This is a genomic window from Pseudomonas sp. VI4.1 (assembly GCF_002029345.1).
GTDB lineage: Bacteria > Pseudomonadota > Gammaproteobacteria > Pseudomonadales > Pseudomonadaceae > Aquipseudomonas.
The window spans coordinates 55,603-111,308 of sequence record NZ_MULM01000179.1; the positions used below are offsets into that span (position 1 = coordinate 55,603).

Below are 55,706 nucleotides of genomic sequence, written 5' to 3' on the forward strand. Positions count from 1 at the left end.
CGTGCCCGGTCCAGCGACCTGGCTTCGATCAGTTCGGCCACGGTGAACAGGAACATCACCATCGCCGCTTCCGGCCACTGACCGATCAGGATTGCGCCTGTCACCGCGATGCTCATCAGCGCGTTGATGTTCAGGTTGAGGTTTTTCAGGGCAATCCAGCCCTTCTTATAGGTACCGAGGCCGCCACTGAGGATCGAGACCAGCGCGATGATCGCCACGACCCAATCGGGCGCGGCACTGGTGAAGTGGATAACCTCGGCAGCCACCGCGCTGACGCCGGACAGCGCCAGCGGCCACCAGGGCTTTTTCCCGGCAGCCGGCGCCGGCGCTTCAACGCCCGGCTCCAGCGGCTCGGCCTGCATGCCAAGGGACTTGATCGCGTCGATGATCGGCGCGGTGCTCGGCAGGTTGTGGGTCACCCCCAACACGCGGTTGATCAGGTTGAATTCAAGCTGTTGCACACCCGCCAGCTTGCCCAGTTTGTTCTGGATCAGCGTCTGTTCGGTCGGACAGTCCATTGCATCGATACGGAAACTGTTCACCCGCGCATCGGCACTTGGCGCTTCGCTCAACTGGACCAGCGCAGGCGCCGCTGCTGTAGACGAACAGCAGGTATCACCATGAGCGCCATGCACATGTTGAGGAACGGGCTTGAGTTTGCTGCTGCAGCAATCGTCTGCGGCATCGGGTTTGTGGGTATGCAGGGAATCGCTCATTGGTCACGTCCATGAAGGTGCCTGTTGCCAAGTAAAGACCCTGTAGCCACTATAGGGTCAAGCATCCTTTTGGAGATTGTCGCGATGAAGATTGGAGAACTGGCCAGACTCACCGACTGCGCCGTGGAGACCATCCGCTACTACGAGCGGGAAAACCTGCTGCCGGAACCGGCCCGCAGCGACGGCAACTACCGCGTCTACACCCAGGCCCATGCCGAGCGCCTGACTTTCATCCGCAACTGCCGCACCCTCGACATGACGCTGGAAGAAATTCGCAGCCTGCTGGCCTTGCGCGACAGCCCGCAGGATCAATGCGAAAGCGTGAATGCGCTGATCGATGAACACATCCATCACGTCAAGGCGCGGATCGATGGGTTGCTGGCGTTGCAAACGCAGTTGATCGACCTGCGCCAACGCTGCGGCGAGGGGCCGGATATTGATCAGTGCGGGATATTGCAGCGGTTGGAGGTGAGTGGCGGGGTCGTGGCGACGGAGACGGAGCATTCCCATGTCGGCCGCAGTCACGGCCACTAAACACGCCACAGATAAAATGTGGGGCTTGCTCGCGAAGAGGGAGTGTCAGACAAAATTTCCGTCGACTGACACTCCCTCTTCGCTGGCAAGCCAGCTCCTACATGGTTCGGTGACCTGTAGGAGCTGGCTTGCCAGCGAACACCGCGAAGCGGTGCCTGCTTAGACCGCCATCGGCGCCGTCATCGGCGCGTGGTGTTCGTAGCCTTCCAGCGAGAAATCGCCCGGCTCGATCAATTCCAGCCATTGCGGCTGATACACACCGGTCTTGGCAAATTCCGGCACACGATCACTGATCACCAGTTTCGGCATCGGGAACGGCTCGCGCTTGAGCTGCTCATTCAGCATGTCCAGGTGGTTTTCGTAGACGTGGGCGTCGCCGATGAAATAGGTGAACCAGCGCGGCGTGTAACCGGTCAGGCGACCGATCAGGCTCAGCAGCGCGGCACCTTCGGTGAGGTTGAACGGTGTGCCCAGTGGCTTCATGCGACACCTATGATGCACACTACGATTGTAACCTTGAGCGATATTCAGATCATCTCGTTGTGCATGATTATAATTGCACATTACGTCAGAAATAACAAGCACTTACCTTCATTCATTGCGCGTTCTTTTACGGGCCTTACCCACGTTGACGCCCAGGAAAATGTGTCGCTATGCCAACGCTTGCTGATGGCCTCCGAAACCTCCAGTTCCACTGATCTTCACGTAGGCCAAACCGTCTCTCCCTGGGCAAGTCACTCCGAACGCGTCCGTAACGTATACACTTGGCACAGGCGATCTGCCATTACGACAACCAGTTTTGCAACGGACACCTCATGGATTACAGACGCATCAGAGGCATGGATTCAGGACAGCGCCTCGCCTTTGAAGAACTCGTTTGCCAGCTAGCTCGACGTGAATCACCAGCCGCTGACGCGGAATTTAGGCGAATAGAGGGGGCTGGGGGTGACGGGGGTATCGAAGCGTATTGGCTGCTTAGTGACGGAAGCGAGATCGGTTACCAAGCCAAATACTATCTAAAAGCAGGCGACATTGATTGGGCCAATATTGACGACTCCGTTAAACGCGCCCTGCAATCACATCCATCATTAACCAAATATGTTGTGGCCTTAGCCTGCGACCTGACTGATAGGAGCGGCAAACAAGGTGGCGGTAAAAGAGGCTGGGAACATTGGGAGGCTCATAAGGCAACATGGACATCTTATGTTCCATTAGGCCATACGGTCGAATTCATTCCTTGGACAGCTTCTGACCTGACTAACCGACTGTCCCTATCAAACGCCGAAGGTTTAAAAAGATATTGGTTTGGGGACGTTGAGTTCTCACCGACCTGGTTGTCAGAAAAAGTCGAATGGGCTGTTAAATCGCTCGATGAAAGATATCATCCTGAAGATCATGTTGAAGTCGGAATTGAAAAGTTATTCAAAGTAATCTTACACGATCAGAGCATCATCTCCGAGCTCCAAAGCAGGATCGACAAACTCTGCACTTTAGCCAAAATAAACAATACCAAAAAGCTCTTAGGTAGTGCCAGCACCGCCCTGATGGAAAGCGTTGCATCCCAGGTAAAAAAGCTTGGTGAATCTGGTAGGAAAATTACATCTGACGCTTGGCTCACTTGGCCACTGACGGAGTGTATTGGATACATTGAAGACATCTCCGATAATGTCCATACCCTCCAAAGTATTGCTTGGAAAGCGAAGGAGGAGAAACGCAAGGAAAAGAACTCCAGCGATCATTCTCTAGACTATCTTCAACAACAGCTAAGCGAACTCAGCGACGCATCCTACAGATTCAGATCATCACTCCAAGATAGATATTTCTCTGCTGAATCTAGCCGCAGCTTTTTTCTCTACGGAAAAGCTGGCACTGGAAAATCTCATTTACTTGGTAGCGTTGCTCAGCAAGCTATATCGGAGGGTAGAGTCGCCATCCTGATACTGGGCCAACACCTAAATAACGATAGTATCTGGAGTCAAGTAACTAACCGACTGGGCCTTGGCGATATTGATCCTGACGTTTTTCTTCAGACATTGAGTGCTGCTGCAGAGGCTACAGGCAAACGCGGCTTGATTCTGATTGATGCATTAAATGAGGGCTCGGGGTTAACTCTGTGGCGCAAAGAGCTTGCAGAGTTTATCGGAAGAATCGAAAAGCATCAAAATCTGCTCGTCGTCTTCAGCTGCCGGACTGAGTATAAGCCATACGTCATACCCGCCACTGTCGACGAGCTAGTTCCATCGTTTCAAGTTCGCGGATTCGAGACTCACGAAGAGCAAACCCGCGCTGCACGTGTATACCTTGGCAAACGAGGAATTTCACAACCTAACACTCCCTGGCTGGCTGCTGAATTCGTCAACCCGTTATTTTTGAGAAGTGCCTGCATTGCGCTGGAAAAGGAGAATCAAAAGTGGTTCCCCAGAGGTCTGACAGGTACAAAACAGGTTTTTTCCTTTTACCTGAAAAGCATTGCTCGAAACTTAGGGGCTGGAAGAGATGGTAGTGATGACCTTGTAAAACCAACCAACCATGCACTTTCTTTAATCGCTACAGAGATGGCCGCGCAGAGGCGGGACTATATTCAGCACTCCGACGCCATACGAATCGTTGCTGAAAAATTCCACGCCTATCCAGCTCCACCAGGGACAACTTGGTTTGAGGTACTCCAGCGCAATGGGCTGTTCAGGATGGATCCAGACCCAAAGAGTAGAGATGCTGACCCATTTGACTCGGCAGAAGACATTGTTCGCTTTAGCTTCCAAAGGCTGCAAGATTACTTGATGGCTTCAGGGCTCTTGGACGAAGTTAAAGACCCTGCAGAAGCGTTGAAAAGTGGTTCTCTTCAATTCATTCACAATTGTAAACGGCTTCATGGCAAATGGGCTGGACTGACGGAAGCACTATCCGTACAAATTCCTGAGCGCTTCCAAAAAGAACTACTGGACGTCATGCCTGGTGACGTAAATCACTGGGCAAATGACTACTCTGTAGGCAATGCTTTCATCGAGAGCTTACGGTGGCGAGCTAACGAATCCTTCAGCAACCGTACACTTGAGCTCTTCAATTCTTTTCTATCGGAAAGCGAAGAACATTTCGACATCATCCTTCAAGTTAGCGCCAGCGCTGGCCACCCATGGAATGCGAAATCCCTGCACAAACGGCTAGTCGCTCAGAGTATGCCTAAACGGGACGCATCATGGACTATTCAGCTGAATAGCCTGCCCATGGATGAGGAAAATACCAGCCACCGATTAATTGAGTGGAGCGCCTTTGAGCAGAGTGAGCAAACTGATCCAGAGATTCAGCATCTCTGCGCGATAACCCTAACCTGGTTCTTCGCAAGTTCTAATCGGGAGCTGCGAGATAAAGCCACCAAGGCGCTAACGTCGCTCATGATTTGGAATCCTTGCTTGTATGGGATGCTCTGCAAAGACTTCGCCGGCGTGGACGATCTCTACGTACTTGAACGCCTGCACACAGCTGCCTTTGGAGCATGTTGCATCGATCCAGAGCAGCACCGACTACGCACCTATTCTGAGATCACGAATAGAGAGGTCTTTGACAGAGAGGATGTTCCGCTGTCGATCATACTCAGGGACAGTGCTCTGGGCATTATCGAGCTGGCGGTGCTTAATGATCACTTGCCGGATCACGTCGATATTTTGAAGGCAATGCCCCCGTATAAGTCCAATGCCATCAGACTTTCCGTGTCCGAAGAAGCCCTCGAAAAAATTGCAAAGCGGGCTGGAGACTCTCAGATCCTAGATTCCTGCGCTGGGTGGGGGGGCGATTTCGCAAGCTATGAAATCCAACCCAGAGTCAGCTTATTCTTGAACGTACCACTGGGATCGCCTCAGCCCCTGAACGTTACTGAGATACATGAGCGGTTCGAGGATGAGGTCATTAACCACTGCGACCTAAGGACTGACGTCCTGAAATTGATGCTTGATTTTAGCCCTAATCCCTTCAGAGATCTTAGGCTCAATCGTTCCGAGCAAGAAATTGAAGAGAGCTCAATAAACTTCACGAGGGCTGAAAATCTGTTACTGAAAGTTTTAAGCCATGATGAGCGGGTTAGATATAAAAAAGAGTATAAAAAGCGCTTCGGCTCCTCGAGAAATAACCGTGAGCAGCGCCCTCTCATTGATATTAATGCGGCAAAGCGCTGGGTCGCCAAGCGGGCCTATGGCTTTGGCTGGACAAGAAAGTTGTTTCCAGATGACCGAAGCCTCCGGCATGACTACAGTCGTGATCGGCCATTAGTAGAGCGCATCGGCAAAAAATACCAGTGGCTGGCTCTCGATGAGCTTCTTTGCAGCCTTGCCGACAACAGGTGGCTATCGGAAAGAACTGAACAGGGTTCGCTTCGGTATGCCAGCCCTCTAGACATAGGTACTCATCGGGAAATCGACCCGACCATCCTGCTTGCTGACGAGCGTAGTAGATCCCGAAAACAACAGCCCTCGATTGAGCAGTTTGAGATTTCGATACCAGAAACTGCCGAAGACGATGTGGGTAAATGGCCATTCGCAGATGACCCTTCAACTGCAATAACGAGCCTGCTGCGTCGTCGCGACTCGACCGGTGCAAAGTGGGTAGCCCTGCACGAACATCGCTCTGTAACTGAGCTTTATGAGGAGAAGGAAGGCCGGGAACATGGCTTCAGACAAAGACAGTGGCGCTGCCTTTTACCAGTAATTGTGAAAAGAGAGGACGAACAGCAGCTTCTCGACTACATACGGACGAGCCAGAAGTTGGACGTGGATTCATGGACTGCCCGCGATTTCACTAACGATGGTTATCTCAGAGAAGCGCCATGGCGCTCGACATGGGCTCAAGAGCAGTGGTCAACCTACTATTTTCACGACTTGGGTGAGGTCGAAGTTGCCTACCCCTGCTTCCGTCACTACTGGGAATCACATCTGGACGTATCAATGCCGGAAGGCGCTCAAGCTTTAATTCCAGCACCTTGGCTCGCCCAGCGGCTCAACCTAAAGCCCGATCCTGAAGATGCGAATATCTATGTGGATCACACCGGAGAAACTCGCTTCATTTGCGGCAGAAGTTCAGGCGGTGGCTCCCATGCCTTCATAGATCACCAGCTATTTCAGACATACCTTGAGAAGGATGGGCTCGCATGTGTATGGGTCTTCGTAGCTGAGCGTAGCGCCTGGCCTGGCGGCGAAAATGAAAACGCGTCCCGACGCCGCTCAGAAGGCGTTTTATGGTACGAGCGCAACAAACCACAAATGGCTCACTGGAATGACGATTGGGGCAGGGGCAAATCAAAACGCTATACCCTAGCAAAGTCGTAGATGCCAGGGCCACCTGACTGACTTGAGACCGGGCGGATCTGAATCACCTCCCGGCTTCAATCCGAAAGAGCCTCATAGGCTGAACTAGGTTGGCCGTCTTGGCCAGACCATCCAGCGTTACTCTTTTTTAGGGTGCACCTTGGGTGCCGCCTCTTCTGCCACTCGCGCCGCGTCAGCACGCTTGAATGACTCACGAATAGCATCACTGAAGAAACTGATCGAAACGATATTTCCTTGCCGGAACCCGACAGGTCTGATGGGCGTATCGTTCGGATAATCCGTGGTGTACACCACCCTCAACGTGTCCTTGTCGCGGTAGCCACTGACTGATGGGATGAGTGAGATTTCCTGATCTACACCGGTCACCTCGGTGGGGGCGCCAATGTCGGTGATGTGGCCGACATAGACCTTCCGATCATCCATAGTGATCATCACCTGCCGTTTGAAAGCAAATGCTTTCACGAGCGCCGAGCAGATGGGGCTGTGCCGCACCGACTGAGCAAGCAAGTACATCTCAATCTCGTCCCTATCGTTAGCCTTTAGCTCCTTCTTGAGCGACCTCACGGTTAGTCTCGACCACACGGTTGGCATAAGCAGGGTCAATATGCCAGCTATCACCAGGAAGGCTGCTGTCTGGCTAAACTGCGCCCCGGCAATACCCACATGCGCGGCAAATTTGCCCAGAGCCCCTAGGAAGTCAGCGTTGACGGGATAGCAAACAGCCTGGGCCACCTCGGTGCCTTGGGTCGAACTCTGCGCCCAGCTTGGGCAGAAAGTGCCCCAGTCGTGGGAAATTACCCCAGCGAGTGCAGCAGTGATGGCCATGGCCATGAGGAGGCAGTAGATACCATAGCGACCCACCTGCAGGTAAAGCATCTGGCCTTCCCAGCGATGCAATCTGCAGTAGATAGTGGGATCTTTCAGGCACACCATAAAACCACTGACTAAGAGCGGCAGGAGGAGTAAGAGGGCCATTTAGTCGGATTCGGTGTCCGGAGTGACCAGCTTTTTAGCTTCGTCGCGGGAGGCGCGAACCAAATCTTCGATTTCGGTGGTGTCCATCGACATACGCCCATCTCTAACCACCAAGGTGTCGATATTCTTAATAGCCTGCATGAAGGCATCATCCTCAGCCTTCTTCGCATCGCTTCGATGTCCAATCCGATTGAAAAACATGGTCGATTCCAGTGAATAGGATAAGGGAGGATTGCGTCCGGATTATAGCATATGCGCTAAAAACGCCCTTTAAGGCATTCAGAACCGAACCCGTTAGGGCTTCTGAACCGTACCCGAGAAGCTTTTCAGAACAGCTTCGACTTGAGGGAGCACATCGAAGGCCTGCTGTTCGAAGACATTGCTGAGGTGCCCAAGGATAAGTGAATAAATTCCGTTGCAACCGGCCCTGTGAACAAGCAGGTCATGCTGAGCGATGCCTGTGGCGTCAAACAGCAAATCCATTTCGATCCTGTCAGCTGTCCGCACCGTTACCCGCCACATGAATCGCGGCAAACTCTCGTAGAGCGTGTCGTTTAGTGGGATTCCCAAGGTCGGGTATTCAGCTCGAGCCGAGGCCTTGTAATCACTGGCGTTGGTCAGATAGATGTCCCATTCCGCACGTGGGATGCCCTCCCTCCCTGCGCGGAACCCTTCGATGAGGGTGTCTAGCGACAAGATCGCGGCATGGATCTCGCCGTAGGGGATACGGATCTTGTGGTACAGCGGAATCATGACGAAGCGGTTGTGGATGTCTGCAAACACTTCACCCGGCCAAGACGTCTTCAGCGTGGTCATGTCGCTTGGGTGAACAGGCCCTTTCAGGCTGGCCTCACACCAAGTCATCCGAGCGAAGGGGCCCACTTGGTCATCATGGGCATACAACTTATCAATGCGCTCCGCTCGAAGCTGGAAGCCCGTACTGCGCTGAGGGAGAGGTGGGGCATCCGATAGTGAGAAGCCCGTGATAGCTACTGCATGAAGCCCCATGAACTCGAATTGTTCACCCGTCCATCTTTTCAGAGCGAAAGCGAGCACACACGGAATTTTACCTTTGAGGAAAGCGTAAGCAACTCCGTTAAGCGTGTGGCGATCTGTGGTACTGATCACCATGGGCTCAAGTTCGAGCCTCCGCACTGCGGCGGCCATCTGACTGGCCGTCAGCCCATTGTTCGGGAAAGCACGAGCGCTCGCGAGCGCAAGGTTCTCAGGCATGTGTTCAGCAGCCCAGTCAGTGATCACGACTGGAGGAGGTATCTGGTGCTGGAAAAGTTTGCCCGTGCCTTGGAAGCAAGACCACAACGCACTCGTGGCACACGCTGCGACCACGGTGTCCTGCTCTTGATAGGCCAGGCTCTGAACCTCAAGTTTCAACCCGAAAAGATGAACCTCATAGGTGCGAAGACTTGGGAAATAGCGCCGGCCACTATCAGACGGGTAGGTGCGCAAGCATGTACGACCAATGATCGACTGAGGGAGTGGCTTGACCACCACAAACCCCAGGTAACCGGCGTCGAGCGCCCTCTCGTCTATCCCATCCCGGCCAGTGATACAGGCGTCAAACTCTTCCGAGTCGAACCCTACATCGAAGAAATGGAGTCGAGTGGTTCGTCGGGAGTAATCCCGGAAGCACCGATCATAGTAGGCCGCGTAGTCTTCAAGGTAGTCCTTGTCGATGTAGTCTGTCTCGACCACTATCGTCTTGGCCTGAAGCTCTTTGAAATACTCTTCGAAGTAGATTCGATGAAATTTCTTACTGATCTGGCTGTGCGAGGCACCTGCGGAGCCGTTGACGAAGCACTGGATCAGACTCGCAATGGTGTAAGGATAAACTGCAAACGCCAAGCGCCACCCGCCAGAATTAAGCCAAGGTGATAGGGCGGTACAGCTCTTCAGGAGGAATAACGCTAGCCCTGTTGAATTGCTCGATTACGTCGCGAGCGAACGCAGCGGCTTGCGCCAGCTGACGACCAGCATCCTCAGATTGAAACCAACGAGCTACGACCTCAGCGTCTGCAGGAGACACGCGTGGCGCAGGCACGAGAGCGTACAACTGATTATTGGTCATGGCGATCAACCTATTGAATAGGACTTTCAAAATTACGATAGCTCACCACTACAGGGAGCGCGCCATCGAGTCAACCCCACTTTTCAGCAAGGTAACGGTCACGAGTGTTCCGACGAATTGCGTGCGGAGACTAGATCAAAAAGCATTTTGCCGCCAGAAATTTGTTCGACTGCCGACCAGCAACCGCTTACCGCATGTATCGGCAGAGAGCGCCTTCCGCTGAAGTCCAGGCCAGTCTGCCCCATCACCACTCTCAGTCCACTCTGACCCCAAGCTATGACCGTGCCAACGGGAAAATACTCCCTTACCTATATCTATAGCATCAAATGAAGTCATTCGGCAGTCTCTATAAGATGCCGTAATCGGCACATTAAGCCCGCAAAACAAGCCTAAGGTGCAGTTTTGGGAACATTATGCGGGGCGTTCATCAGGCCGGAAGCCATGCATGTCGGAGCTTGAGAAGGCATGCCAAAGGTAATCGCTGCCGCGCTTCATTGCTCAGTTACCGACCATCATCAAATCACTGTCGGAACAGTTCGCCGAACGGAACGAATGCGGCACCTGTCTCTGCTGCTGCTCTGACCTTGCGCTCGATCACCTCGGCGATGGGTATACGCAGCCCCAATGCCTTGTAGATGTCCTCCCCGGACATACAAATCACTTTCCGCCCCCTCCCGAAAGCATGGAGGCCTTCTTGCGTAAACCCGCCGTAACTGATGAATACACCACTGCCCAGGCAGCCTTTTGATCAACCTTGCCTTGAAACGTATGCAGTTCAGCTGCTCCAATTGGATCTCTGACCCACTTGGCCTCGATCAGGTAGGTTTCGTTTCCGAGCTGGAAGCTACCGTCAATTTGCTCGCCAACCAGACTGAATGGCGAACGCGCTTGGAGCTTGGAGGAATTGAAAAGTTCTTTGAGAAACCCTTCGAACTCGTAGCCACGCTTCTGCGGAGGGAGATCGCGCAGATCGTATAGCCGCTGCCTTAAAGCATCGAGGACTTGGCCCTGATCAATGACTGCTGCCGCAGCGAAAGGATTTCGTACAACGTCTGCATGCTGCCCTGGCGATCTTATTGACTCCAGCAGGGAAAGAAATCGGCCCTCGGCGTTCACGACTGTCTCTTCCGACTTTGTCTCTTCCTGGCTGGTTTGCCGGTACTTCCAGAGAGCCTCAAGCACTCTGGTTACGGTGGGGTGATCTGCGTTCTGAAGAAGATATCTGAGTCGCCTGGCCTTTGAGGTGCCATCCTTGGAAAACATCTCGTGGGAGATGTCGATCTCAAGCTCCTCCATGAAAAACTCATCCATCGTGCGGTTGGAGAAGTCGAGAACGTATCCGCCGCCCATGTCGAAGATCGAATCAAGGAACCGCATCTCAGTCGATTTGAAATTCGCCACGCCTGTCCTCAGTCTTCATTTGGCCGACATCAGATGCAAGCCAAAAACGTTGAAAATTCAGCCCCAATAATGCCCCAAGTCGAGCTTATACGCATGTCCGCCACTCGACCGGCACACGCCCGTAGCTTGAGTCCTATTTCTAGACACGCTTCAGATTGGCATGCTAATTTCGCCGCCTCTGATCTTCCTGGATCAAACGGTCGGCTCGTGAAGGCTCAAATGCCACAGGTTGCAACACCTCTTATCGCACGCATTTCGACGATAGTCAGCGGGCAGCCGACACCCTGGCGACCGGAGAATTGCTATGCGCGTCCCAGTCTATCCAAAAGACCTGATCCGTAATCATGGCTTCAAAAGCCTGGCCAAGCAGTTGCAAAAGCAATGGAGTGGCCCAACCCCAATCTCGCTTGCAGATGCTCAAGAGGCGCTCGCGCAAGGACTGGGTTATCAGAATTTCCACGATCTCGACAAAGCCTCAAAGGTCTGCCCACCAGATGAGCCCGTGCCGCCAGAAGCCGACGTCAAGCAGGCAATTAGTTCAGCCATCAAAGCTACCCTGCAGCCGGAAGCATTGCTGTCTGTAGATCAACGGGAGCTGGAACAGCTCGTAACCGATCTTCCTCTGACAAACCTTGTAGCCTTCAAACGTGTGCAGGTTTCTCCCGATGCTGGTCATAGCCCGTTTTTATTTAAACTGGTTAGCGGGGCTCAGCAAGGATTGATCAAAGAACACATTCAGACCGTGGAAAAGACCCTTGCTGAATCTGGCAGCTTGAGGGATCGGGCTCTGTTCGCATGCATGCTGGGTGCGCTGCGGGCAAGCGAGATCCTATCGGCGAGAATGAAGCACGGTGCTGCGGTGTATGGCGTTAAGAGCCGTGATACCAAGAATGTAAACGATGCAATTCCCGATAGGCACAGGTCGGTGTTCGAGCAGTACATCAAGACCTCGAAGTTGTCGGACGGAGAGTATATTTTCCGTGCCGCCAATGCCCCTGGGCGTCCACTATCGTCTGACGCGCTAAGAAGGATCTGTATCTCGTGGGCTCGCAAAGCGAATATCGATGTGAGTCTACTCACGCCCCATGGCATCCGTAGAACCACTGATGACTATGCCGACTTGATGCGCAAAATGAGCGAGAGGATGGGGCACTACTCAGCAAACACCTCATTGGCATACGCAGTCGGACTACCGACAACCAGGATCCATTAGATTCTGACCAACTGGATGAGAATCCAGCGACCATAACACCGGCACCCAAATGAGATCCTGCCCTAAGGAATGCTTGTGATCACCAGTTCCCTCGCTGAGCGATTGCGTAAGGCTCAGCATGTCGTTGTCTTCACTGGGGCGGGTGCTTCAGCAGAGAGCGGCATCCCGACGTTCAGAGATGCGCTGACGGGGCTCTGGGAGCGCTTCGATCCTGCACAACTTGCGACTCCTGAAGCCTTTCGTGCAGACCCGAGCCTGTGTTGGGGATGGTACGAGTGGCGTAGGAACAGGGTCATCCAGGCGCAGCCAAACGGGGCACATCGTGCCATCGCTGAGCTTTCCAAGCATGTGCCTAAGCTGACTATGATCACCCAGAACGTTGATGATCTTCATGAGCGGGCCGGTAGTCAGGATGTGATTCATTTGCATGGCAGCCTGCACTCTCCTCGGTGCATCGATTGTGGGCTGGCGTTCACATTGCCTCTCACGTCTGACGCGCTGCCGGAGGATGGACGTCGGATTGAGCCGCCGCGATGCTGTGTCTGCAACGGGTATGTTCGACCTGGCGTTGTTTGGTTCGGTGAGATGCTGCCTGAGGACGCATGGACTGCAGGTCTTGCAGCTGCAGAAGACTGCGATGTGTTCCTTTCGATTGGTACGTCCGGGATTGTTTACCCGGCTGCTGAGCTCCCGTTACGCGCTTTGGGTCACGGGGCAACTGTCGTTCACATCAATCCAGTGCGCTTCGATATCAGCAGCCAAGAGCACTTTCTCCAAGGCCAAGCCTCGGTCTTGATGCAAAGACTACTTTGCGAGGCCTTCGGTGACCTTACTGCTTGGTAGTTCGATGGAGATTCACGGCATATCCGCTTTGGGCTTACCCCCTTCGGGGTACGGCTGTCGTGAACCCAACCCTGGCTGCGCTAGGTTTCGGCCCTACGGGCGTCCATCCTCAAGCCTTTGGCCCATCGTGGGCCGGCGCGCTCCGCTTGCGCTTTTGGCCACAAGTTGCAGGATGGTGTCGGAGACAATTATGTCTAGTCGCACCTCAGCCCCGCCAACTGATAACCCTGTCCTCACGGATGCCGCTCTACCTAAAGCGCATAGCCATCTATGCGTTTTTATTGGGGTGTGCGATAAATGCGGCACAGCGCCTGGCCACTGTATCGATAGCCATAGCAACCACTCGGCTTGCCCCAAGGACAGACCCGTTAGTTAGAGATAGGCATGCCTACCTCAGGGTTTGTCGCGAGCCTGATCGGCGTTCGCCGCAGCATTCAGGGCGCCCATGACTATTTTTTGGACAGCTGAGTAGACCGGTTTCGCATGAGAACTACGATTGACGATCAAATCACTCCTCCTCAGGAGCTCAGAGTCCTGCTCTGCTTAATCCGTCATGCAGACGCCAAAGGAAGCGTTGACTTCGACAACCCAGACGTCACGGCCACCCTGAGTAGCCTGGTCTGGAACTGGAACGCAGTGGAGTACCTGCTTCATAAGCTCGACGAGGCTGGGGTGATCGATTATTCCGAAATCGGCGAGGATGGCTTCAAGCCGATCATCCTGTGCATCGTCAACGATGACACTCATCGGTATGTAGCCGGGTTAGCTGAGAAGCTTGAGGCGGAATACGTTACCTTGGACAAGCGCATCACCGACATTCTTACCTTCAGCCCTAGTGCGTTGACCAGTCGAATCGCCGACACGAAGCGTCAGATTGACGAGGTTAAGAAACATGTCGCATCAAACGACCTTCTCAAACCTTTGGCTAACCCATTGCGCGAGATCCAGAGCCACTTCGACAGCATTAGCGTGGTATCGGAGGGATACGAACACATCTACAAAAACATCATTCGCCCTGTTCAGGAGGAAGGGAGGTCAGGCGTCAAGGCTACAGTGAGATGGGCCATTCTCAGCATCGTGATTTCGACTCTAATCTCGCTAGCTATCAGCAACTGGCCGTCCCTGGAAAACTCGTTCCAGGCTATCGCTGCCGGCTGACGAGTCGTCTGCTTCCACGAGTCGTCTCCTACCTCGCCCCGGTAGCAAAGATCCTGATCTACAAAGGAGTCGGCGATGAGATTAAGCTTCCGCTGGCCGACAGGCGGGTGGCTTACGAAATCACGGCGATCTGGAAAAGCCCCAACCTCGTCTGAACTGGTGTCTTGCCTAGGAGATTCACAATGGAGCTAGCGCCCCTACCGACACTGACCAATGAACAGCAAGAAGATCGTGTAGCTCACCACGATATCGCTCAGCGCCTAATGTCCAAAAAGCTCGGTTTTGAAACTGGTCAATTATTCGTAGGGACGCGTTTTGGGCAACCCTCTAGCCTGTCAAAAAATCGCTCAAAGGCTTCAACCAAGCTCGATTCATCTGCTGCCATTGCTGACCATTTGAGGAAAAGGATCATGGCTCTCTGTGCTGGCGTAATCAGTGAGGTTCAATGGTTCGAAAAACTCCTAGGCTTCGAGTTGCCGCAAGCTCATGTCACCTCAATCTGCGTCAATGGGATCACTGATGGCGCCAGACTTACCGACCACGACAAGCTCCAAGAGCTGCTGATAATTCTCTGCGGGATCGAACGCGTACCGAGCGAAAATGACGATTTTCTTGAAGATCAAAAGCATGAAATTTTCATTGAGATTTATCAGGAGACACTGAACATCTTCAATGAGTTATCGGAAAAGATCTTCATCTTGACTAACCTGGCCGTCAATGAGAATTGGAGCAATGGCAGGCTCATCGTGACTGACGAGCGACTTGTCGACCTTGAGGCTGAAGCCGACGCCTTGTCGTCAAAAAAACCTATCGATGCGTGAACAAATGGTAACCAAGTCATCAATTTGAGAACAAAGATCAGCCACCATCATAGGTGAAACTGGAGATAGTTATGGCGTTGCCAGTGACAAAACACGCAATGGACGATAGCCGGGTGATCCATCATGAACTTGGCCACTGGCTGATGGCTAGGGAAATGGGGTTCAGCGTCGGACAGATATTCATCGAGCGTAAGAGCGGCAAGGCCTCAGGGCATGCAACAGTCTACCCGACAGCGCCGAGCCGGCTGGACACAGCTGAAGCGGTTGATGATTACCTTTCAAGAAGGATCAGGGTACTGCTCGCCGGGGTGATTGTTGAGATCGAGTGGTATAAAAAGACGTTCGGAAAAGACCTTGGTGAGGAACTCGACCGCATCTACGAAAACGGAGTTATTGATCACTCAGGTATCACCGATAAAGGTAAAGCAGAAGAACTGCTCGTTATCTTGGCAGGGATAAGGAAAGAACCAACAGCCAAGTACAATGACCTTTCCTACCAAACAAGGGCGCTTTTTGTAGAGATATACAGAGAGGCGAAGCAGCTTGTCGGAAGGTTCCTTGAAAAGCTATTTACCCTGGCTGATTTTGTTGCGAGCGAGCCATGGCAGAATCACACGACGCTGGATGTGACAAATGAGCGCTTAGTCGAGCTCACTGACGTCGCGGCTGAGATAATCGCATCAGCAGCAAAAACCGAAAGACCATCCGGCGCCGCATACAGCTGAAAGCTGGGTGAGCTGAGCTAAAATTTGACCACATAGTAAGCTGACTATGTGATCAACCAGCAGGGCCGCTACACTCGCACGCACGCACGCACGCACGCACGCCACGGTATGTGATTGGGCAGACGCACGACTCAACCTGATCACCTCAGCTGCGGTATCTACATCGATCCGACCGAGATCACTTCCACGTACTTGTACTTCTTCCTGGCAACCTTCACAGCATCTTGCTCAGCCAGCAGCGAGCTCAACGTATCGGCCTCGTGAATCAGCTCGTAGGTTTTTCCCTCGAACTCGTTCCCGACTCGTAGCGTAACCTTGAGCCTAGGTGTAAACGCTTTCGCCGGTTTCTTCTTGGCTACGGGAGCCGCTACCGGCTTGGTGAACACAACTTCTAGCACCGGCTCCTGTGCTGGCGCAGGCACCTGGCTTTCAGGCAGGGCAGTACCGAACAATGCGCGACGCATTTCTTCTTCAGTCAACTCGGCGTTCATAGAACATCTCAAAGGGCGGTAACTAGCTCGCCCAATTCTACCCGGATGGCTGGTCTAAGGTGTCGCCTGGAAGCATGTATGGACGTCAAATCCCCAGCTCGATTTCGATATGAGGACAGGCGCTGGCCCAGAAACGCTCGCAATTATCCTACCGACGCAACGTTGCTTGCCCCTTCCAGCGATGGGGAAGAGCTGCCCCACCACGCTCTGCTCGACGCCAAGCTCATCGCCGGCATGTTCGCGCCAGTGCGCTCAAGGAAAGGGTTATCCTGATCAGATGCATGGATCAACAATCTGGATTGGCAAATTGGGTGGGGCGACGTATGAAATGGAAGGCGCGCACGACGGAGCAAGTCGCGGAGCTGATTTGCGGGGACAATACAGAAGGCTATTTCCGCTACCTCACCGGCCCAAACCTGACTCGTTTCTTCAGGGATTCCGATACTGAGTTCGTCCATGACGGCTCTACTCGCCGATTCTGGGTTGCGGATGCCCTGCAAAAGATCCTGGATTTCCCAAGTTCAAATACTTTGATGCCACCAGATGCCATGCTCCGTGTAATTCGCCTTCTTATGGATAGCGAGGATGCTTTCAATGAAAAGCCACCCCGCCTAAATGCGCTCAAGGCGCTAAACGGAGCGATCAAACGCGAGGGCTTCGAAGCATTCTACGGGGACGACGATCAGTGCTATCTGCGTCACTCCGGCACCGGCACCGTGGGGAACGAATCCGCGAGTCCTCACCGTCCCCTCTCCGCCGCAGAAATTGATAAGAAGAACCAGCTTGTTGCATACCTGGATCAGTGCTCAGAGGACAATTTGATCGAGCATGTATTGCTTCCACTGTTCCGACAGCTGGGTTTCGCTCGAATCACATCTGTCGGCCATAAAGACAAGGCCTTGGAGTACGGCAAGGACATCTGGATGAAGTTCACGCTTCCTACCCAGCACGTCATCTACTTTGGCATCCAGGTGAAGAAGGGGAAGCTCGATTCGTCCGGGGTAACGAAAACCGGGCAGGCGAACGTCGCCGAGATCCACAACCAGGTGCTGATGATGCTGGGGCACGAGATCTTCGACTCAGAGCTCAATAGGCGTGTACTGGTCGATCACGCTTTTATCGTCGCAGGTGGCGAAATCACCAAGGCTGCTCGAAATTGGATTGGCGGTAAGCTCGATCAATCCAAACGAAGTCAGATCCTCTTCATGGACAGAGAGGACATCACTAACCTTTTCGTGGTGTCTCCTTTGACTGTGCCGCAGATGCCGAGAAAAGCCTCCATCCAATTCGACGACCCAATCCCGTTCTAACTGCGTCAGGGCCACGTTGGCTGTGTGGGAGAGCGTATCACGAGCTCTTCACAGGAGATGATCAACAATCATAGCCTTTGCACCGACACGTTGCCCTTTCGCCATCTTCAAAGGCTGGGGGATCGATACACTGGCCTAGTACCTCGCAGTACGACGACAAACTAGCCTTCAACAGATGATCTTGTGATCAGGGATGACAACAAATGCCTTCTATGCGCCCCTCCCAATACGCTATGCAACAGCGCACCGATGGCGGCCCTTTTCTCCGTATTGATCTTGATGACGTCGTGGTGCTAACAGAGGATGAACGCAAGATCATTGAGTCAGATGATGAGTATGAAGCGTTTAGTGACGAGATCTATGGCACGTCTCGTGTCTACTACAGCGATGTCGCTCTGTCAGATGATGCGCCTGGTTGGCATCTGATTTTGGAGGTAGCTCCAGAGTATTTGACGCTTTATCCCATCAACGCCCGGTCGGAACATCCTGAATACGCCCAGCCCAGATACGACACCGTCACGTCGATCATCATTACCAGGCCCGTGTACAAGCCTTATGCACATCCAACCGACCAGTTCGAAGTCGATGAGCTGCTGAGTGGTATACCAGCGGGGCTATCGAAGGACTGGCGCTACGGGCTAGGGTTTCACTACGAATACCGATACCTAGTAAATGCCGTGAGTAATTTAGAGGGAGTGGACACGCTCATCCTGCACGGCGGAAACGGTAGCAAGGATGCGAAAGTTAAAGCCAACGAGTTCTACCTGGGAATTGATCGACTTGAGCAGTTGAAGAAGAGCTTAGATCGCTTGACCCAACGGCATCAGCGAGAGACTGCTGCGGACAAAAAACTCGTCTGTTATACGAGCTTGCTCCATCAAGCAGCGCCAGAGCTTTATCCAGCCCAGTCGCGAAAGCTATCCCCGGATCTGCTTGCCAGCTTGGTTTCACTCGGCTCGGTGACGCCTAGTCTTTCTCCGAGAGACCAACAGCAGGCAGTTAAACTTGCGCAACAGAGCGTTCCAACCCTGGCGAAATCCCCACCTCGCACCCTGTACAACCTGAAGGCAGAGATTGAACTGGTTACCCTCGGCCAGCTCATTGGCGTCTATAAGAAGATGATGGAAAGCAAAGTTGGGGAGCCGAAATGGCAGACCTTCCTCAGCGAAAACCCATTCATTCTCGACATGGCGTTTGGGTATCCCGTTAAAAAAATCGCCGACCAACCCTACGTAGGTGGAAAGAATCTCAGTGGCCGAGGTGGCCAGTATTCCGACTTCCTCATGGCAGCGAAGGCCACCGGCAATCTCGCCCTGATCGAGATCAAACATCCCCAGCAAGACCTGCTTGGGAAGCAATACCGGAAAACCTATGTCCCCTCCTATGAGCTCAGCGGTTCAGTCGGGCAGATCATCAGTCAGCGTGGCAATGTTCAGCGCGAGATCTTCGGGCTAGCGCATGGCCTCAAAGAACGTGTTCATGCCCATGCGGTTGCGGCCATTGTCATAATTGGCCGCAACCCGGAAGAAGAGGATAAGCAGGAAGCTTTCGAGCAATATCGAAACGGGCTCAAGGATGTACTTGTGATCACCTTCGATGAGCTACAGGTTCGCCTTGAGAGCATTTATCAAGCGCTGACGCCACATCCTCCGGTGGAACCTGTGCCTATTAGGGATGAAGATCTACCGTTCTGAAGACTGCCGCAAATAGTGGATGTCAGATTGGATCGAGGGCCACAAGGCGAATCTCAATGATCAGGCAAAGTCGCCAGACAATCCGTAGCCATCAGCCATTCCTCAGGAACCTCCAACAAGAATGGATCGCCGTCCTTCACCTCTAGCGGCTCCTCGCTGCGCATGGTTTCCACTTGTCCAGCCAAGCTATCGGCGAACCATCGCAGTGACTCGAACTGGGTGGCGGTTCTCAAGAAATGAAGCTCGCTGATACGGAAAATACCTACTCTGTCTTTCCAGTCGTCGGCGACTCCCCTAGTTTCGGCATTACCTCTGACCTTGTTCATCCGAGGTGCGATCTGAATGGCGCTCTCGCCGTCCATGATGATCACCGGCTCCAAGGCCCGCTCGTCCAGCAGTTGCTTGACCACAGCCAATTCTATTAAGACAAGACAGGTAAATCTCTCCTGCATGAACAGCACGGTATTGGCCGGCGACATTGAAACTGTAAATGACTTACAGGGAAGCCACGTTGACTCGGGAGTTAGGGCGACGACCAGGGTGGTCGCGGTTTGGTGTTGCATCACTAGGTCAATAATCGACTGAGCCCACCGGGTATCGTTCCGCCCACATATGTACGTCAGACCAGGTTCAGGACTCAGAGCTGCCGTGCCGCGAACTTGCGCCTCCGACATACACTCGTTGATTTGTTCCTCGTAGCTGACGAGGGGAATCGAAACCTCGATGCGCTTGGTGTTAGGCACCCCTCTGAAGTTCGCCGCCCCGTCGTCTCTGAAAAACTCATGCAGTATCCGCAGCTGCTCCTGCTGTCTACGCACCCTGGCGTTCGTATTAGCCGAGCTTTTTACTTCCAACGGCACTGGATCTGCAGCACCCATCAAACAGATATCGCCATGCCTGATGACATTCGTGAGGTCGGAAAGGATCGCAGGGACGTTCATCGCGAGAGCCTTTCGCAGTAGGCGATACTCGTTGATGAATCCAGCCTTACCAAGCATGAAGCCTGGATCGCTTTTAACCCCGTACTCGCCATCGAAGTACAGGTGCTTCAGGCTGTAGGGGCTCTGATATACGCAGGCAATGCCGTCACCGAAGCACTTCCAAAGGAAAAGTAGTTGATGGAGATCTTGAATACGATCCTCGACCTTTGAGGCGAACTTCTTGAGAACAGCAGATCTAGCCTTCGTCGATCCTCTCCTCTTCAAAGAAAGCATCCTGCCCTTGGCCTTCTTTAGCCGCTTGATTCGGTGCTCGACAGTGATGACTTGCCTCAGCAGGAAGCTCTGGAGGCCCCGGACTGCGGACAGATCGTCGGGATCGTTTTGGATCTTATTGAGTAACAGCGCGGCCATTCCTAAGCGTTCTGTTTCTCTGGGAAATCTCATCGACAGTACCCGTATGCTATGCAACAACGGAAAGATAGGGCGGGACTCGCCGCTCCTTCATAGTCGCCCGCCCGCCCCCCGCCCGTTAAGTCGTCTCTGCTCCCCACGCCCAGTCGTCTCCGACCACAATAAAAATCTCCGAGGTGAACCTCCGGGCGGCAAAAGCTTTTTTGACTGAATCGAGGACAGATTTACGAACAGCGGTGACGCTAGTGCTGTTGAAGAAACCCATCGTCGACGTAGTTGGGATCACCACGTTATGCCCTTCATCCGCCTTGGCCACCTTCGCCAGGCCGATACGCAGCAGATCCGCATACGCGTTTTCATAATCCTTCGACGACGCGTTCTTCAAATCAAACGTGCAATAAACCAAATAGCTCATAGTGCAAATCCTGGAAAACTCACATTCAATAAAAATGGGGGCCCGCCCATGGAGCAGCCGGCTCACCCAAAAGTCAGAAACCTGAGTTCGAGACTCTAGCTACTGGGTGTGGCATACCGAGGAACACGTCCGGCAACCGTTCGATTGCCGGTACGTGTTGCGAGCCTGGCGCACAGCAGTTACACAGGTGGTGTGATGGCCAAGATCATGGCGGTTGTGGAGTGCCGGCAAAAAGATGCATGTACTGGTATGCACCTCATGGTCACCGTTGCTCTGTGCATTGCGGTTAACGTAATACTGGGCCATGTTACTCACCCCGCTCTTTGTTCGATTGCGCGAGTACCGAGGCAGCGAGGGTCTTGGTGGTGGCGCTGTACTTGTTGCTGTCAAGGACTTGGCTGGCCTTGGTCTCCATATCGGCACCAGTTTGCTTACCGGTCGCGGCCTGAGCCATAGCCGAACCTGCCAATTCTTTCTGAATGGCCGAGGAGCTATCGTTGCGGAGGATTTTGGAGGCCAAGCTGGCCACGGAAGTCGAAGTTTGTTTAGTATTTTTCGGCACGGTTAGGTGCTCCTGGATCTGTATAAGATTGAGTAGGCAGGAGCAACCCTTGAGCGGAAAACCGAGCTGAATGGTTGACATCCAAAGTCGGATTTTTCTCTAATGCGCTTCCCACCAATGTACGCATTGGCTCAGGGTAGGCGGACATGTGTGCTCGGCGACCAAACTTCGCATACATGCCCGCTGTCTTTCTGAATCCGTAGCTCACCCGCCAAAAACACAACATATGGTGCCTTTGGCTTGCTGAACCACAAGATAGTGTGGTCGACTTTACATTGCAAGATGACAAAGCTGTGGATAACTTGTGCGCAACCTGTGAGCTGGATCCATTTTTCTCCTGTATGGATGGCCAGGCCTTATAAATCGCGGGCTACGACCTTGCAGACCGGAAACAACTTGAAACACTCTCCCTTCGCATAACCGTATTTCCCTTTGAACACCCGCTCTCAGCATTTGAAACTGACGATTCTATGGCGTCATTTATTTGCTTGGGCAGCTTTGGCGTTGCTCATTTCAGACCACTTTTAAGTCTTCATCTTTTTGCAGTAATCGAGGAGTGGCCTGCTGCTGGATCCACGATTCCAACGACCTCAAGGGCCGGAACCATTTCCAGAGGCCCGTCCGGCGATGCCTGCAGCAGATCCTTTGACTCCGAATCTGGGAAGTGGAATTCTCACGACCCGAACGGCCCTGTGCCATCACACTCAAAACAGGCAAAGGAAGCTTTAGTGAAGAATTTAGAAGAGGTTGCGGAAGAGTTTCGCAATCTAGCTCGCGCCGGTGTTTTTAAGCTCATTGCCAACGAGGAAAAAGCTGCCAAGTCATTTGAAGAGTTTGCAGCCAGGCCTGATGATGAAATCGACTTTGTGGCCCGAATTAGCGGCGTACCTGAGCATCAGTTCCCCGTGTACCGAGCGATGATCAGGCGTGAAGAGAATGAATACTTTTCCAAAATGAGCGAGTTCAGCGGGATTCTCCAGAGCGGTGACGTCATCCTGGTTACGGGTAAGAAGTTTCGATCCAAAGCCTTAGTGGCAGCCCAGATCCCTTTTTATTCGAAAGCGAGGGCGAGCCATGTGGCGATGGTGCACGCAGACGTCGTTTGCATCGATGCCAACCCAGGTGTCGGCGTCAAGCACCGTACGATTGCAGAAGTGCTGAGTGACGTCGAGGGCAACTGGCGGATCATTCGATTCAACGCGGTGACCGAAGAAGATAGGAATCGCATGCTTACGCGCTGTGCTTACTACCTCCAGCAGCCATATAGCATCAGACCTACGAATGGGGCCGGCACCAAATTCTCCTACTGCTCGGAGTTGGTCAGCAAGGTCTACCGGGACAGCAAGATTCGATGCATCAAAGTCCCCCAGGGCGTTTTGGTCAATCCGTGTCATTTCGACAAACTCGCTGACAAAGGCGAGGTGTGCCAGGACATAACCGAGACCGTGCGGCCCTTCCTCCCGTTCTTCCAGCAGTATAAGGAAATGATGGCAATGCAGGCTCACGCACTCATTGCTGGCCTGAAGCTGAACCGCTATCGCGACAAGCAGCGAAAAGACCTCCTGGCTAAGGTGCAGGCCCAAGCTCGCTTGGGAAATCTTCCGCATGAGTCGCTGGTCAAGGTGGCACAAAGTATCCAGAACATGGAAGAGAAGATGAACTTCCGGTTCTGGGACTCCATCGCCCGTTGATTAATCCTGCATACGCTCTCCGATCATCTGATGAGCGGTGCACAGGCACACTTCGGTATGCAGAGATCGGATCTTTGATGCGGTGTTGGCAAAGCCATTCAACATCGACTTGATCATTGCCGAAGTTAAAAAACTCCTGGCTTCTGATTAGTGGGCGTTCGACCTACATACCCAGATCAACCTCAAGCCTGGCACCCCTCAAGCTAAGCGGCAGCTTTCCGACTGGGATGACCTGCAACAGCTTGTCGGCGAGATGCTCGGCGTGAGCGGAATAGATCGCAAGCCTGCCTGACTCAACTGGCCTGTAAGGCACAATCGCACCTACAGATACTTGGGCAATTCTCAGTATATTCAGCACGTCATTGCCAACGTGGTCGGTATCCAGGTACTCGACAGTTGGTCGAGCGGGAGGCCCAGCTTTTAACCATAAGCCGACCACAACTTGATGTAGCTCTGTGGGGCCAAGGTGTTCCAGAGCAGTCTTCCACAGCAAACCTTCTTGGGACATTTTCAGCCTGGTGCTGGTCATTCAAAAATCACGGCTGTTCGGGCTTGGTTGTTTTCAAATACCTACGAACAGTCGCTTCAGAAAGCCCCAACCTTTCCGCGATCTCAACAACAGAAATTCCCCACTGCTTCAATCGATTCGCCTCAATGGCATTTCTAGCCGCATCAGGACGAGCAGGCCGCCCAGGAGGTGGCTTTCCAGCTCGAGCCTGCGACTCAATCTCAAGATCGATCCCTGCCTTTCTAATTCTTGCCAGTTGCTTTGTAAGACGTTTCTGGCCGTCCTTGAATGACTCGTGATTTTGCATGGAGGTCGCCATCAGCAGGAGCGTAGCCGGATCGAGGTCTAGGATCCCGGCGAGCCTCACCAGGACGTCGAGTCCAATACTTACTTCTCCCCGCTCTATCCGGCTGAAATGAGAGCGCCCGAGATTGTTGATGTCCTCTTGGGACAGACCTTGGCCTCTGCGAATTCCACGAACCACGACAGCCAGTGCTTCTGCCGCATCCATCGGTATTTTTCCCCAATCAAATCTGAGGATAAAGCCACACCCCGATCAGTCATAACACGCCCAATTAGGTTCATTATGATTGCCTTAGGGCTTATGTAGAGGTTTAATAGCCTTACCCATGCGCCACGGCCACGAGAACGCAGCGCTGCAGTGGATCAGCCAAGCCATCGTGAGCGGTGGGCAGAGAGGGTTGAATTGTCAATTTGATGTTAATTACTGAGTGGAGGCCTTATGGCTAGCGTCGAAGAGCCCGACTTTATGAAAGGGCCACGGACACCCCTTGAAGGCCTATCGAGCAGCTCAGAAGCACGAGCTCTGGCGAGCCAACACTTCCCCCGAAAGGCGTACTGCCTAGTTGAAGATTGGACAGTTTTTCGCGTGGAAGTCACACCCGACGAACTCACCAAGATTCATGCATTGGGACAGCTCCCGATGATCGTGTTTGCTCACAATGTGGTCGAGGACAGCCAGGGTCGTTTCGACCGAGGAGATTGGGTTCGCTCAAGCATGTGCACAAGTTTCAGCGATGGCATGTTCGAAACCAGAAACACGATTTACGTCTTGATTGGGCCTGGTCATGAACAACCCGCCAGCCTGAAGGACGTTTTTTCCTTCTTCTAACTGCGCTCCATATCAGAGCCCCTTGAGACCCAAGGACATACAATGTTTAGAACAGATGACGACGACATACTCGGTCTTCCGGGTATGTTTGGGGAAGGCCAATGCCAATGGCATCAGATATCAAGAGTGCTCCGTACTCACTGGTATCACGTCACCGTCCAAGCCAAGCAGCAGGGCCGAATCACCGAGGCGGTTCTGATGGTCGACAGCGAACCACGACTGCAGAAGATCCTGATTGCCCAGGACGACGAGATCATGGTCACCGATGTTCAGGTAGTCACTCCTGCTCACATGAACGGAAGCGGCGGCTGGCGTATGGAGGCACTGACCAAAGTAATGCTCGGTGAAGACGAGAACGAGTGCTTCGTCTGCCTACTTGAAGTCGAGACAGGCTCCAAGTATCACAGCTCTCACCAACCAGGCTTTCGAAGCGATTTGCTAACCGACCTTCGTCCGATTTATCACGCGGACATGATCCGCGCAGCCTGAAATTTACCAAGGTTTCCGCACGGCATCAGCGCTGATGATTCCGTGTCGGATTCTTGGTCACGCCATACGAGCGGCCCAAGGAGCGCAATTATGCTGAACACATTAGATGTAAATTTGCACGGAAAACGCCATACAGATTTCGATCTCACGCGAATCGCACAAGCCCAGGCGCAAGGCTTCGATATGCCGGTCACCGCTTATCTCTGCGGAGTCTCCATCAAAGCCCGAGCGGGGATAGGCGTAGTGTTTGGTCACAACGGAAAAGGAAAGTACGGACGGTTCGATGATGGTCATCTGATTCGGACTTCAGATGTGATTAAAATCGAAAAGGACGGTCGGTTTTGGGTAATGACTACGCGAAATAGCCGGTACGTGCTTGCAACATTTCAACGTGGCAATGGGCGTGCGAGCCTTCGCGATTTTCTGCGCCTCTCACAAGGGCAGAACGACCTAACCCCGTGAGTGTGCATTGATGGTCGTGTTCGTCTTCACCTAGGGTGAAGGCCCTGAATAATTTTAAGGTGGTGTCATGATCGTCAAGGCAGGCGAAGTCATCTGCGTAGCCTCAGGCATTTTCGAGGGGTACGCCCGGGATGGGCCATTTATCGCAACGCAGGACTTCGACCTCGACTCATTCGATGCAGATGCAATGAAGCCAATCACCGAGCTGTGGGAAGTGTCGAGCTTGTAATCGCACATCCCTAGAATGCTTTTCGAAAGAGGGCTGATTTCCAAACTGCCCTGCCGGAAGATTTACCTGGGAGCGCTGGGCGAAATCGACACTCGGGGAGAACAGGAAGACTAGCGTGTGTTTGCAGTGCCCTGTGATCTACGTATGCGGAAATCGCGAGTCTGTCGATAACACGCTCCAAAAGATGAAGGATGCGGCGATGCCCCGTTGACGGCGATTGGGCTACTTATAGCTGTCGAGGTGTTTGCCATCAAACGTTTGTGCTCAAAAAGCGATGGAGTTGAGCCTGTTAAAGCAGTTGCTCAAGGCGCTCTTTTGCTAAATCAACTCTGAAGCAGACAAAGCCTGACGAGTCAGATCGGACAACAATGCGTTCTTTCTTGTAGCTGATCCAGAGCCCTTGGTGATGCTCGCCCGGATTCATCACTTGCGCCAATTCGCCCAGCGCATAGAAAACTGTTGTATACCCGGCACGCTCAATGGCCGTTCGGAAAAGGAGTTCTATGTCTTGCATGACTACCTCGTTGGAGTCAAACCGCGCGGGGCCGCGAATGGTGCCTAGGCATACAGGTTGTCCAGGCATTCGATTAAGCCACTTTGAAAATTGACCCAGGGCGGATTGCTGATTTTTGCATCAGCAACTGTGGATAAGCTTAGCAGCGGTGTCCTGTCTTTCATGGGGGCTCGTTCACAGGATGAATAAAGCGATTGCCATTGATTCATTGATGCCCCTTCGAGGAGGAATCCATTCTCAGCTATCTGTTCATTGGCGCCAACGATGTCGAGGCTTCTGCGCGGTTGTGCGATGCAATCCTATCGCCTCTTAGCTATGAGAAAGATCGACCCGAGGGGCATTACTGTTTCTCGCTTCCCGAGACTGCGGACAAGTCCAATGGGCCAGGAAGCGTTCACGTCGCCCAGTCCTTCAATGGCCAACCCGCTCCAACGGGAAATGGCATGATGCCGGCGCTGCGGGCCGAACCCAGGGCGAAGGTAAATGAGTTGCATGCTGTAGGCGTTGCTAGCGGCGGGACGGATGAAGGAAAGCCTGGTATCCGAGAGGCATACACCGATGACTTCTATGTCGCCTACCTTCGCGATCCGATGGGAAATAAGATCGCCGTATTTTTCAAAGGCTGAGCGCTACCCTTTTCAGGTCAGAAAATTCAGGGTTTATGCGCTGCGATAGCGCGACCTCGTAGGTTTACGATATCGATGGGCGAGTCCATTGGTATCCCCTCGTGTGCACCGAGGCTTCAGCGTCCGTTCTTGGTTTTTACTTTACCGCCCGAGGCGGGTTTTTCCCCAGGGGCCTGATCTGCGGCTCGTCGGCTAAAACTAGCTTGAGATGGTCGCCTATAATACTGTACATAAAACCAGTATCTATGTAGTGAATCCAATCCATGAATTTCGATCAGGCCAAGGCGCTCAGGCTTCAGCAATGGCGCTCAACCCTCGACGACCATGATTTCCGAATGGAGAACCCAGAGGCACACCGGCAAACGCTCCGCGAAATGTCCGCCACGCTGGCGTCCGAGGGGCTCATCGATGATCTCCAGTGCTTCGACATGAACGAAATGGCGAATGCTGCCTATTGGCACGCTGTAGAAGAGTTGATTGACGCTCCTGCTCGATACTGCGGTGCATCGGCGTACGACGTTGTGAAACATGGCAGTGCAGAAATATTGGGCATAGTCAGGCGGTCGATTTTCTACTACGTGAGCACTCTCGCTGAGGCCAATATCGCAACATACGACGGCAAGATTTACCGAAATGCGGATGGTGCGAATCTAGTCTTCAGCCCATCCGGAATGATTGCGGGGATCAAAGGGTTGACGCTGACGTTGCCTGACGGGCAACAGTACGAGCTCGTCGAAACCGGGCGGACTATCGAAGGAATTTTCCGCGAGCCAGTGGATGATCCAGATTCCTACCGTGGCTTGATCGATACCGCTCTCGTGGCCAAAGAAAGCCGAGACTTGCGCTCGTTCGAAAAGCTTCGCCCATTGATTGACCTGGCGAAGTTTCGTATTTGCCCGGCATGCTTTGATCGCTTCGAGCTTCAGGAGGACTGCACCGCTTGTGGTGGTCAAGGATTTGTGGCGAAGCTATAGGTGCTGGTCAGCAATTGGTGCTCAGGGAGCGGTACCACTCTGCATAGGATGTGTTGGTAATCTTATGTCTATTTAAGTCAGGACTGCCGTCGTTCCACCACACCGGGCCTCTTTCCCCTAGTGCGACTTTGGCCTTCTGAACCTTCGCCCTTGCCACCAACAACTGTCCAGAATCGCCGGAGGCTTTCGCTGCTTTTACCTCACGACGCGCAGCCATGAGCTCGTCGACGAGTCGCTGCCGCACATCTTCATCTAGCAGCGGGTTGGTGCAACGCCACAGCTGCCCTTTGACAACAACGTAGCGACCGTCAGGTGTCGTCGGATCCATCTCTTAAGCTCCCAGGGGGGCCGCGCCCAAGCTCGTTATCTGCAAGGAATGAAGTCAGAGGTTGTTAAGAAGGCGCTATAGCTGTTCATGCTCCCAAGGAAGCGCCATTGAGTTGCCGCAGCCACAGTCGTGAACGCAGCTATACGCAGACTGGTATTCATGGGAGTTCTCCAGTTTAAAAATAATCCTTACCGGCAGCAGCAACCGCCGCCGTTCCCGCCACAGCCCGAGGTTTTCTTACTCGATACACTTTCCACTGTCGCCAGCTGTGCTGGATAGCCTGCGTCCTGCAGGGCTGCAAGCAGCGCATGGTTGTCCGAATCGCCGCTGACCTTCACCCGTCCGGCTTGTAGATCCACTGTTACGTCACTGACTCCTTCAAGTGGGCGCAGCGCTTCAGTGACATGTTTGACACATGAACCACAGCTCATGCCCTGGACTTGCAGTTCAACAGTTTTCATTGGTGACTCCTCACAACAAAGTTGATCATGGAAAGACTGACGCATGAGGCTTTTCTGCGGCGTTGGCTTATCCTCAACCTTGCTGCCATGGCAAGGTCAAGCGGTCGTTTTCACTCAATCAATGGAAGCCTGGCGCAGACGCAAGGCGTTGAATACCACCGACGCCGAGCTCACGCTCATGGCCAGTGCGGCAATGAGCGGTGACAGAAGGTGACCGGTAAGTGGAAAAAACAAGCCGGCAGCCAGTGGGATACCCATGGCGTTGTAAAGGAAGGCGAAGGTCAGGTTCTGGTGCATATTTCTCACCGTTGCGACTGACAGGCTGCGAGCACGCAAGATACCGAGCAGATCCCCCTTGACCAGGGTGACCTGAGCGCTGTTCATCGCCACGTCAGTGCCAGTGCCCATGGCGATACCTACATCAGCGCGAGCCAGTGCGGGGGCATCATTAATGCCGTCGCCGGCCATCGCCACCCGGTGTCCGGCTTGTTGCAGAGATGCCACCAGACGCTCTTTATCTTGCGGTTTGACCTCGCCGTGTACCTCCTCGATGCCCAACTGGCGAGCTACCGAGCGAGCAGTCGTAAGGCCGTCGCCAGTGGCCATGATGACCTTGACGCCATCCGCCTGCAGACGCTCGACGGCCAGCTTCGTGGTGGGTTTGATGGGGTCGGCAACAGCCAGCAAACCCGCCAGGGCGCCATCGACTGCCAGGTACATGATGCTCGTACCGTCGCCGCGTAGCTTCTCGGCATGTTCTTGCAAGCTCTCTGTGGAAACGCCGGCCTCCTGCATCAACGCGGTATTGCCTAGCATCAGGCGGCGACCCTCGACCTGACCGCTTACACCAATACCTGAGGCTGACTCGAAGGTTTCAGGTGTCACCAGTTTTAGCCCTGCGGCACGAGCCTGCTCGACGATGGCGTGGGCCAATGGATGCTCACTGCCCTGATCGAGACTTGCGGCCAGGCGCAACACTTCATCCTGAGTAAATCCGGGTACGGCCTCGACGCTATGGAACGCTGGTCGACCTTCAGTGAGGGTGCCAGTTTTGTCGACTATCAAGATGTCTATCTTGCGCAGGTTTTCGATGGCGGCGGCATCGCGAAACAATACGCCGCTGCCAGCAGCCTTGCCGGTGGCAACCATGACTGACATCGGTGTCGCTAGGCCAAGGGCACAGGGACAGGCGATGATCATGACCGCGACAGCGTTGATCAGTCCGAACACCCAACTTGGCTCGGGCCCCCACAGCCCCCAGCCGAGTAGAGTCAGCGCGGCGATAGCAATCACAACGATCACGAAGTAACTGGCAATCACGTCTGCCAGCCGTTGCATCGGCGCTTTTGAGCGTTGTGCCTGCACAACCATCTGCACAATCTGTGCGAGCAGGGTCGCCGACCCTATCTTCTGCGCCTGCATCACTAGACTGCCGTGGATGTTGAGAGTGGCGCCGATCAGCGCGTCGCCGGCCCTCTTCATGATCGGTATCGGTTCGCCGGTGAGCATCGACTCATCTACAGCGCTTTCGCCTTGCAATACCTTGCCGTCGACAGGTACTTTTTCTCCCGGACGCACACGTAATGTGTCGCCGCTGTGTACGTGTGTCAGAGGGATGTCTTCTTCCGTACCATCGGCATTGATCCGTCGGGCAGTTTTGGGTGCAAGTCCAAGCAGCGACTTGATGGCAGCCGAGGTTTGCGAGCGAGCCTTGAGTTCAAGCATCTGGCCGAGAAGGGTCAGAGAGATGATCACAGCCGCCGCTTCGAAGTACACACCGATGCGGCCCTCCATCATGAAGTTGCTGGGAAATATATCGGGGGTCAGGGTGGCCACGACGCTGTAAAGGAAGGCCGCCGCCGTGCCGAGGCCGATTAGCGTCCACATGTTCGGACTTCGCTGAATCACCGAACGCACACCACGCACATAAAACGGCCAGCCAGCCCACAGCACGACGGGTGTAGCCAATCCCAGCTCGACCCAATTTTGCGTGGTGCCATGGAACAGCTCCAGGGCATGGCCACCCATAGCCAGCACGGTGACGATCACTGTCAGTGGCAATGTCCACCAGAAGCGCCGGGTGAAGTCCTTGAGTTCTAAGTTCTCTTCTTCCTCCAATTCGGGAATCACCGGCTCTAAGGTCATGCCGCACTTAGGGCAGACGCCGGGGCCGATCTGGCGAATTTCCGGATGCATGGGACATGTGTATTCAGCGGCACCCGTTAACGGTTCTGCTGTTGCCTGAGGGATTTGTTCGATTTTCAGTTGAGATATTCGATAACGCTCGGGCGCTGCCCTGAAGGTCGTTTGGCATTTCTGGCTGCAGAACCGGTAGTTTTGCCCCTCATATTCCGTGCTGAACTGGCTGTCGTTACTGACGGTCATGCCACATACCGGGTCATGGGAGCCGGTGGGTTGGGGTTCAGAGTTCTGTATTGGGCCGTGCTCTTGACGAACCTCAGGGGTGTGCATGAGCTAACTCCTGTTCGCATCCTTGGTTGAGACTGAGGTTTCGCCGTGATGATTGTGACCATCGTGGTGGTGGTGCCCGAAAAAATGCATCAGCGGGCACAACAGCAAAATCATGTAAGGCAGTAAGCCCAGCATATGGCCGTAGTGTTCTCTTGCTAGATAGAACAGCACGATCACCAGCAGCATGCCCAGCGCTATACCGGGTTTACTCCTCCAAAATGTTGGAGAGGTGTTAGCGGAATGTGGTGAATTCATCATGGTTTTGTACTCCTGAGGGAGTGCTGTTTAGTGATACGTCGTATAGGTGTAACGGGCGGCAGTTTTACCCTTGGCATATTGGTTAAGGTAAAACTGTCGCTGCATTGCCTACAGGCTTGTGCGCGTCACTTGCTCATCGGCATGTTCATCATGCTCGATTGCTGATCCATCATTTTCATCATCATGTTCATCATTCCCATCTCCATGCCGTCTTTGTTGCCGTCCATGCCCATGCCCATGCCCATGCCCTTGCCATGACAGTTCTTATGCATCATGGCCATGCTGTCCTTCATCGTCTTCATGCTCTCCTGCATGGCGGCGTGTCGCTCGGCAGGGGTCTTGGCGGCGGCTGCCTTGTCGTGTGCAGCCTGCATTTTTTGCATTTGCTCGGTCATGACATTGTTTTGTATCGGCGTAGCTGCTTCGCTTGTCTTGGCGGGCGCGGTCTGCCCCTCCGGGTGATGCTCATCGACTGCCGAGGCGATAAGTGGGCTGCTCACGAGCAGGGTGGCGAGGATAAATTTCAATGTGGCATGCATGGCAATCTCCAAAGGGTCAGGACAGCTCAGGTAATACCAAGCCGCGCCAGGTTGGCGCAGTCAGACAGTGCGCCGAAGATCGGCGCGCAGAAGGTCGGATTAATCGTTGAAACGGACGAAAATCAGGCGGGCAGGAGGTCTGGCCGGTACAGGGCGCCGTAATGCAAGAAAGGCAAAAGCGGAGGGATTGGCGGGATACAAAATCAGCAACGCTGGGATAAGGAGCAGAAACGTCCAACTGAACAGGTCAAATGTTTGAAGATGGAGCGAAGGACTTACAGCTATTGCCGCATCGGCGCAGTGCTGAAGGCAACCGAGTGCATGGGCGTCGTGGCTATCGTGATCTTGCGCGGTGATCAGCGAGACATGAGTTGTAGCCGGATTGTGGCTGGGCTGTGCCAGACATCCCTGGGTCGCTGCCAGACCAAACGCTAACACCCACAGCACGATGGCGAGGCGTATGAACGTTGGTTGACGATGGCGAAACCAGAACATGGAGAATCTCCGGTACTGATTAGCGGATTTTGATTTTTCAACATACAGCACATTGAAGTGCCACGGTTGATCTACATCAATTTATGCAGCCGGCTGTCGGTTCTGTGGTGCGGTCAAATTTTATGACGCCCGTCGATCTTTCAGATGTTGAGTTTCTCCGTGTGCTGTCAAAAGTGTAATCACCGGCTAAGCGTGCTGACAGGTGCGTCCCCTCATCATCCTCATCGAGCTGACGCTCAAACTCTCTGGTTTCATCGAGAGTCAATTCCTTGAAGGAGATGCACTATGAAAGCAACCAACGTTGTGATTCTTACACTCAGTTTGGCTATATCGTCCCTGGCCTTTGCCGAAGGTGGCGGCGACCGTGCGGTTGAGCGCATGGAACGAGCTCGCGAGACGGCAATGGCCACCACCAAACCCGTCCCACAAGCGCAAGTGCAAGAGGATATTGCACAGGAAAAGCCCACGGCTGAAGAGCAGAAGCATCAGTGCTGAGCCGCCCAGCTTACGGAAATGTAATCACCCCGTTTGCTGGCTTATGGCATCTTCCGATGTATCAAGCGCACTAGCTATCCAAAGCGTGAACCCTCGGGAGCACACCACAGTGTGTGCACCTGACATCCGACTGACGGGACATGAATCGGTATGCAATCCAAAACTTCTCGGCGCACCTTTGTGAAAGGTCTTACCGCAGGCGGGATTCTCGGTGGCTTAGGCCTCTGGCATACCCCTATTTGGGCGGCCCGGAGCTTGGGCGAGACTAATGTCCTGTCAGGTACAGAGTTCGACCTCTTTATTGGAGAGACACCGGTAAATATCACTGGGAATGCCCGGACTGCCATGACAATCAATGGTGGGATTCCGGGGCCTCAGCTGCGCTGGCGTGAGGGCGATACCGTGACCTTGCGGGTCAAGAACCGCCTTAAGGATATGACATCAATCCACTGGCACGGGATTATCCTCCCCGCGAATATGGACGGCGTGCCGGGCCTTAGCTTCCATGGGATCGAGCCTAACGGCACGTATGTCTATCAATTCAAGGTCAAGCAGAACGGAACGTACTGGTATCACAGTCACTCCGGCTTCCAAGAACAGGTAGGTGTATACGGCCCATTGGTAATCGACGCGAAAGAGCCCGAGCCATTTGAGTATGACCGTGACTACGTGGTGATGCTTACTGACTGGACGGATGAAGATCCGGCTTCGCTGATGAAAACATTGAAGAAGCAGTCTGACTACTACAACACCCACAAACGCACAGTCAGTGATTTCATCCATGACGTAGCTGACAAAGGTTGGTCAGCCACCGTCGCTGACCGCAAGATGTGGGCCGAAATGAAGATGAATCCCACTGACATTGCAGACGTCAGTGGCGCGACATACACCTACTTGATGAACGGCCACGCGCCGAACTCCAACTGGACGGCCACCTTCAAACCTGGCGAAAAGCTTAGGTTGAGGTTCATCAATGGTTCAGCCATGAGCTACTTTGATGTCCGTATTCCGGGTTTGAAGATGACTGTCGTGGCTGCCGATGGCCAGTATGTCAAACCTGTGAGCGTGGATGAGTTCAGGATCGCCACTGCCGAGACTTTCGATGTGATCGTCGAACCAACTCAGGACGCCTACACACTGTTTGCGCAGGCGATGGATCGGTCGGGGTACGCAAGAGGCACCTTGGCCGTCCGGTCTGGCCTGGCCGCTCCGGTACCTGAGCTAGACCCACGTCCTCTCGTCACTATGGCTGACATGGGTATGGCCGGTATGGATCATGGCTCGATGGCTGGTATGGGCGATATGGCTGGAATGGATCACAGCAAGATGGCCGGTATGGGTGACGGCCCAATGGAGGGCATGTCAGGCATGGACGGCGGTGCCATGAAAGGTATGAACCATGGCGCTACGCAAGACACGTCCGGCATGGACAGCATGGCGGGGATGGATCACAGCAAAATGTCCATGGGCGGCATTAGTGGTATGGGAGAAATGCAGTCGCACCCGGCCACAGAATCCAACAATCCTCTCGTCGACATGCAGGCAATGACAACGTCGCCAAAGCTTGATGATCCTGGCATGGGCCTTCGCGAGAATGGTCGAAAAGTGCTGACGTATTCTGATCTAAAGAGCACGTTTGAGGATCCAGATGGCCGTGAGCCAAGTCGGACTATCGAACTGCACTTGACTGGCCATATGGAGAAGTTTTCCTGGTCTTTCAACGGCGTGAAGTTTTCGGACGCCGAGCCGTTAAAACTGAAGTACGGCGAGCGAGTCCGGATCGTTCTTGTCAACGACACCATGATGACTCACCCCATCCATTTGCATGGCATGTGGAGCGACCTAGAAGACGAGAATGGCCAATTCCTTGTTCGCAAACACACTATTGATATGCCGCCAGGCTCGAAGCGCAGCTACCGAGTGACAGCCGATGCACTGGGACGCTGGGCCTATCACTGCCATCTCCTGTACCACATGGAAATGGGGATGTTCCGCGAAGTGCGTGTAGAGGAATAAGGAGTCGACTATGAGCAATTTTCTTTGCGGGACTCACATGCACTCAGCTGTGTTTACGGTCGCTCTGACCGCTGGTTTTGTCTTCCCCGCAGCCGCTGAAACAAGCCAGGGTACCGAAGACGGGCAGATGCAGACCATGGATCATAGCCAGATGCAGGGCATGGATCACGGCAAGATGGTAGGTATGGATCACAGCCAAATGCAGGGCATGGATCACAGCAAAATGGAGAGTATCCAGCCCGCCAAGCAACCACAAACCCAAAGCCGGACTCCGATACCACCGCTAACCGGTGCAGACAGAGCCGCAGTCTATAAGTCCCCAGGTGGTCACGCGGTTCATGACACAGCCCTCAACTCATTTTTTATATTTGAGAAATTGGAATGGCAGGATGCTGACGATGGAAGCGCACTGAACTGGGAAGCCCAAGGTTGGATAGGGGGAGATGTTGATCGTCTATGGTTGCGCTCCGAAGGCGAGCGCACCAATGGGAAGACTGAAGAAGCTGAGGTTCAAGCTTTATGGGGACACTCCTTCAGCCCTTGGTGGGATCTAGTCGGCGGGGTTCGTCAAGACTTCAAACCAGGCGACCCTCAAACGTGGGCCGCTTTCGGTATCCAGGGTTTGGCGCTCTACAATTTCGAGGCCCAGGCTACTGCTTATTTGGGTGAAGGCGGCCAGACCGCAGCGCGGCTGGAAGGTGACTACGACATTCTCCTAACCAATAAGCTGATTTTGCAACCAACGGCAGAATTCAATTTCTATGGCAAAAACGATCCCAAACGTGGAGTCGGTTCAGGGTTGTCTGAGAGTGAAGTCGGTTTGCGGCTCCGATACGAAATCCGTCCTGAGTTCGCACCTTATGTAGGCGTGACTTGGAATCGGGCTTATGGAAAGACCGCTGACTATGCCAGCGAGGAAGGCGAAGACAATAACGAAGCACGTCTGGTGCTCGGTGTCCGGGTGTGGTTCTAAATCAGCGGCACCAAATAATTATTTAACCTCATTACAACAGCTACGCGCTGTGAGGAGCCTTGCATGTCTGTACTTAAATCCTGTGTTGTGGCCGTCGCTCTTTCAACCAGTCTTCTGCTCAGTGCAGTTGCCCAGGCTCACCCGAAGCTGTTGTCCTCCACTCCCGCCGAAGGAGAGAGCGGCCCGGCTCCTGCAAAGATTGAGCTGCACTTTTCTGAAAACTTGGTTACCCAGTTTTCCGGAGCCAAGTTGATCATGACTGACATGCCTGGCATGTCACACTCGCCTATGAGTGTGAAAGCCAGCGTGGCCGGCAGTAACGACCCTAAAACCATGGTCTTGACCCCGGCCTCTCCTCTCACAACTGGCACCTACAAAGTGGAATGGCGAGCAGTTTCGTCCGATACCCACCCGATTACTGGCAGCGTCACCTTCAAAGTGAAATAAGTATGAGCGACCCAATTAACGTGGCGCTGCGCCTCGCGCTGTATTTGGATCTGATGCTTCTCTTCGGTCTTGCCGTCTTTGGCCTATACAGCTTTCGGGGAAAAGAGCGCGTATCGGGAACGCTGTTGCATTTTGGGTCGCTACTACCTGCCACCGCTGTTATAGGTATGCTTTTGTCCATAGCAGCTTTTGTAGTTATGACAAAAAATATGAGCGGCGCATCCGACTGGGCGGAGCTGCGACCTCACATGGAAATGATGCTGTATGAGACCGAGGTCGGCTACAGCTGGGTGACACGCATGATCTCGCTAGTAGTGGTGATTTTTGCTGGAAGCCAGAACAGGCGATGGCCGACGGGCAGTCTCTGGGTCGCTACCATAGCGGGCAGCATTGCCTTAGCGACAATCCCATGGACAGGTCACGGGGCGATGGATGAAGGCGCCCAGCGATTCTGGCACTTTGCCGCTGATATTCTGCACCTACTTGCCGCTGGCGGCTGGATCGGAGCTCTCGCGGCGTTTGGTCTGATGTTGAGTATTAGGAGGGCTAATTCGGAGCAACTGGTACGAGTGCTATCGCGAGCGCTCAGGGGATTCGAAACAGCGGGCGCACTCATTGTTGGTACGATCATAGTTACTGGCGTCGCTAATTATCTCTTCATTGTCGGGCCGTCAGTAATCGAAGTCGTAAACAGCACCTATGGCGTTCTCCTACTCGTGAAGATCCTACTTTTCGTAGGCATGATCGGGCTAGCTACCCTCAATCGTTTCTACCTGAGCCCTTCACTTGAGCGGTCTGTGGTGGCCGGTGATTTTTCTCTAGCGGCAACTGCTTTGAGAAAAAGTGTGGTGATCGAATCGACCTGTGCTGTCGTCATCGTTTGCTTAGTGGCTTGGCTAGGAACATTGAGCCCCTCAATCGAGATGGCTCAAGGGTGATCCAGGAGCTAGATCCGAGCGGCCCCAAGGGCGCTCAGATCTGAGCAACGACTATCGGTTGATGGGGTAGTCAGCGACCACTTCTTGCGCACCTGCCTTGGTGAGCCCCAGGACTTGGTAAGGTTGATGATTCTGGCCGTAGTCCATACCAGGAGAACCTGCGGGCATGCCTGGCACTGCAATTCCTGCGAGGTCTGAACGACCATTCAGCTTCTTGATTTCATCGGCTGGGACATGACCCTCTACGAATTTGCCGTCAATTACACCCGTATGACATGAAGCGAGTTCCTGTGGCACGCCCAGGTTCTGCTTGATAGCGCTCATATCACTTTCCACGTGGTCGACTACCTTGAATCCATTCAATTCAAGGTGCTTGACCCACTCCTTGCAGCACCCGCAGTTCGCGTCACGATGTACGTCAATTGTGAGTGGCTCAGCTGCCTGCGCAATCCCACAAATCATCAATCCCACAGCAAGCGATAGCTTTCGTTTGAACATTCGTTGCACCTCGTCACGTTTTAGTGTGCGGTTGCGCTGTATGCACTGGCCGTAGGCCAGGAGTCGTGCTTCCGCACTGGATGGAAGGTAGGTTAAGCGCAAAAAGCTCAGATTGCCGATTACGTTTTTGTAAGCCGCCGACTAGCTGCTCTCCCTCATCCACCGCACCCCGCCCCCCGCCTTGCCTGGGAGCTATCCGTTTGCTGTTGGGGCAATTACATTTGCGTAAGCTTCCGCACAGTCGTCAGATTGGTAGCACACTAGGACACCGCAAAACCGGAGCCCATGCATGAAACTCTTGGTTGCAGAAGACGAACCCAAAATCGGAATGTACCTACAGCAAGGCCTCTTGGAGGCCGGCTTCAGTGTCGACCGCGTTGTGACGGGAACAGAGGCGTTGCACCAGGCGCTAAATGAGGCCTACGACCTTCTAATCCTGGACGTAATGATGCCGGGCCTGGATGGCTGGGAGGTCATTCGATCTGTCCGCACAGCTGGGAGCACAGTTCCTGTACTGTTTCTGACGGCCAGGGACGGAGTTGATGACCGGGTCAAAGGCTTGGAGCTAGGTGCAGACGATTATCTAGTCAAACCCTTTGCATTTTCTGAATTGCTTGCCCGCGTCAGAGGCTTGCTTCGCCGTGGTGCCGCCGTACCCAACCAGACATCTATTAAGATTGGGGATCTGGAGGTCGATCTTCTAAAGCGACGGGCCTCGCGCTCAGGTCGACGCATTGACCTTACTGCCAAGGAGTTTTCGCTGTTAGAGCTGCTGATGCGCCGTCGGGGGGAAGTCTTGCCGAAATCACTGATCGCATCGCAGGTTTGGGACATGAACTTCGACAGTGATACCAACGTGATCGAAGTCGCGATTCGTCGGCTCCGGGCCAAAATCGATGACGATTTCGACACCAAGATGATTCAGACCGCGAGGGGAATGGGTTACATGCTAGATGCTCCGGATACAGAATGAAGCGTGCATCCCTTACCCTCCGTTTAAGCATGATGTTTGTCTGTGCCGTGGTCGCCGTGCTGGTAGTAGCAGGCTTTACCTTTGATGGGTTCAGCCAGCATCACTTCAAGGCCCTTGACCGTCAAGCGATGACGGAAAAGCTCGAATCCATTCGGCAAATAATGGATGGCGAAGCTGGCTCCGCAGACCCTTCAGAAGTTGTGTTGCAACTACATGCTCTCCTTGGTGCTCACCAGGAACTCTCAGCCTCAATTATCGCGATGGGAGGGAAGACGTTCTTCGCGACTTCAAATGCAGTTGGACATCCTCCTTCCTCCTCTGGTGACCCAGGGAAAGATATGTGGGAGTGGACAGCTGGAAGCCATATGTACCGAGGCATGAAAGCCCAAGTTCATTTGGCGAATGAAGCTGAGCCACTGACCGCGTGGTTGAGTCTAGATATCACAAGCCATATGCATTTCGTTGAAACTCTGCGCTGGTGGTTGGTGATCGGGCTGGCGATTAGCGCCTTGGTCAGCGCAGGTTTAGGGTGGCTGGTGGCGCGCAGCGGGCTGAAGCCGGTCGCACAAGTGACGCAAGTCGCGGCCTCAATGTCAGCCGGATCGCTGAAAGAGCGGATTCCCATGGACTCTGTGCCTCGCGAGCTAGAGCTCCTCGTCACTTCGTTCAACGCTATGCTGGCTCGCCTTGAAGAATCATTTGCTCGGTTGTCTAACTTTTCAGCCGATATCGCGCACGAGCTACGTACTCCTATCAGCAATCTGCGTACACATACCGAAGTCATCCTCACAAAGAAACGTGCACCAGAGGATTATGAGGAGAATCTCTATTCCAACCTGGAAGATCTGAACCGACTCTCCAGCATTATTGACGGCATGCTTTTCTTAGCAAAGTCGGACAACGGTCTGGTTCTACCTGCCAAAGAGAAAATCGAGTTGCGTTCGGTCGTCGAGAAATTGTTCGAGTATTACCAGCTTCTGGCAGACGACACAGGGGTAGAGCTACAGGTAGTCGGGCACGGCGCGGTGAATGGTGACGGGACGATGCTGGATAGGATGATTTCGAATTTGCTATCCAATGCGCTCAGATATACCCCACCTGACTGTACAATCTTCGTGAAAATCGAGCCCCTTGGCGACATGATCAGCTTGTCAGTGGAAAACCCCGGCGAGGAGATAGCGGTAGAGCATCTGCCCCGGCTGTTTGACCGTTTTTACCGAGTCGATCCTGCCCGGAGAGAGGGCGCTACGAACCATGCGGGGTTAGGGTTGGCAATCGTCAAATCACTGGTTGACGCCCATGACGGCACCGTCGGATGCGTCTCCAGAGATGGCCATACGACCTTTATGATCAGCCTTCCCGCGTGGCCTGCTGACCACGAGTGAATGCAAAGAGAACGGTTGCGTGCCTTATCCTATGACAACAGGATGTGGCGCCTGCTCTGTAAGCGACTAGAAAACCTCAAATCTGCCGCTGAACCGTGTGATCGAACTCGGTAAAAGTTGAGATAAGAAAACAAACAAGACCGCAAATGCGGCCCTGTTTCATCCAGCGACCTACTCGTGCGAGTGCCCGTGCTCAGCGCTTTCGGAGGTAGTGCCTTTTTCACCACCGCATGCCGTCATCAGGCCAAGGAAGCATATTAGGAGCATCGAACGGATCAATGTTGTTGGGGTTTTCATTGGAAGACTCTCCAAAAATGGATGAAATTAAATGGCCTGTGGTCAGGCTGAACTCTGTATTTGTGGCCGTAGAGCAGCCATCGCTGCTTCGGATTACTGTTTGACGCTCAAGTAATCACCGGTCGTTTTCAGTGAGATGGTCACGTCGTTGTTGCTGCGATTACGCCAAAACCAACCGTGGGTGCCGTCAAAAATGGCGGTGAATTCACCTTTGTCACTTTTGACTTGCTTGCCCTTGGTGTAGCTGTGGAAGTAACCCTTTTCAGCGTTGTAGGGCTCGCCATGGGTGTCGTAGTTCACAGGCCCACCAGCCGCTGTCCATTCATAGCTGACGGTTTTGTTCTTCAACATTTCCAGCTTGATTTCTGTCCCTTCACCTGGCTTGAGCGTGACGGTCATTTGATCTGTCTTGAAAGCAGGGTCAGGTGTCGCCACCGGCTGGGCAGCAGGTTTCGCAGTAGGTTGGACTTGTGCGACCTGCGGAGCTGGAGCTGCTGGTTGCGCTGGCGCGGCATCCGCCAAAGCTTCCTGGGCAAGGATGATCTTCAGTTCGCCCATCTGGGTCAGACCCAGTGCGCGGCCCACACCCGTAGGATCAACGGCATATTCCGAAGGCATGACAACGGTGACCAACAGGCCAACCGCAGTCAGCAGTGCAATGACAGTCGAACGCACCAGTTTGCGAGTGCTGGGCAATTCATTAACAGTTGGAAGCAGAGTATTGAACATGGTCAGAACTCCTTACGCGGAGACAAACAGGCCGGTGATCTGGTAACCCATCAGGAGGAAGCCGGCACTCATCATGGCGACGTTGGCGGTATAGGCGTGGCGCCAGAAACTGCCGGTGCGCCGCCAATATCCCATCAGAATGAGAATCGCGCTGAGGGCCAGCAATTGGCCAATTTCGACACCGACGTTAAAGGCGATGAGGTTCGGAATCAGGCCGTCAGGTGAGATCTCATACTCCTGGATCTTCGTCGCCAGACCAAAACCGTGGAGCAAGCCGAAGATCAGCGTGGCCACCTTGGTATTAGGTTGGAAACCGAACCAGCGCTGGAACGCGCCCAGGTTGTCGAGCGCCTTGTACACCACCGAAAAACCAATGATGGCGTCGATGATGTAGGAGCTGATGCTGATCTCGGACAGCACGCCCAGCAGCAGCGTGATTGAGTGGCCTACAGCGAATAGCGTGACGTAGAGCCCCACGTCTTTCAGGCGGTAGAGAAAGAAGATCACTCCGAACAAAAACAGCAGGTGGTCGTAGCCCGTCATCATGTGCTTGGCGCCCATATAGATGAAGGGCAACAACATGACGCCGGAGCTTTCCTGGATGAACCCCTTGTCACCTTCCGCGACGGCATGAGCCATCGCCTCGGGCATTGCGAGGAAAAGTGCCGCGACAAATAAAAACAACAGCAGTAGCAGGCGACGCGAAGGCGCAGTAAATGCGTCAACGCCGCTCATCGAGTGCGAATGCATAGATCAATCCTACGTTGCAGGGATCAAAGGCCGCAGTACGGCCATGGTCAGGATGCGAACGAAGGACGGGGTGGACGCTCGATCAAGAAAATCGGCGGACGAGGAACGGAATAGGATGGGGCTTCGAGTCGCATGGACAGCTTCGGCTGCGCAGACAAAGTCAACGCAGAACTGAGCTGTGGCGTTTCGTGTTGGTGGTCAGGGGTCAACGGGGAGTGATAGTGATCCGAACAGCTCGCACACAACATCTCGGCTTGCTCTTCATGGGAGTGATGAGCGTCTTGCGCAATCTCCCAGGCCGGCTGTTTCGACATCACTGACAACGTATAGGTATGCCCGGCCCAGGCCACAAACATGGCGAGAGCAAGCGCGATTACCACCGTCGTTGTCAGTGTTCTGCTGAACATAGCGTTCGGGTTTCAACTCGTTTTGTAGGGCCTTGATGCGTTTGACCCATCCTCCTAGGGGGGATAGGATGCCAGCGTAATTCATTGAGGCCTGAGGCTCAAGTCATGAGTGAGCACGAACACGAACACAGCCACCCCCACACCCACCAAAGTCACGAGGCGATCATTAAACGCCTCAAACGGGCGGACGGCCATTTACGCGGCATCATCACCATGATCGAAGAGGGTCGTCAGTGCGTGGACATCGCTCAGCAGCTGCATGCGGTTGAAAAAGCTGTGTGCCAAGCCAAGCGCACCCTCATTCAGGATCACATCGATCACTGCCTGGAGGACACCGTCTCGGCGTTGAACAATGGTGAGCGCGCACCACTGGAAGCCTTCAAGCAAATCACCAAATACCTCTAGGTCTGACATGCCCAACTTCGCTGAACTGCTACAACAAGGCGGGGCTCACGCCTGGCTGTATTTTCCGAGCGCTATCTTGCTCGGCGCCTTGCATGGCCTTGAGCCCGGACATTCAAAAACTATGATGGCGGCCTTCATCGTGGCCATCCGTGGCTCGGTAAAACAGGCTGTTTTGTTGGGTTTGGCCGCGACGCTGTCGCACACCGCAGTGGTGTGGTTGGTCGCCATGGGCGGCATGTACCTGGGCAAAGGCCTGGATGCTCAAACCACTGAGCCGTACTTCCAGCTTGCGTCCTCTGCACTGATCATCGTGATTGCGCTTTGGATGCTGTGGCGTACCTGGCGCGGTGAGCAGATGTTCAAGTTCGAGCAAGGTGATGACCACCACCACGGTTCGCATGACCATGGTCATCATGATGAAACTCATCGAATCGATACCGGCCACGGGCGCATCGAACTGTCGATTTTTGAAGTAGGTATGCCACCGCATTGGCGCCTGAAGACAATGACCGGACATGCCTGGGCTGCCTCAGATGTTCACCTGATGACTACCCGTCCAGACGGCAGCACCCAATCGTTCTCTTTCGTCGAGCGCGAAGGCATCCTGGAGTCGGCAGTCGATATCCCGGAACCTCATGAGTTCAGTGCTCGCTTGAGTCTTGGGCATTCGGGCCACTCCCATGATTATGATCTGGACTACCAGGAGCATGATCACGGGCATGCGCATTCCGAACTGGAAGGTCTGGAGTTGTCGATTGACGGCTATCAGGATGCGCACGAGCGCGCACATGCCAACGATATCCGTAAACGCTTCACCAACCGCGAGGTCACCACGGGCCAGATCGTCGTGTTCGGTTTGACGGGCGGTTTGATTCCTTGTCCGGCTGCCATCACCGTTCTGTTGCTGTGTCTTCAGGTTAAAGAAGTGGCGCTGGGTGGCATGCTCGTCCTGTGCTTCAGCATCGGCTTGGCCCTTACCTTAGTCACGGTCGGTGCTGCGGCAGCCATCGGTGCTAAACAGGCCTCCAATCGCTGGCCGTGGCTGGGCACCGTGGCTCGTCGTGCGCCGTACCTGTCCAGCGTATTGATCATCGGTGTTGGCCTCTATGTAGGTTTCCATGGCTGGATGGGACTGACCGCATAACGAGGCGCTGAGAACTAGATAGAGCCATCGAGACCAAACAAGGAACGACTAACACCGCCACTAATGCAAAAACCCCAGTTCCGATCTGGGCCTCAGTGCAAGCAGCCTCCTGACATCTGTGGAGGCCAGTTAAAGGACTATTTGTTACACGTAATGCTGACTTAATTGTTGTTATGTCTTATCGCCTACGTCAGATTTAGACGACAGGTTGTTGATGACACGTGCCCAATTGTAAGAGCCATTTTCAGCGACTAGACTCCAGACCATGAAACGCTATCTGCGGTTTTGCATCATCTTCATGATCAGCTTGGCGCTTCCCCTCAGCGGGATGGCGGGCGTTCAGGCACCGACAGAACCGTGCCCAATGAAGACGATGGGCATGGCGATGATGGACGGCATGGAAATGGACTGCTGCAACGACATGAAAAGCCCTTCCGAGCACGGCAAGCCTTGCAAGCCGGGACAGGAGTGCAAGACGGGTGGCATGCTGCAAGTCTCAATCTTCAAGCCTCCTGTAACTGTGTTCAGTCCAGTAGTCCTTACTTTCATCAGCGATTCCCTACCTGTACAGACCCCGTCCGGGGTATGGCGACCACCCCGCGTTTGATCCCTGTCCAACATTGAGCCTCATTCCGCATTTAGCGGGATGGACTAACTGCGCGCATGTCTTTTTTGCCGCGTGCAAAGAATGATTACAGGAATCGTAAACATGAACTCCAAGTGCAATTGCACAGGCTGGTCTCTTGTGGCCGGCTTGGCGGCAAGCATGCTGGCATTGCCGAGTTTCGCTGCCGCCTTGACGCTCGATGAAGCGTTGCGGCTGGCCGAAAACAATGCCCCGTCGCTGACCGCACAAGACGCGAAAGTTCAGGCTGCCAGCAGTGCAGCCATCCCTGCTGGTGAATTACCTGATCCCAAGCTCCTGCTGGGCGTACAGAACTACCCCATTGGCGGCCCGGATCGTTGGAGCATCGACCAGGACTTCATGACCATGCAGATGGTCGGGGTCAGGCAGGAGATGCCCAACAGCGACAAGCGCAAAGCGCGCATTGAAGTCGCCGATGCAGCCATTGATCGCGCCGCTGCGGAGCGTCGAGTCGAACGTCTGAAGGTGCGCCAGTCCACGGCGTTGGCTTGGATCAGCAGCTACTCGGTTGAGCGCAAAAATGCGCTATTCCAGGACTTCTACAAAGAAAACCGCCTGCTGAGCGATACCGTTCGGGCCCAGATTGCCGGTGGCCGCGCTCAACCCGCCGACGCGGTGACGCCCAAACAGGAAGCGGCTCAGTTGGCGGAGCAACAGGACGATCTGATTCTCCAGAGGGCGCAAGCCCGAGCCGCCCTCAAGCGCTGGATTGGCTCCGCCGCCAATGACAAGCCTATGGGCAGCTTGCCGGAGTGGCCCGTCGATACTTCAAGCTACTCCCATAGACTGCAACACCATCCCGAGTTGGCAGCGTTTGCGCCGATGACCCGCGAAGCGCAAGCCAAGGTTCGTGAAGCCGTGTCGGAGAAACAGTCCGACTGGAGCTGGGAACTGGATTACCAGCACCGTGGCCGTGAGTTTGGCGACATGGTCAGCGTGCAGTTTTCCTGGGATCTGCCACTGTTTCCTGACTCTCGCCAAAACCCCAAAATCGCGGCCAAACAGGCTGAACTCAGCCAGCTTGAGGCCGAGCGCGAAGCCCTGTCACGCGAGCACACTCAGCAACTGGAAAACGAACTGGCTGACTATGAGCGCCTGAATCGTGCCGTGCGCCGAAACCAGGAAAGCTTGCTGCCGTTGGCCAAGGAAAAGGTCGAACTCACCATGGCCAGTTACCGTGCCGGCAAAGGCGATTTAAACGCCGTTGTTACCGCCCGACGTGAGCTTATCGAGGCCCGACTGAAACAGATCGACGTGGAAGAGCAGCGAGCGCTGACCAGTGCGCGTCTTTATTTTGCTTATGGGGAGTCCAGCCAATGAACCTCAAAAAATGGAATGGGGCATTGCTGGTGGGCATCTCGTTGGCATTGGGTGTTGCCGGTGGTTACTGGTTCGCGCATCAGCGCATGAGCGGAGTACCAGTTACCACCCCGGAGCAGAGCCTCAATTCCCCGGACGAACGCAAAGCCCTGTATTGGTACGACCCCATGTACCCGCAGCAAAAGTTCGACAAGCCGGGAAAATCTCCCTTCATGGACATGCAACTGGTTCCTCAGTACGCCGCTGGCGTAGGGGATCATGCGACCGTCAGTATCGATCCAAGTCTGACCCAGAATCTCGGTCTGCGTTTTGCAACTGTCACCCGTGGGATCTTTGATTCCAGTCTCGACGTCACAGGAGTCTTGGGATTCAACGAGCGCGATGTCGCGGTGATTCAGGCCCGCACCACTGGCTTTGTGGAGAGGGTCTATGCCCACGCTCCTGGCGATGTACTCAAAGCCAACGCGGCGTTGGCGGATATCCTGGTGCCCGAGTGGGCAGCCGCCCAGACAGAGTTCCTTGCGCTGAAGCGCAATGGGGATGCTGACCTGTTGGCTGCGGCCCGCCAGCGACTGCGGCTCACAGGGATGCCGGCAACACTGATTACTCAGGTAGAGCGTGGTGGTAAGGTTCAGCCTTACCTGACGCTCACCAGCCCTATTGGTGGTGTGCTGCAAGAATTGAATGTTCGTGCGGGTATGACCGTGGCGACTGGCGACACTCTGGCACGCGTCAATGGCTTGAGCAGTGTCTGGCTAGCCGTGGCCGTTCCAGAATCGGATTCCGGAGCTATCACTGTGGGGCATGCGGTCGAAGCGCGGCTGCCAGCCTTCCCAGGAATAACACTCAGTGGCAAGGTCGACGCGATTTTGCCCGAGACAAATCCGGACAGCCGCACCCTTCGGGTACGTGTGGAGTTACCCAATCCGGACGGGCGCCTCAGACCGGGTTTGACGGCGCAGGTACGCCTGAATCGTTCGACCGAGCAAAGTGTGTTGTGGGTGCCGAGTGAGGCGGTGATTCGCACTGGCCGACGAGCCCTGGTGATGCTCGCCGAAGACGCTGGCCGCTTCCGTCCCGTGGAGGTGCACCTCGGGCAGGAAAGCGATGGCAAAACGGCGATATTGAAGGGTCTGGAAGAAGGCCAGAAGGTGGTTACCTCTGGTCAGTTCCTGCTCGACTCGGAGGCCAGTCTTAAGGGCATTGTTGCAAGCTCGGAGGAACAGTCACCACCCAGCGCAGCAGCCTCCAGCTTTCATGAAGCGGATGGGCAGATCGTTGAGATCAACGATAAAGAAGTCACGCTTGCCCACGGCCCCTTCAAGACACTCGGCATGCCTGGCATGACGATGACTTTCCCACTCGCTAGTCCGGCGCTGATGCAGGGCCTCAATGCGGGTGACAAGGTTCGAATCGCGTTGAGCCTGACCGACGATGGCTTGCGTGTTGAACGCCTGGATAAATCGGGGAGCCAGCCATGATTGCTGCCCTGATTCGTTGGTCAGTGGCTAACCGATTCCTGGTGCTACTGGCGACACTGTTTGTCACCGCTTGGGGCATCTGGTCGGTGCAAAGCACGCCCATTGATGCGTTGCCAGACCTCTCCGATGTACAGGTGATTATCCGCACCCCTTATGCAGGACAAGCGCCGCAGATCGTCGAGAACCAGGTCACCTATCCGTTGGCCACCACCATGCTCTCGGTGCCGGGGGCCAAGACCGTGCGTGGTTATTCCTTCTTTGGCGATAGTTTTGTCTACGTGCTGTTCGAAGACGGCACTGACTTGTATTGGGCTCGCTCGCGGGTGTTGGAGTACCTGAGTCAGATACAAAGCCGTTTGCCGGCCAGCGCCAAGCCGGCGTTGGGGCCGGATGCGACGGGGGTGGGTTGGATCTATCAGTACGCACTGGTGGATCGCAGTGGCGGGCACGATTTGGCACAGCTCCGCGCTCTTCAGGACTGGTTCCTCAAGTTTGAACTCAAGACCCTGCCGAACGTTGCGGAAGTGGCCACCGTGGGTGGCATGGTCAAGCAGTACCAAGTGCAGCTCGATCCGCTGAAATTGGCCAGCCTCGGTATCACTCAGGCTGAGGTGACCGACGCCATCGGTAAGGCCAATCAGGAAACCGGTGGTGCCGTGCTGGAGATGGCGGAGACCGAGTTTATCGTGCGCGCTTCGGGCTATCTGAAGACGCTCAATGACTTCCGGGCGATCCCGCTTAAGTTGGGTGCGGGTGGTGTACCAGTGACCCTTGGCGATGTCGCAACGATCCAGTTGGGGCCGGAAATGCGGCGGGGCATTACCGAACTTGACGGCGAAGGCGAGACCGTCGGTGGCGTGGTGATTTTGCGCAGTGGCAAGAATGCTCGCGAGACCATTGCAGCGGTCAAGACTAAACTCGACGAACTGAAAAACAGTCTGCCGTCCGGGGTGGAAATCGTTACCACCTACGACCGCAGCAAGCTGATTGACCGCGCTGTTGAAAACCTCAGCCACAAGCTGATCGAAGAGTTCATTGTCGTCGCGTTGGTGTGTGGGATCTTCCTCTGGCACCTGCGCTCATCCCTGGTGGCGATCATCTCCCTGCCTGTTGGTGTATTGATTGCCTTCATCGTCATGCGCTACCAAGGCATCAACGCCAACATCATGTCCTTGGGCGGAATTGCCATCGCCATTGGCGCCATGGTCGATGCTGCCGTGGTGATGATCGAGAACGCCCACAAGAAGATTGAGGCATGGCACATGGCCAATCCGGGGGAAGAACTGAAGGGTGAACGTCATTGGCATGTAATGACCGAAGCGGCGGCAGAGGTAGGCCCCGCGCTGTTCTTCTGTTTGTTGATCATCACCCTGTCGTTCATTCCGGTGTTCACGCTGGAAGCACAGGAAGGACGGTTGTTCGGCCCTTTGGCTTTCACCAAGACCTACGCCATGGCGGCAGCGGCGGGATTGTCAGTGACCTTGGTGCCAGTGCTGATGGGCTACTGGATTCGAGGACGAATTCCCAGTGAACATCAGAACCCGTTGAACCGGTGGTTGATTCGGATCTATCAGCCAGCCCTGGACGCAGTCTTGCGTCGACCAAAGATCACGCTGCTGGTGGCGCTATTGGTTATTGTCAGTGCGCTATGGCCAATGTCTCGCTTGGGTGGCGAGTTTCTCCCCCCGTTGGACGAGGGTGACCTGCTCTATATGCCTTCAGCTCTACCGGGATTGTCGGCGCAGAAAGCGGCACAACTGCTGCAACAGACTGACCGTCTGATCAAGACCGTGCCTGAAGTCGAACACGTCTTCGGCAAAGCGGGGCGCGCTGAAACCGCCACCGACCCTGCACCGCTGGAGATGTTCGAAACCACCATTCAATTCAAGCCGCACGAGCAATGGCGTCCAGGCATGACCCAGGAAAAGTTGGTCGAAGAACTGGATCGAGTGGTACGAGTCCCTGGGCTGACGAATATCTGGATACCACCGATTCGCAACCGTATCGACATGCTGGCTACGGGTATCAAAAGTCCAATTGGGGTGAAGGTTGCCGGCACCAACCTGGCGGAGATCGATGCCGCTACTCAGGCGGTCGAGCGGGTGGCCAAGGATGTGCCCGGTGTCAGTTCGGCTCTGGCTGAGCGACTGACCGGTGGCCGCTATATCGACGTTGATATCGACCGCAAGGCCGCCGCCCGCTACGGACTGAATGTCGCCGATGTGCAGTCCATTGTGGCCGGCGCTATCGGCGGTGAAAACGTCGGGGAGACCATTGAAGGGCTTGCACGCTTCCCGATCAACGTCCGTTACCCCCGTGAGTGGCGTGACTCGCTCGGCGCCCTGGAGCAGTTGCCAATCTACACCCCGCTAGGCAGCCAAATCACCCTTGGCACGGTGGCGAAGATCAAGGTCAGCGACGGGCCGCCGATGCTCAAGAGCGAAAACGCAAGGCCTTCAGGCTGGGTGTATATCGACGTGCGAGGGCGGGACATTGCCTCGGTTGTCGCCGACCTGCGTCGGGTCGTTAATGAACAGGTCAAGCTGCAGCCAGGCATGAGCCTGAGCTACTCAGGACAGTTCGAGTTTCTCGAAAGGGCCAACGCACGCCTCAAACTGGTAGTACCTGCCACGCTGTTGATCATCTTCGTGCTGCTCTATCTGACTTTCGCCCGCTTCGATGAGGCGCTATTGATCATGGCCACTCTGCCATTCGCACTGACCGGTGGAGCATGGTTCCTCTATCTATTGGGATTCAACCTGTCGGTCGCCACCGGAGTCGGCTTTATCGCCTTAGCCGGGGTTTCTGCCGAGTTCGGCGTGATCATGCTGCTCTACCTGAAGAACGCTTGGGCCGAACGTGAAGACGTCGGCGACAGCACTGAGCGCGGACTGGTTGCGGCGATTCGTGAAGGTGCTGTGCAGCGAGTTCGGCCCAAGGCGATGACCGTGGCCGTCATTATTGCCGGCCTGTTACCTATCTTGCTTGGCAGCGGGACTGGAAGCGAAGTGATGAGCCGCATCGCCGCGCCCATGGTCGGCGGCATGGTCACAGCACCCTTGCTTTCCCTTTTTGTTATTCCGGCAGCCTATCGCCTGATGCGTCGCCGGCACCTCTCAGTTGAACCCGTCAAACCTGAAGGAAAAGTCGTATGAAACTGACTCTGATTGCAGTTGCAAGCACCGTATTAGCGCTATCACTTTCTGCCTATGCGGAGGACATGCCGGGCATGAAAATGGACGGTATGGAGGGCATGCAGATGGAGCAGAAAACAAAACAGGCTCAAGTCGCAAACACCGAGGGAACGATCAAGGCTATCGATACTAAGAAGCATACGGTGACCATCTCCCACGGAGCTGTTCCAGCCGTGCAATGGCCGCCTATGACCATGGCTTTTTCGATAACGGAGGATCAGCTGACAGGGCTGGCGGTCGGAGACCGTGTCTCGTTTTCCTTTCGGCTAGAGGGTGGCAAAGCCGCAATCGTCTCCATTAAAAAATGAGACTGTAATGATGAAAGTTACCGGTACGCACTGACGCGCCGGTTTTTACCGTCTACGCGGTATAAGACTTGCTACCACTATCGGTCGATAGGTATCTATCGGGAGAGACAACTATCGACCCATGCGGACGTATATGCATCATGGCATGGTGTGAGTTCTTCACTTGTTATCCACGCGATGTTGAAAAAGAAAAATGCTACCGGCTTCGGGGGCCAGGACTACCCAACGTTGGGGATGGCTGGCTCCAACAGGGTGGCCATGATCATCATCAGGTTCACGCCCTGCATCAACTCCGTGATCGCCGCCAGGCTGCCTGTCTGCATAAGTGCCAGCAGCATCACATGGGGTGATGCGGATGCCAGGTAATCCAGAAGATCCATGTCCTGCTTAAGGCTCTGCGCAATGCCCATCACCGTCATCAATGCCGATGTAGCCACTGAGCCTGCTGCTAGCGCTGTCAACACCATCGCAGGCGCTGCTAGTACAGTCATCCAAATGGTCACTGCCGTGTCCAACGTCATGAATCACCTCGTTTCTCGATTTCCCCCATCTCCCTGTAAATGCAAGGCATGAGCCAATGACTGAAATCTCAGCGAGAACATTGAGTCTTGGAAGTTTTACGAGTCCTCACACGGCATGAAACGAATCAGGGCATCACGATGGCTAGGGTTCGTAGTCTCAATCAAAAAATAACGCCTACACTGAAAAAATCTATTTGCTTGGCATGGAAATGAGCCGAGACGAAGGAACCGGCGCATGAAAAAAACCCAATGGGAAAAACTCTCACCCCTGACAGGGTGGGTAATCGTCGTGGAAGACGACCCTACGTTGCGCATGTTAATCGGGGAGGTTTTGACCGAACTGGGTCTACGTTCGCTGGAATTTTCAACTGCCGATGAGGCTATGAGGTACATGTCGGGATCGCATGGCGGTTGTCCCTTGGTGATCGTGGATCACGGCCTGCCCGGTCAGATACAAGGCGCAGAATTTATTGAGATGATGAAGCTTAAATGGCCCTCGACCGCGTCAATTCTCACATCCGGTTACGACCTGAATCTCTCGATGGTACCCGCTGGGACGATTTACCTTCACAAACCCTGGTCTATACATGATCTGGAACTGGCCGTAATAACCCTATTTAAACCTGGTAGAGCTCTCGCAGAAAGATGATTCGCAGGCGTTACCAATGGACGAGAAGTCTTCATCGCTTTATTTCTAATGTTGGTCATTTTGTGGACACGGCCACTGTAGGGACGGTGTATTGGCTTCTGTAGATTTGCAACAAGGTATCCAACGAGATAAGTCGCGAAATGCGGTGATGCCCTCTAGGCCAGCAGGTCTTGAAGTTGGTCGTTTGTCGACGACGCGTAATGGCCGATTGAAGACTGCCGCGAAGGTCAGCCATTCACCTAGAGATGGTTTGTCATACGTCGATCTGCAGTTCTAAATCACCATTTTCCAACAGACGCGTGTCAGCGACCGTGCCAGTCAAGTGTTGGCCTGGAGAAGTGAAAATGGTCAAGGAATGTGCCTTGTGCAAGTCATCTGGAACTGGCGATAGCACCTGCACCTGAAAAGCACCGGGCGTGATGGGCGTAATGACGACAGTGCATTCAACGCTTTTCGCAATCGGGCCCAGTAGGGTGTCACGCATGTAATTCAAACGTGCGGCGATAGTCGTCATGGCGATGTCCTTGTAACGTAACGGGACGTGGGCCCTCGGTTTCGGCCCTTATCCGCTAGACGAAACGTGTGCCATTGGAGTTCAACGCGAAGGCTCAATGGAGATCTCCAGGCTCATGGTTGTCGGGCATTTTCTTAGGATGAAGGACTGCGCGGGAATAAGCCAAGCCCGTGATCTAAGGGTAGATTATTCCGGCGTCATGAGCACCGCGAGTATCATTTTGATGAACTCTTCGTTCTTGCTGATCGTTGCCAGCGCGCCGCGCACATTGCCTCCAACCTCACCTGAGCCTCGCTGCTCGACCCACAATGTGAGTTCCATAATGGCCGCTTCGAGCGAGACTTGGTTTTGATAGATTTTGGACAGTAGGGAAGGGAGCAGGTCTGAATTTGGCATCGATTTTCCTCCATGAAAAAGCCAAGCGTAGCAGTAAAAAAACGAAAAATCGGCTAGGCAGCTCGGTGCAACGACAGTGAAACAATTCGTCGTGAATTTTGCTTCGGCGCCTTCCTTGACTCCTGGGTTTCTTAGACAAGACTGAGTTGAAATTCTCATTTGGACGAACGTCAATGATTTCCGCTTTAGAGCTCCGACATATCATTGAGAGCGGTTTATTACCTCGCTCCTGCACCTGCAGCGTGAACCCCAAAGGGGCGCTTTTGATCAAGATGATTGAGCCTTCCTCGGGCTGTGTCGAACTGTTTGTCCCCGGGGTGTTGGCATCGGAGCTCACCTCCAGTCGGACGATTTCGAGTTTGATAAGTGAACTCAGAATTGAAATGGCGGCTCGCCAAAACGCTCTGTGCATGGGCGCAACGGTAAATGGTTGAGTTGCAGCATCAGAGCCCACCAGGTCACGCCGACTCAAATCTTACGGATGGGGTGGTCAGGCTGCAGTAGGGACACAACCGCGATGACCAGGTCGTCCAGTGACCAAGGCTTGTGCAGATAGATGGTTGATGGCGGTACTGTTGTAGGATCTATCAGATACCCTGACGTCAGAATTGCACCGATGTACGGCCATCGACCTCTGACCATTTCAATGAATTCGATACCTTGGATTTGTCCCGGAACACTTAGGTCTGCTATCACCAGCCGGCAATGATCATGCGCTTCCAGCAGATAGGTTAACGCGTCATCAGCAGAATCGAACGCTACTGCTTTTGCGCCTATCTCCGCCACGATATCCACCATCAGCGAACGCAACGTCGGGTCATCTTCGATGACGATAATCTCTCCTTGAATCGGCAATATCCCTTCCCAATTTACGTTCACTAATCGACTCCTTAGCCGGGCGCAACGTGCCGACATCTCAAAAGTAAAGCTCTGAGTCTATGCCCAATTTCGAGATGTGCGACCGTAAAACAATCCGTTTAATGTCTCAGGTCAACGTTTGGCTGGTTACGGTAAAGGAGAGGGTGGTTCGTTGTCGTTGTCGTTGCCGTTGCCGTTGCCCAGCATGCCACCCCAGATGATTGATTCTGAGATGACCGTGACCGCCTGTCATCGGGGTTGAGAATCGTTCTACGGATTTATGTCAGGTTAGATACCAGCCATCCCATACTGGAATCATCATGACCACCAGCGATTCACTTCCATCAGCGGATGGCCAATCTTCCACGTCGTCCAAGGGCTCGATTGCGTACCAGTGCAGAAAGGAGCGTGAACTAGCCCACGCCTATGCTCTGGAGGTTTCTGCAATGCGTGAAGCTCTAACTGTTCAGCGGAAGCTTTGCTCGACGCGCATGAGGGCTTTTAGACTGATGCTGGCGGAATTGGACGTCACCACCCGCAACAATCAGACAAGGTTACCTGGCCGCCCGAATGATGGAGCGTAAAAATCGCCCATGCAGCGCCGAGGTTTCCGAAAGACAAGGTGCCAACGGCGGGGACATCAGGGAAAGCGCGCATATGCGCTCAACGGAGCTAGCAAGGATAATTTAGAAAGGTGTTCTGCCAATGCGATAGCGCGCTCATGTGCCGTTGAGGGCCATTGCGCTAGCTCGAGCTATTCATCGGATTCGCAGAAACGTTCCTTGCTGTAGTGGCCCGTAGCCGCTAATAGTTAGTAGTCAGAGTGGCTCGACGGTGAACTCGAAGAGGATGTGAGATGGCCTTCAGATTCGGTGTTGTTCCGGCGTTACCCACGGATACGGAATCCATGCGCAACGGAACGCGCTCTTACTGTAAAGCTGCGACAGTAGGTTTTAATCTCTACGACAACGAGAAAAAGCTGCGGCTGCAGACTACCTATCAGACCCGAGCAGAGGCGGAGTATGTGTGCCAGCGGCACAACATGGAACGGCTTCAAATCGTCTATTCAGAACGGAAGGCGCCTCTCGGTCGATTGGCGCCCAATCGGATAAATTCTGCGAGTCGACGAAATTCTGTTTGAACTTCGGGCCTGTCGATGGGAGCTGTCGATCTCTGGCGTGTTTCATCAGCCGGCAAATGACATAGCTCTTTTTGCTTTTAATTTCCTGTCACTGGAGTAATAAATTGCTAAATCGCCCAGATAAAAACGCGCTTCGTGCAATGCTGGAAGCTCAAGTCGAAGAAAAGCTGCAGCGCGACCCTGATGCGGTAACGACGTATGCCGCCCAACCCGAACCTGAACGTAAGCGATACATCTCGAAGCCCACGGTTCAAGACAAGGCCTTCGTCAAAGAACTCGAACAGATGCGTGCTGATGCTGAAGCAGGGGTGGTTCATGTTCCCGCGCAGAGTAACGCTGTTGAAGCCGGGATTGCGCTCGATGATTATCCTGGCTTAAAAGAAACAGGCACCCAATCTAGTCAATGGTGAGTTCAGCACTTTTAGCTCTAGG

Annotated in this window: 60 protein-coding genes and 1 pseudogene (1 of these 61 running past the window's edge); 35 read left to right on the plus strand and 26 right to left on the minus strand. The window is 54.1% G+C overall.

Annotated features, from left to right (window positions below; all coding sequences use genetic code 11):
* Positions 1-716, minus strand: the 5' end (the start) of a protein-coding gene (locus BZ163_RS27775) for a heavy metal translocating P-type ATPase (protein ID WP_128873568.1). It extends 1,549 nt beyond the left edge of the window; only the first 716 of its 2,265 coding nucleotides appear in the window; it begins with the start codon at positions 714-716; the stop codon falls past the left edge of the window.
* An 84-nt stretch (positions 717-800) separates the two neighbouring features.
* Here BZ163_RS27775 and cadR point away from each other — a divergent pair, with 84 nt between their 5' ends.
* A complete protein-coding gene (gene cadR, locus BZ163_RS27780) occupies positions 801-1,250 on the plus strand; it encodes a Cd(II)/Pb(II)-responsive transcriptional regulator (protein ID WP_128873569.1) in 450 nt (149 codons plus the stop codon).
* Between the two features lie 159 nt (positions 1,251-1,409).
* On the opposite strand, the gene BZ163_RS27790 is transcribed toward cadR, so the two are convergent.
* Positions 1,410-1,814, minus strand: a complete 405-nt coding sequence (locus BZ163_RS27790; RefSeq protein WP_256579153.1) for a thymidylate synthase — start codon at positions 1,812-1,814, stop codon at positions 1,410-1,412.
* Positions 1,815-2,065: 251 nt separating this feature from the next.
* Here BZ163_RS27790 and BZ163_RS27795 point away from each other — a divergent pair, with 251 nt between their 5' ends.
* Positions 2,066-6,565 carry an ATP-binding protein gene (locus BZ163_RS27795; RefSeq protein WP_128873570.1) on the plus strand — a complete coding sequence of 1,500 codons (4,500 nt, stop codon included), beginning with the start codon at positions 2,066-2,068 and terminating at the stop codon, positions 6,563-6,565.
* 117 nt (positions 6,566-6,682) lie between these two features.
* On the opposite strand, the gene BZ163_RS27800 is transcribed toward BZ163_RS27795, so the two are convergent.
* The 5 genes from BZ163_RS27800 to BZ163_RS27815 form a co-directional block, all read right to left on the minus strand.
* Positions 6,683-7,540 carry a hypothetical protein gene (locus BZ163_RS27800; protein WP_128873571.1) on the minus strand — a complete coding sequence of 286 codons (858 nt, stop codon included), beginning with the start codon at positions 7,538-7,540 and terminating at the stop codon, positions 6,683-6,685.
* Positions 7,541-7,741 (minus strand): hypothetical protein, encoded by a 201-nt coding sequence (locus BZ163_RS27805; protein WP_128873572.1) that lies wholly within the window; start codon positions 7,739-7,741, stop codon positions 7,541-7,543.
* 93 nt (positions 7,742-7,834) lie between these two features.
* The gene (locus tag BZ163_RS27810) at positions 7,835-9,403 is read right to left on the minus strand and encodes a hypothetical protein (protein ID WP_128873573.1); all 1,569 of its coding nucleotides are present in this window, start codon (positions 9,401-9,403) and stop codon (positions 7,835-7,837) included.
* 743 nt (positions 9,404-10,146) lie between these two features.
* The gene (locus tag BZ163_RS36065; RefSeq protein WP_256579154.1) at positions 10,147-10,278 is read right to left on the minus strand and encodes a hypothetical protein; all 132 of its coding nucleotides are present in this window, start codon (positions 10,276-10,278) and stop codon (positions 10,147-10,149) included.
* A gap of 5 nt (positions 10,279-10,283) precedes the next feature.
* Positions 10,284-11,027, minus strand: coding sequence for a restriction endonuclease (locus tag BZ163_RS27815; RefSeq protein ID WP_256579155.1), 744 nt, complete (start codon positions 11,025-11,027; stop codon positions 10,284-10,286).
* A gap of 304 nt (positions 11,028-11,331) precedes the next feature.
* On the opposite strand from BZ163_RS27815, the gene BZ163_RS27820 reads away from it, so the two are divergent.
* From BZ163_RS27820 to BZ163_RS27840, 5 genes are all read left to right on the plus strand, one after another.
* A complete protein-coding gene (locus tag BZ163_RS27820; protein ID WP_128873574.1) occupies positions 11,332-12,240 on the plus strand; it encodes a site-specific integrase in 909 nt (302 codons plus the stop codon).
* 75 nt (positions 12,241-12,315) lie between these two features.
* The gene (locus BZ163_RS27825) at positions 12,316-13,083 is read left to right on the plus strand and encodes an NAD-dependent deacylase (RefSeq protein ID WP_128873575.1); all 768 of its coding nucleotides are present in this window, start codon (positions 12,316-12,318) and stop codon (positions 13,081-13,083) included.
* Positions 13,084-13,566: 483 nt separating this feature from the next.
* Entirely contained in the window at positions 13,567-14,241 is a 675-nt protein-coding gene (locus tag BZ163_RS27830) for a hypothetical protein (protein WP_128873576.1), read from the plus strand.
* 182 nt (positions 14,242-14,423) lie between these two features.
* Entirely contained in the window at positions 14,424-15,062 is a 639-nt protein-coding gene (locus BZ163_RS27835; protein WP_128873577.1) for a hypothetical protein, read from the plus strand.
* A 71-nt stretch (positions 15,063-15,133) separates the two neighbouring features.
* Positions 15,134-15,787: a hypothetical protein gene (locus BZ163_RS27840; RefSeq protein ID WP_128873578.1), complete on the plus strand. Its 654-nt coding sequence runs from the start codon at positions 15,134-15,136 to the stop codon at positions 15,785-15,787.
* A gap of 158 nt (positions 15,788-15,945) precedes the next feature.
* On the opposite strand, the gene BZ163_RS27845 is transcribed toward BZ163_RS27840, so the two are convergent.
* Positions 15,946-16,278, minus strand: a complete 333-nt coding sequence (locus tag BZ163_RS27845) for a hypothetical protein (protein WP_128873579.1) — start codon at positions 16,276-16,278, stop codon at positions 15,946-15,948.
* Between the two features lie 281 nt (positions 16,279-16,559).
* Between BZ163_RS27845 and BZ163_RS27855 the strand changes: the two genes are divergently transcribed.
* On the plus strand, positions 16,560-17,588 hold the full coding sequence (locus tag BZ163_RS27855; protein WP_256579156.1) for a hypothetical protein: 1,029 nt from the start codon (positions 16,560-16,562) through the stop codon (positions 17,586-17,588).
* A 203-nt stretch (positions 17,589-17,791) separates the two neighbouring features.
* Positions 17,792-19,282, plus strand: coding sequence for a Shedu immune nuclease family protein (locus BZ163_RS27860; protein ID WP_128873581.1), 1,491 nt, complete (start codon positions 17,792-17,794; stop codon positions 19,280-19,282).
* A gap of 53 nt (positions 19,283-19,335) precedes the next feature.
* On the opposite strand, the gene BZ163_RS27865 is transcribed toward BZ163_RS27860, so the two are convergent.
* The 3 genes from BZ163_RS27865 to BZ163_RS27880 form a co-directional block, all read right to left on the minus strand.
* Positions 19,336-20,634 carry a hypothetical protein gene (locus tag BZ163_RS27865; RefSeq protein WP_178110512.1) on the minus strand — a complete coding sequence of 433 codons (1,299 nt, stop codon included), beginning with the start codon at positions 20,632-20,634 and terminating at the stop codon, positions 19,336-19,338.
* 118 nt (positions 20,635-20,752) lie between these two features.
* Complete coding sequence (locus BZ163_RS27870) at positions 20,753-21,049, minus strand: hypothetical protein (protein ID WP_128873583.1); 297 nt, start codon at positions 21,047-21,049, stop codon at positions 20,753-20,755.
* 307 nt (positions 21,050-21,356) lie between these two features.
* Positions 21,357-21,611 (minus strand): hypothetical protein, encoded by a 255-nt coding sequence (locus BZ163_RS27880; protein WP_128873584.1) that lies wholly within the window; start codon positions 21,609-21,611, stop codon positions 21,357-21,359.
* Positions 21,612-22,339: 728 nt separating this feature from the next.
* On the opposite strand from BZ163_RS27880, the gene BZ163_RS27885 reads away from it, so the two are divergent.
* Positions 22,340-23,302, plus strand: a complete 963-nt coding sequence (locus tag BZ163_RS27885) for a YiiX/YebB-like N1pC/P60 family cysteine hydrolase (protein WP_168187415.1) — start codon at positions 22,340-22,342, stop codon at positions 23,300-23,302.
* Between the two features lie 27 nt (positions 23,303-23,329).
* Positions 23,330-23,453: pseudogene (locus tag BZ163_RS36070) on the plus strand (response regulator); the annotation flags it as partial.
* Positions 23,454-23,838: 385 nt separating this feature from the next.
* Here BZ163_RS36070 and BZ163_RS27900 read toward each other — a convergent pair.
* Positions 23,839-24,321, minus strand: coding sequence for a helix-turn-helix domain-containing protein (locus tag BZ163_RS27900; RefSeq protein WP_128873586.1), 483 nt, complete (start codon positions 24,319-24,321; stop codon positions 23,839-23,841).
* Between the two features lie 231 nt (positions 24,322-24,552).
* Here BZ163_RS27900 and BZ163_RS27905 point away from each other — a divergent pair, with 231 nt between their 5' ends.
* The 4 genes from BZ163_RS27905 (at position 24,553) to BZ163_RS36075 (ending at position 26,122) form a co-directional block, all read left to right on the plus strand.
* Positions 24,553-24,942 carry a hypothetical protein gene (locus tag BZ163_RS27905; RefSeq protein WP_128873587.1) on the plus strand — a complete coding sequence of 130 codons (390 nt, stop codon included), beginning with the start codon at positions 24,553-24,555 and terminating at the stop codon, positions 24,940-24,942.
* Positions 24,943-24,984: 42 nt separating this feature from the next.
* Complete coding sequence (locus BZ163_RS27910) at positions 24,985-25,431, plus strand: hypothetical protein (RefSeq protein WP_128873588.1); 447 nt, start codon at positions 24,985-24,987, stop codon at positions 25,429-25,431.
* Positions 25,432-25,521: 90 nt separating this feature from the next.
* Positions 25,522-25,893: a hypothetical protein gene (locus BZ163_RS27915; protein WP_128873589.1), complete on the plus strand. Its 372-nt coding sequence runs from the start codon at positions 25,522-25,524 to the stop codon at positions 25,891-25,893.
* 67 nt (positions 25,894-25,960) lie between these two features.
* Entirely contained in the window at positions 25,961-26,122 is a 162-nt protein-coding gene (locus BZ163_RS36075) for a hypothetical protein (protein WP_256579157.1), read from the plus strand.
* Positions 26,123-26,411: 289 nt separating this feature from the next.
* Here the strand turns inward: BZ163_RS36075 and BZ163_RS27930 are convergent, their stop codons facing one another.
* Positions 26,412-26,636 carry a hypothetical protein gene (locus BZ163_RS27930; protein WP_128873590.1) on the minus strand — a complete coding sequence of 75 codons (225 nt, stop codon included), beginning with the start codon at positions 26,634-26,636 and terminating at the stop codon, positions 26,412-26,414.
* Positions 26,637-27,079: 443 nt separating this feature from the next.
* Here BZ163_RS27930 and BZ163_RS36080 point away from each other — a divergent pair, with 443 nt between their 5' ends.
* On the plus strand, positions 27,080-27,262 hold the full coding sequence (locus tag BZ163_RS36080) for a hypothetical protein (protein ID WP_224791014.1): 183 nt from the start codon (positions 27,080-27,082) through the stop codon (positions 27,260-27,262).
* A 263-nt stretch (positions 27,263-27,525) separates the two neighbouring features.
* Complete coding sequence (locus tag BZ163_RS27940; RefSeq protein WP_128873592.1) at positions 27,526-28,236, plus strand: hypothetical protein; 711 nt, start codon at positions 27,526-27,528, stop codon at positions 28,234-28,236.
* Positions 28,237-28,243: 7 nt separating this feature from the next.
* Here BZ163_RS27940 and BZ163_RS27945 read toward each other — a convergent pair whose 3' ends face one another.
* The 6 genes from BZ163_RS27945 to BZ163_RS27965 form a co-directional block, all read right to left on the minus strand.
* Positions 28,244-28,564, minus strand: a complete 321-nt coding sequence (locus BZ163_RS27945; protein WP_128873593.1) for a hypothetical protein — start codon at positions 28,562-28,564, stop codon at positions 28,244-28,246.
* 188 nt (positions 28,565-28,752) lie between these two features.
* A complete protein-coding gene (locus BZ163_RS27950; protein ID WP_128873594.1) occupies positions 28,753-29,025 on the minus strand; it encodes a heavy-metal-associated domain-containing protein in 273 nt (90 codons plus the stop codon).
* Positions 29,026-29,139: 114 nt separating this feature from the next.
* Positions 29,140-31,410, minus strand: a complete 2,271-nt coding sequence (locus BZ163_RS27955) for a heavy metal translocating P-type ATPase (protein ID WP_168187416.1) — start codon at positions 31,408-31,410, stop codon at positions 29,140-29,142.
* Positions 31,411-31,500: 90 nt separating this feature from the next.
* Positions 31,501-31,755, minus strand: coding sequence for a DUF2933 domain-containing protein (locus BZ163_RS36085; protein ID WP_138969307.1), 255 nt, complete (start codon positions 31,753-31,755; stop codon positions 31,501-31,503).
* Positions 31,756-31,880: 125 nt separating this feature from the next.
* Positions 31,881-32,294, minus strand: coding sequence for a hypothetical protein (locus BZ163_RS27960; protein ID WP_128873595.1), 414 nt, complete (start codon positions 32,292-32,294; stop codon positions 31,881-31,883).
* A gap of 99 nt (positions 32,295-32,393) precedes the next feature.
* Positions 32,394-32,789: a hypothetical protein gene (locus tag BZ163_RS27965; protein ID WP_128873596.1), complete on the minus strand. Its 396-nt coding sequence runs from the start codon at positions 32,787-32,789 to the stop codon at positions 32,394-32,396.
* Positions 32,790-33,074: 285 nt separating this feature from the next.
* On the opposite strand from BZ163_RS27965, the gene BZ163_RS27970 reads away from it, so the two are divergent.
* The 5 genes from BZ163_RS27970 (at position 33,075) to copD (ending at position 37,658) form a co-directional block, all read left to right on the plus strand.
* Positions 33,075-33,284 (plus strand): co-regulatory protein PtrA N-terminal domain-containing protein, encoded by a 210-nt coding sequence (locus BZ163_RS27970; RefSeq protein WP_128873597.1) that lies wholly within the window; start codon positions 33,075-33,077, stop codon positions 33,282-33,284.
* 150 nt (positions 33,285-33,434) lie between these two features.
* Positions 33,435-35,300, plus strand: coding sequence for a copper resistance system multicopper oxidase (locus BZ163_RS27975; protein ID WP_128873598.1), 1,866 nt, complete (start codon positions 33,435-33,437; stop codon positions 35,298-35,300).
* A 127-nt stretch (positions 35,301-35,427) separates the two neighbouring features.
* Positions 35,428-36,273 carry a copper resistance protein B gene (locus BZ163_RS27980; protein ID WP_224794287.1) on the plus strand — a complete coding sequence of 282 codons (846 nt, stop codon included), beginning with the start codon at positions 35,428-35,430 and terminating at the stop codon, positions 36,271-36,273.
* Between the two features lie 63 nt (positions 36,274-36,336).
* Entirely contained in the window at positions 36,337-36,720 is a 384-nt protein-coding gene (gene copC / locus BZ163_RS27985; RefSeq protein WP_128873599.1) for a copper homeostasis periplasmic binding protein CopC, read from the plus strand.
* A gap of 2 nt (positions 36,721-36,722) precedes the next feature.
* Positions 36,723-37,658: a copper homeostasis membrane protein CopD gene (gene copD / locus BZ163_RS27990; protein ID WP_128873600.1), complete on the plus strand. Its 936-nt coding sequence runs from the start codon at positions 36,723-36,725 to the stop codon at positions 37,656-37,658.
* Between the two features lie 51 nt (positions 37,659-37,709).
* Here the strand turns inward: copD and BZ163_RS27995 are convergent, their stop codons facing one another.
* The gene (locus BZ163_RS27995; RefSeq protein ID WP_128873601.1) at positions 37,710-38,156 is read right to left on the minus strand and encodes a DUF411 domain-containing protein; all 447 of its coding nucleotides are present in this window, start codon (positions 38,154-38,156) and stop codon (positions 37,710-37,712) included.
* A 289-nt stretch (positions 38,157-38,445) separates the two neighbouring features.
* Between BZ163_RS27995 and BZ163_RS28000 the strand changes: the two genes are divergently transcribed.
* Together BZ163_RS28000 and BZ163_RS28005 are read left to right on the plus strand one after the other, a co-directional pair.
* The gene (locus BZ163_RS28000) at positions 38,446-39,129 is read left to right on the plus strand and encodes a heavy metal response regulator transcription factor (RefSeq protein ID WP_128873602.1); all 684 of its coding nucleotides are present in this window, start codon (positions 38,446-38,448) and stop codon (positions 39,127-39,129) included.
* Positions 39,126-40,514, plus strand: a complete 1,389-nt coding sequence (locus tag BZ163_RS28005) for a heavy metal sensor histidine kinase (RefSeq protein WP_128873603.1) — start codon at positions 39,126-39,128, stop codon at positions 40,512-40,514. Before BZ163_RS28000 ends, BZ163_RS28005 begins: the two co-directional genes overlap by 4 nt.
* A 390-nt stretch (positions 40,515-40,904) precedes the next feature.
* Here the strand turns inward: BZ163_RS28005 and BZ163_RS28010 are convergent, their stop codons facing one another.
* Together BZ163_RS28010 and BZ163_RS28015 are read right to left on the minus strand one after the other, a co-directional pair.
* The gene (locus tag BZ163_RS28010) at positions 40,905-41,540 is read right to left on the minus strand and encodes a transmembrane anchor protein (RefSeq protein ID WP_128873604.1); all 636 of its coding nucleotides are present in this window, start codon (positions 41,538-41,540) and stop codon (positions 40,905-40,907) included.
* Between the two features lie 12 nt (positions 41,541-41,552).
* On the minus strand, positions 41,553-42,290 hold the full coding sequence (locus BZ163_RS28015; RefSeq protein ID WP_128873605.1) for a HupE/UreJ family protein: 738 nt from the start codon (positions 42,288-42,290) through the stop codon (positions 41,553-41,555).
* Positions 42,291-42,802: 512 nt separating this feature from the next.
* On the opposite strand from BZ163_RS28015, the gene BZ163_RS28025 reads away from it, so the two are divergent.
* The 7 genes from BZ163_RS28025 to BZ163_RS28055 all read left to right on the plus strand — a co-directional run bounded on the left by BZ163_RS28025 (position 42,803) and on the right by BZ163_RS28055 (position 51,195).
* Positions 42,803-43,102 carry a metal-sensing transcriptional repressor gene (locus BZ163_RS28025; protein ID WP_069557030.1) on the plus strand — a complete coding sequence of 100 codons (300 nt, stop codon included), beginning with the start codon at positions 42,803-42,805 and terminating at the stop codon, positions 43,100-43,102.
* Between the two features lie 7 nt (positions 43,103-43,109).
* Positions 43,110-44,246 carry a nickel/cobalt efflux protein RcnA gene (locus BZ163_RS28030; RefSeq protein WP_128873607.1) on the plus strand — a complete coding sequence of 379 codons (1,137 nt, stop codon included), beginning with the start codon at positions 43,110-43,112 and terminating at the stop codon, positions 44,244-44,246.
* Between the two features lie 265 nt (positions 44,247-44,511).
* Positions 44,512-44,853 carry a hypothetical protein gene (locus BZ163_RS28035; protein ID WP_128873608.1) on the plus strand — a complete coding sequence of 114 codons (342 nt, stop codon included), beginning with the start codon at positions 44,512-44,514 and terminating at the stop codon, positions 44,851-44,853.
* 102 nt (positions 44,854-44,955) lie between these two features.
* Complete coding sequence (locus tag BZ163_RS28040) at positions 44,956-46,212, plus strand: TolC family protein (protein WP_128873609.1); 1,257 nt, start codon at positions 44,956-44,958, stop codon at positions 46,210-46,212.
* On the plus strand, positions 46,209-47,693 hold the full coding sequence (locus tag BZ163_RS28045) for an efflux RND transporter periplasmic adaptor subunit (protein WP_128873610.1): 1,485 nt from the start codon (positions 46,209-46,211) through the stop codon (positions 47,691-47,693). The genes BZ163_RS28040 and BZ163_RS28045 overlap by 4 nt, the downstream gene beginning before the upstream one ends.
* Positions 47,690-50,848, plus strand: a complete 3,159-nt coding sequence (locus BZ163_RS28050; RefSeq protein ID WP_128873611.1) for an efflux RND transporter permease subunit — start codon at positions 47,690-47,692, stop codon at positions 50,846-50,848. The genes BZ163_RS28045 and BZ163_RS28050 overlap by 4 nt, the downstream gene beginning before the upstream one ends.
* A complete protein-coding gene (locus BZ163_RS28055; RefSeq protein WP_128873612.1) occupies positions 50,845-51,195 on the plus strand; it encodes a copper-binding protein in 351 nt (116 codons plus the stop codon). Before BZ163_RS28050 ends, BZ163_RS28055 begins: the two co-directional genes overlap by 4 nt.
* A gap of 218 nt (positions 51,196-51,413) precedes the next feature.
* Here BZ163_RS28055 and BZ163_RS28060 read toward each other — a convergent pair whose 3' ends face one another.
* Positions 51,414-51,716, minus strand: coding sequence for a hypothetical protein (locus BZ163_RS28060; protein ID WP_128873613.1), 303 nt, complete (start codon positions 51,714-51,716; stop codon positions 51,414-51,416).
* A gap of 235 nt (positions 51,717-51,951) precedes the next feature.
* On the opposite strand from BZ163_RS28060, the gene BZ163_RS28065 reads away from it, so the two are divergent.
* Positions 51,952-52,365: a response regulator gene (locus tag BZ163_RS28065; RefSeq protein ID WP_128873614.1), complete on the plus strand. Its 414-nt coding sequence runs from the start codon at positions 51,952-51,954 to the stop codon at positions 52,363-52,365.
* A gap of 253 nt (positions 52,366-52,618) precedes the next feature.
* Here the strand turns inward: BZ163_RS28065 and BZ163_RS28070 are convergent, their stop codons facing one another.
* Both BZ163_RS28070 and BZ163_RS28075 read right to left on the minus strand, forming a co-directional pair.
* The gene (locus tag BZ163_RS28070; protein ID WP_128873615.1) at positions 52,619-52,879 is read right to left on the minus strand and encodes a hypothetical protein; all 261 of its coding nucleotides are present in this window, start codon (positions 52,877-52,879) and stop codon (positions 52,619-52,621) included.
* A gap of 186 nt (positions 52,880-53,065) precedes the next feature.
* Positions 53,066-53,275, minus strand: a complete 210-nt coding sequence (locus BZ163_RS28075; protein ID WP_128873616.1) for a hypothetical protein — start codon at positions 53,273-53,275, stop codon at positions 53,066-53,068.
* Positions 53,276-53,448: 173 nt separating this feature from the next.
* On the opposite strand from BZ163_RS28075, the gene BZ163_RS28080 reads away from it, so the two are divergent.
* A complete protein-coding gene (locus BZ163_RS28080; RefSeq protein WP_128873617.1) occupies positions 53,449-53,709 on the plus strand; it encodes a DUF1652 domain-containing protein in 261 nt (86 codons plus the stop codon).
* 34 nt (positions 53,710-53,743) lie between these two features.
* On the opposite strand, the gene BZ163_RS28085 is transcribed toward BZ163_RS28080, so the two are convergent.
* The gene (locus tag BZ163_RS28085; protein ID WP_128873618.1) at positions 53,744-54,154 is read right to left on the minus strand and encodes a response regulator; all 411 of its coding nucleotides are present in this window, start codon (positions 54,152-54,154) and stop codon (positions 53,744-53,746) included.
* Positions 54,155-54,453: 299 nt separating this feature from the next.
* Between BZ163_RS28085 and BZ163_RS28090 the strand changes: the two genes are divergently transcribed.
* Complete coding sequence (locus BZ163_RS28090; protein ID WP_128873619.1) at positions 54,454-54,717, plus strand: hypothetical protein; 264 nt, start codon at positions 54,454-54,456, stop codon at positions 54,715-54,717.
* Between the two features lie 661 nt (positions 54,718-55,378).
* Positions 55,379-55,684, plus strand: a complete 306-nt coding sequence (locus BZ163_RS28100) for a hypothetical protein (RefSeq protein WP_128873620.1) — start codon at positions 55,379-55,381, stop codon at positions 55,682-55,684.
* The last annotated feature ends 22 nt before the right edge of the window (positions 55,685-55,706 follow it).

Excerpts from the sequence above, each read along its gene's own strand:
- cadR (WP_128873569.1), top strand. The coding sequence starts at position 801 with ATGAAGATTGGAGAACTGGCCAGACTCACCGACTGCGCCGTGGAGACC.
- BZ163_RS27790 (WP_256579153.1), bottom strand. The coding sequence starts at position 1,814 with ATGTGCAATTATAATCATGCACAACGAGATGATCTGAATATCGCTCAA.
- BZ163_RS27795 (WP_128873570.1), top strand. The coding sequence starts at position 2,066 with ATGGATTACAGACGCATCAGAGGCATGGATTCAGGACAGCGCCTCGCC.
- BZ163_RS27800 (WP_128873571.1), bottom strand. The coding sequence starts at position 7,540 with ATGGCCCTCTTACTCCTCCTGCCGCTCTTAGTCAGTGGTTTTATGGTG.
- BZ163_RS27805 (WP_128873572.1), bottom strand. The coding sequence starts at position 7,741 with ATGTTTTTCAATCGGATTGGACATCGAAGCGATGCGAAGAAGGCTGAG.
- BZ163_RS36065 (WP_256579154.1), bottom strand. The coding sequence starts at position 10,278 with ATGTCCGGGGAGGACATCTACAAGGCATTGGGGCTGCGTATACCCATC.
- BZ163_RS27820 (WP_128873574.1), top strand. The coding sequence starts at position 11,332 with ATGCGCGTCCCAGTCTATCCAAAAGACCTGATCCGTAATCATGGCTTC.
- BZ163_RS27830 (WP_128873576.1), top strand. The coding sequence starts at position 13,567 with ATGAGAACTACGATTGACGATCAAATCACTCCTCCTCAGGAGCTCAGA.
- BZ163_RS27835 (WP_128873577.1), top strand. The coding sequence starts at position 14,424 with ATGGAGCTAGCGCCCCTACCGACACTGACCAATGAACAGCAAGAAGAT.
- BZ163_RS27840 (WP_128873578.1), top strand. The coding sequence starts at position 15,134 with ATGGCGTTGCCAGTGACAAAACACGCAATGGACGATAGCCGGGTGATC.
- BZ163_RS27845 (WP_128873579.1), bottom strand. The coding sequence starts at position 16,278 with ATGAACGCCGAGTTGACTGAAGAAGAAATGCGTCGCGCATTGTTCGGT.
- BZ163_RS27855 (WP_256579156.1), top strand. The coding sequence starts at position 16,560 with ATGGATCAACAATCTGGATTGGCAAATTGGGTGGGGCGACGTATGAAA.
- BZ163_RS27860 (WP_128873581.1), top strand. The coding sequence starts at position 17,792 with ATGCCTTCTATGCGCCCCTCCCAATACGCTATGCAACAGCGCACCGAT.
- BZ163_RS27865 (WP_178110512.1), bottom strand. The coding sequence starts at position 20,634 with ATGGCCGCGCTGTTACTCAATAAGATCCAAAACGATCCCGACGATCTG.
- BZ163_RS27870 (WP_128873583.1), bottom strand. The coding sequence starts at position 21,049 with ATGAGCTATTTGGTTTATTGCACGTTTGATTTGAAGAACGCGTCGTCG.
- BZ163_RS27900 (WP_128873586.1), bottom strand. The coding sequence starts at position 24,321 with ATGGATGCGGCAGAAGCACTGGCTGTCGTGGTTCGTGGAATTCGCAGA.
- BZ163_RS27905 (WP_128873587.1), top strand. The coding sequence starts at position 24,553 with ATGGCTAGCGTCGAAGAGCCCGACTTTATGAAAGGGCCACGGACACCC.
- BZ163_RS27910 (WP_128873588.1), top strand. The coding sequence starts at position 24,985 with ATGTTTAGAACAGATGACGACGACATACTCGGTCTTCCGGGTATGTTT.
- BZ163_RS27915 (WP_128873589.1), top strand. The coding sequence starts at position 25,522 with ATGCTGAACACATTAGATGTAAATTTGCACGGAAAACGCCATACAGAT.
- BZ163_RS36075 (WP_256579157.1), top strand. The coding sequence starts at position 25,961 with ATGATCGTCAAGGCAGGCGAAGTCATCTGCGTAGCCTCAGGCATTTTC.
- BZ163_RS27930 (WP_128873590.1), bottom strand. The coding sequence starts at position 26,636 with ATGCAAGACATAGAACTCCTTTTCCGAACGGCCATTGAGCGTGCCGGG.
- BZ163_RS36080 (WP_224791014.1), top strand. The coding sequence starts at position 27,080 with ATGATGCCGGCGCTGCGGGCCGAACCCAGGGCGAAGGTAAATGAGTTG.
- BZ163_RS27940 (WP_128873592.1), top strand. The coding sequence starts at position 27,526 with ATGAATTTCGATCAGGCCAAGGCGCTCAGGCTTCAGCAATGGCGCTCA.
- BZ163_RS27945 (WP_128873593.1), bottom strand. The coding sequence starts at position 28,564 with ATGGATCCGACGACACCTGACGGTCGCTACGTTGTTGTCAAAGGGCAG.
- BZ163_RS27950 (WP_128873594.1), bottom strand. The coding sequence starts at position 29,025 with ATGAAAACTGTTGAACTGCAAGTCCAGGGCATGAGCTGTGGTTCATGT.
- BZ163_RS27955 (WP_168187416.1), bottom strand. The coding sequence starts at position 31,410 with ATGACCGTCAGTAACGACAGCCAGTTCAGCACGGAATATGAGGGGCAA.
- BZ163_RS36085 (WP_138969307.1), bottom strand. The coding sequence starts at position 31,755 with ATGATGAATTCACCACATTCCGCTAACACCTCTCCAACATTTTGGAGG.
- BZ163_RS27960 (WP_128873595.1), bottom strand. The coding sequence starts at position 32,294 with ATGCATGCCACATTGAAATTTATCCTCGCCACCCTGCTCGTGAGCAGC.
- BZ163_RS27965 (WP_128873596.1), bottom strand. The coding sequence starts at position 32,789 with ATGTTCTGGTTTCGCCATCGTCAACCAACGTTCATACGCCTCGCCATC.
- BZ163_RS27970 (WP_128873597.1), top strand. The coding sequence starts at position 33,075 with ATGAAAGCAACCAACGTTGTGATTCTTACACTCAGTTTGGCTATATCG.
- BZ163_RS27975 (WP_128873598.1), top strand. The coding sequence starts at position 33,435 with ATGCAATCCAAAACTTCTCGGCGCACCTTTGTGAAAGGTCTTACCGCA.
- BZ163_RS27980 (WP_224794287.1), top strand. The coding sequence starts at position 35,428 with ATGCAGACCATGGATCATAGCCAGATGCAGGGCATGGATCACGGCAAG.
- copC (WP_128873599.1), top strand. The coding sequence starts at position 36,337 with ATGTCTGTACTTAAATCCTGTGTTGTGGCCGTCGCTCTTTCAACCAGT.
- copD (WP_128873600.1), top strand. The coding sequence starts at position 36,723 with ATGAGCGACCCAATTAACGTGGCGCTGCGCCTCGCGCTGTATTTGGAT.
- BZ163_RS27995 (WP_128873601.1), bottom strand. The coding sequence starts at position 38,156 with ATGTTCAAACGAAAGCTATCGCTTGCTGTGGGATTGATGATTTGTGGG.
- BZ163_RS28000 (WP_128873602.1), top strand. The coding sequence starts at position 38,446 with ATGAAACTCTTGGTTGCAGAAGACGAACCCAAAATCGGAATGTACCTA.
- BZ163_RS28005 (WP_128873603.1), top strand. The coding sequence starts at position 39,126 with ATGAAGCGTGCATCCCTTACCCTCCGTTTAAGCATGATGTTTGTCTGT.
- BZ163_RS28010 (WP_128873604.1), bottom strand. The coding sequence starts at position 41,540 with ATGTTCAATACTCTGCTTCCAACTGTTAATGAATTGCCCAGCACTCGC.
- BZ163_RS28015 (WP_128873605.1), bottom strand. The coding sequence starts at position 42,290 with ATGCATTCGCACTCGATGAGCGGCGTTGACGCATTTACTGCGCCTTCG.
- BZ163_RS28025 (WP_069557030.1), top strand. The coding sequence starts at position 42,803 with ATGAGTGAGCACGAACACGAACACAGCCACCCCCACACCCACCAAAGT.
- BZ163_RS28030 (WP_128873607.1), top strand. The coding sequence starts at position 43,110 with ATGCCCAACTTCGCTGAACTGCTACAACAAGGCGGGGCTCACGCCTGG.
- BZ163_RS28035 (WP_128873608.1), top strand. The coding sequence starts at position 44,512 with ATGAAACGCTATCTGCGGTTTTGCATCATCTTCATGATCAGCTTGGCG.
- BZ163_RS28040 (WP_128873609.1), top strand. The coding sequence starts at position 44,956 with ATGAACTCCAAGTGCAATTGCACAGGCTGGTCTCTTGTGGCCGGCTTG.
- BZ163_RS28045 (WP_128873610.1), top strand. The coding sequence starts at position 46,209 with ATGAACCTCAAAAAATGGAATGGGGCATTGCTGGTGGGCATCTCGTTG.
- BZ163_RS28050 (WP_128873611.1), top strand. The coding sequence starts at position 47,690 with ATGATTGCTGCCCTGATTCGTTGGTCAGTGGCTAACCGATTCCTGGTG.
- BZ163_RS28055 (WP_128873612.1), top strand. The coding sequence starts at position 50,845 with ATGAAACTGACTCTGATTGCAGTTGCAAGCACCGTATTAGCGCTATCA.
- BZ163_RS28060 (WP_128873613.1), bottom strand. The coding sequence starts at position 51,716 with ATGACGTTGGACACGGCAGTGACCATTTGGATGACTGTACTAGCAGCG.
- BZ163_RS28065 (WP_128873614.1), top strand. The coding sequence starts at position 51,952 with ATGAAAAAAACCCAATGGGAAAAACTCTCACCCCTGACAGGGTGGGTA.
- BZ163_RS28070 (WP_128873615.1), bottom strand. The coding sequence starts at position 52,879 with ATGACGACTATCGCCGCACGTTTGAATTACATGCGTGACACCCTACTG.
- BZ163_RS28075 (WP_128873616.1), bottom strand. The coding sequence starts at position 53,275 with ATGCCAAATTCAGACCTGCTCCCTTCCCTACTGTCCAAAATCTATCAA.
- BZ163_RS28080 (WP_128873617.1), top strand. The coding sequence starts at position 53,449 with ATGATTTCCGCTTTAGAGCTCCGACATATCATTGAGAGCGGTTTATTA.
- BZ163_RS28090 (WP_128873619.1), top strand. The coding sequence starts at position 54,454 with ATGACCACCAGCGATTCACTTCCATCAGCGGATGGCCAATCTTCCACG.